Origin of the sequence: Streptomyces sp. KL109B, assembly GCF_030766935.1 — a bacterium.
Classification (GTDB): domain Bacteria; phylum Actinomycetota; class Actinomycetes; order Streptomycetales; family Streptomycetaceae; genus Streptomyces.
Map to the genome: position 1 here is coordinate 56,656 of NZ_JASERL010000006.1, position 57,671 is coordinate 114,326.

Here is a 57,671-nt window from a genome sequence, read left to right on the forward strand (position 1 = left end):
TCGACTTCGACCGGCGGGCCGTCGGCCGCCGCACCCAGGCCCGCGCCGCCTGGCGGGCCGTCCGCGCCGTCGACGAGATCGTGGCCCGCTCCGGCGGCAACGCCATGCGCATGAACAACCCCATCCAGCGCTTCTGGCGCGACGCCCACACCGGCCTCGCCCACGCCATCCATGTGACGGGCGCGGTCTTCCACGTCGCGGCGCTGACGCAGATCGGCGTGGAGCCGCCGCAGGGCCCGATGCGCTCGATGATCTGATCCCGGCCCCGGCTCCGGCTGGACCACAACAGGAATGAGTGGGAGGAGACACATGACGCACATCCGAGGACTCGGATACCTCCGGGTCCGCACCCGCGACGTCGCCCGCTGGCGCCAACTCGCCGTGGACGCGCTCGGGTTCGCCGAGGGGGCCGGGCCCGACCCGGACGGCCTCTACCTCAGGATGGACGAGCGCGAGGCCCGGCTCGTCGTCCTCCCCGGTGACACCGACCGCGCGGAGGCCGTCGGCTGGGAGGTGCGCGACCAGTTCGCGCTGGCCGAGGTCGCCCGCGCCGTCGAGGCGTCCGGCACGGCGGTCAAGGAGCTGACGTGGCAGGAGGCGGACGCCCTGCGGGTGGAGGGTGCCATCGCCTTCGAGGACCCGGCGGGCGTCCGCGTCGAGGTGTTCTTCGGGCCCGTCCTCGACCACAGCCCCGTCCTCACCGGGCTCGGCCAGCGCTTCGTCACAGGCGCCCAGGGCATGGGCCACGTCGTCCTGCCGACGACCCGCATGGACGAGACGGTCGCCTTCTACACGGAGGTCCTCGGCTTTCTGCCGCGCGGCGCCGTCAAGTTGAGCGTCCAGACGCCGGACGCCCCGCCGCGCCGCGTCCGCTTCATGGGGGTCAACCAGCGCCACCACAGCCTCGCCCTGTGCCCGGCGCCGCACGGCGAGGCCCCCGGCATGGTGCACCTCATGGTCGAGGTCGACACCCTGGACGCGGTCGGCCGCGCCCTCGACAACGTCGGCCGCCTCGGCTTCCCGCTGTCTTCCACGCTCGGCCGGCACACCAACGACAAGATGGTCTCCTTCTACGTACGGGCGCCGGGCGGTTGGGACCTGGAGTACGGCACCGACGGCATGCTCGTCGACGAGGCCCACTACACCGCCGAGGAGATCACCGCCGACAGCTACTGGGGCCACGACTGGTCGGGCTCCGAACCGCTCGCCGCGTTCGCCGCGCCGCCCGAGACATCATGACTCCGGCCACGACGCCGGTCACCGACGGAGGCGGGCCGCCGCCATGAAGGGCAGCGCATGAACCGTTTCGAAGGCACCGCCGTCCTGCTCACCGGCGCCGCCTCCGGCATCGGCCGCGCCACCGCGCTGCGGCTCGCCTCGGAGGGCGCCGCCGTGTTCGCCGTCGACCTGTCCGCGGACGGCCTGCGGGAGACCGCCGACCGCCTCCCGCCGGGCAGCGCGGGGCGGATCCGCACCCACGCCGCCGACGTGTCCGACGAGGGCGCCGTCGTGGCCGCCGTGGCGCGCGCCGCCGAGGAGTTGGGCGGCATCGACGTCCTGGTCAATGTGGCGGGCGTGCACCGCACCACACCCATCGACCGGCTCACCGTCGACGACCTGCGGTATCTGTTCTCGGTCAACGTCGTCGGCACGGCGGTGTGCTGCCGCGAGGCGCTGCGCCACCTGCCCGACGGCAGCGGCGTGATCGTCAATGTGGCCTCGTCGTCCGCGACGCACGGGAACCCGTTCATGAGCGCCTACTCGGCCACCAAGGGGGCGGTGCTGGCGTTCTCGCTGTCCCTGGCGGCCGAGGTGGCGCACCGCCGCGTCCGGGTCGTGCCGGTGTCGCCGGGCACCGTCGCCACGCCGCTGACCGCCCGGCCCGACATGCTCCCCGCGGACCTCGACACCAGCTACTACCGGCGCATCCGCGCGCCGTTCGGAGCGGGCGACCCGGAACAACTCGCGGGCGTCATCGCCTTCGCCGCGTCCCCGGACGCCGGTTACCTCACGGGCGCGGAGATCCGGGCCGACGGCGGCTCCCACATCTGACGGTCCCCCGCCGCTCTCCACTGAGTGGGACGCTCTCTTGCTTTCTTTCAGAATGAATTCTAGTTCTGTAGGTGTACGCGACCACACCCTCGCGGCCCGCCCCCACGGGCCGCCTCACACCTACGGAGAACCATGGCCGAGGCAGTCATAGTCGAAGCCGCGCGCACGCCGGTCGGCCGGCGGCGCGGAGTCCTGTCCGGTCTGCACCCGGCCGAACTCCTCGGCCAGGCGCAGCAGGGCCTGTTGGCGAAGGCGGGCCTCGCGCCCGACGTGGTCGAGCAGGTCGTCGGCGGCTGCGTCACCCAGGCCGGTGAGCAGTCCAACAACGTGACCCGCAACGCCTGGCTGCACAGCGGTCTCCCGTACTCCACCGCCTGCACCTCGATCGACTGCGCCTGCGGCTCCTCGCAGCAGGCCGTGCACCTGATCCACGGGCTGATCGCCGCGGGCACCATCGACGTCGGCATCGGCTGCGGCGTGGAGTCGATGAGCCGGGTCTTCCTCGGCCGGGCGCAGACCCCGGACACCGGAACGCCCGTGCCCGCGGACTGGTCGCTCGACATGCCGGACCAGTTCACCGCCGCCGAGCGCATCGCCCGCAAGCGCGGCATCACCCGCGCCGACGCCGACGCCCTCGGGCTCGCCTCGCAGAAGAAGGCCGCCCGCGCCTGGGCCGAAGGCCGGTTCGCGGGTCAGGTCCTCGACATCGACGCCCCGGTGATGGGGGCGGAGGGCCCGACCGGTGAACGTACCGTCGTCTCCCGGGACCAGGGACTGCGGGACACCACCGCCGAAGGGCTCGCGGGGCTCAAGCCCGTCGTCCCCGACGGCATCCACACCGCCGGCAACTCCTCCCAGATCAGCGACGGCGCCGCCGCCGTCCTGCTGATGGGCAAGGAGCGCGCCGAAAGCCTCGGACTGCGCGGCCGCGCCCGCGTCGTCGCCTCCACCATGGTCGGCTCCGACCCCTACTACCACCTCGACGGCCCCGTCGAAGCGACCCGCGAGGTCCTCGACAAGGCCGGGATGACCCTCGACGACATCGACCTCGTCGAGATCAACGAGGCCTTCGCCTCTGTGGTGTTGTCGTGGGCGCAGGTCCACAAGGCCGACATGGACAAGGTCAACGTCAACGGCGGTGCCATCGCCCTCGGCCACGCCGTCGGCTCCACCGGCGCCCGGCTGATCACCCAGGCGCTGTACGAGATGGAGCGCGCCGACAAGTCCACCGCGCTGATCACCATGTGCGCCGGAGGCGCGCACTCGACGGCGACCATCATCGAACGGATCTGAGAACACCATGACCATCGGCCTCACCGAGGAGCACCGCGATCTGCGGGACTCCGTACGCGCCTTCACCGGCCGGCACATCACAGCGGACGTCCTGCGCAAGGCGGTCGACGCCGAGGACGACACGACGCTCCCGCCGTACTGGCGGGCCCTCGCCGACCAGGGCCTGCTCGGCCTGCACCTGCCGGAGCAGGCCGGGGGAGCGGGCTACGGAATCGTGGAACTGGCCGTTGTCGTAGAGGAGTTGGGGCGGGCCGTGGCCCCCGGGCCCTTCCTGCCGACCACCCTCGCCGCGGCCGTCCTGCACCGGTCCTGCCACCACAAATACCTGCCGGGCCTCGCCGACGGCACCGTCGTCGGCGCCGTCGGACTGCGCCCCGGCACCCTCACCCTGACCCGCCGCGACGACGGCACGGCCGCGCTGTCCGGAGAGTGCGGACCGGTCATCGGCGGGCACACCGCCGACCTCTTCGTCCTGCCCGCCACGGACGCTGACACCACCACGTGGGTCGTCGTACCGCGCGCCGCCGTGGAGACGGCCCACCAGCGCAGCCACGACCTGACCCGCCGCTCGTCCACGGTATCGGCGACGGCAGTGTCGGTACCGGCCGTCGACATCCTCACCGTCGACGCGCGGCTGCCGCTCGACCTGGCCGCCACCCTGTTCGCCGCGGAGGCCTCCGGCATCGCGGACTGGGCCGTCACCACCGCCGCCGACTACGCGCGCGTACGCGAGCAGTTCGGCCGCCCCATCGGACAGTTCCAGGGCGTCAAGCACCGCTGCGCCCGGATGCTCGCGCAGGCCGAACAGGCACGCGCCTGCGCCTGGGACGCGGCCCGCGCCGCCGAGCCCGGCGCCGTCGAAGACCCCGGCGAGGCCGCGCTCGCCGCCGCCGTCGCCGCGGCCACCGGAGTCGACGCGGGCTTCGCCGCCGCCAAGGACTGCATCCAGGTACTCGGCGGCATCGGCTTCACCTGGGAGCACGACGCCCACCTCTACCTGCGCCGGGCCCAGACCCTGCGCATCGCGCTCGGCTCCGCCGCGCGGTGGCGGCGCCGCGTCGCCCGGCTCACCCTCGACGGCGCCCGCCGCCGGCTCGGCGTCGAACTGCCGCCCTCCGCCGCGTCCGTACGCGAGGAGATCCGCGCCGAACTCGCCTCGGCCACCGACCTGACCGCCGCCGAACGCCCCCGCTTCCTCGCCGACCACGGCTACACCGCCCCGCATCTGCCCGCCCCCTGGGGCAAGGGCGCCGACGCCGTCACCCAACTCGTCATCGCCGAGGAGCTGCGCGCGGCGGGCCTCAAGCCCGTCGACATGATCATCGGCGGCTGGGTGGTGCCCACCCTCGTGGCCCACGGCGACGACACGCAGCGCGAGCGGTTCCTGCGGCCCAGCCTGCGCGGCGAGATCAAGTGGTGCCAGCTGTTCAGCGAGCCCGGCGCGGGATCCGACCTGGCGGGCCTTTCCACTCGCGCGGTCCGCGCCGACGGCGGCTGGCGGATCACCGGGCAGAAGGTGTGGACCTCCGGGGCCCACGACTCCGACTGGGGCATCCTGCTCGCCCGCACCGACCCCGAGGCGCCCAAGCACAAGGGGCTCTCGTACTTCCTCCTCGACATGGACAGCCCCGGCATCGACATCCGGCCGCTGCGGCAGATCACCGGCGAGGCCGAGTTCAACGAGGTGTTCCTCGACGACGTGTTCGTCCCCGATGAGCTGCTCGTCGGCGCGCCCGGCGACGGCTGGCGGCTCAGCCGCACCACCCTCGCCAACGAACGCGTCGCCCTCTCCCACGACTCCTCGCTCGGCTCGGGCGGCGAGGCACTCCTTGAACTCGCGGCGGCGGCCCCCGACGACATGGACGACGAACGGCTCACCACCCTCGGCGCCATCCTCTGCGACGCCCAGGCGGGCGGCCTCCTCGGCCTGCGCGCCACCCTGCGCACGGTCTCCGGGCAGCAGCCCGGCGCCGAGGCCAGCATCGCCAAACTGGCAGGCGTGGAACACCTCCAAGAGGTGTGGGAGACCGCCATGGAGTGGCTCGGCGACGCCGCACTCTCCGGCGAAGGGCCCCGTCAGGACGCCACCTGGTGGTTCCTCAACTCCCGCTGCATGTCCATCGCGGGAGGCACCACCGAGGTCCAGCTGAACATCATCGGGGAACGCATCCTGGGCCTGCCGCGCGACCCCGCCCCGGTACCCGCCCCCGCATCCGCACCCGCCGCCAGGGCTTCCGAGGGGAAGGACCGCGCATGACGATCGACCGTGACAAGGCACTCGGCGCGCCGCCCACCGTCGAGGAGATCTCCTGGACGACCCGGGACGTGCTCCTCTACCACCTCAGCCTCGGAGCGGGCGCCGACGCCGCCGTGGGGCCGGAACTCGGCCTCACCTACGAGTCGTACCAGCGCGGCCTGAACGTGCTGCCCACCTTCGCGATGGTCGCGGGTACGGGCATCTCCTCGGGCCGTGACTCGGACCCGGCCTTCGAACTCCCGGGCATCGAGATCGACTTGCGCCGCATCCTGCACGCCGGGCAGGACCTGACCGTCCACCGCCCCCTTCCGGCGTCCGGCACGGCCACCCTCTCCTCCCGCGTCGTCGAACTCTGGGACAAGGGCAGGGCGGCCGTCATCGTGCGGGAGACCGCCGCCACGGGCCCGGACGGCGAGCCGCTGTGGACGAGCCGCATGCGGATCTGGGCGCACGGCGCGGGCGGCTTCGGCTCCGAGCCCGCGCCACGCACCGAGTGGCACGCGCCCGACCGCGCCCCCGACGCCGTACTCGACACCCCCACCACCCCCCAACAGGCCCTGCTCTACCGGCTCAACGGAGACCTCAACCCGCTGCACGCCGACCCCGGGTTCGCCGAGGCCGCCGGATTCGAGCGGCCCGTCCTGCACGGCCTCGCCTCCTACGGACTCGTCGCCAAGGCCCTCGTCGGCGGCCTCCTCGACGGCGCCGCGGGCCGCTTGACGGAGCTGTCCGTACGGTTCGCGGGCGTCCTCTTCCCCGGCGAGACCCTCCGCACCGCCCTCTGGCGCGAAGGGGACGACCGGCTCCTGCTGCACGCCACCTGCCCGGACCGCGACGACGCGCCCGTACTCACCCACGCCACCGCGAGGATCACCGGATGACCGCCGACTGCCACCCCGTCCCCGTACCCTCCGAGCCCGTTCCGCGACCGGACAGACTCGTCGCCGCCGCCCACGAAGAGGGTGTCGACGCGGCGACCGCCGCCGCCCGCAGGCTGATCGACGCCCTGCTCCGGGCCGGCGACGACACCGACGTCGACATGGCGGACGTGGCGAAGCAACTCGACGGCCTCGCCGACCAGTTGACCGAGCGGGCCCCCGGCCTCGACGAACGCCTCGTCACCATGTGGCAGGGCAGCGGTGTCACCCGGCACGACCCCGTCACAGGACCGGAGAACGCGATCGCGCCGCCGCTGCACCTCACCGGTCAGGACGACGGCTCCGTGCAGGGTGTCAGCACCCTCGGCCTCGCCTACCAGGGGCCGCCGCGCTGCGTGCACGGCGGCGTCTCGGCGCTGCTGCTCGACCACACCCTCGGCGTGGCCAACCACTGGGCGGGCCTGTCCGGGATGACCGCCGAACTCACCCTGCGCTACCTGCGGCCCACCCCGCTCTTCGAGCCCCTCACCGTCACCGGGCGGCAGGTGTCCGTGGACGGCAGGAAGATCCGCACCGAAGGGTCCATCGCGGCGGGTGGCCGCGCGTGCGTGACGGTGGAGGGCCTGTTCATCGCCAAAGAGGTGCCCCGCCCCGCCTGAGCCACGGAGACATCCAGCGACACCGAGCGACACCGAGCGACACCGAGCGGGCCCCGGGCCGGAGTGAACCTCCGTCCCGGGGCCCGCTGTTGGTGGGGTGCCTGCCGGTCAGACGCGTACGTCGCGGCGTACGACCTTCCCCGTCGCGTTGCGCGGCAGGTCCTGCGAGGTGATCCGCCACCGCGACGGCACCTTGTAGTACGCCAGGCGTTCGCGTACGTAGGCCGTCAGGAACCCCTCGCTGAGGGCGGCGTCCGCGTCCGTGACGACGACCGCCGCCACCTCCTGTCCCAGGTCCGGGTGGGGCACGCCGACGACCAGGCACTCGCGCACTCCCGGGCACTCGGCCAACACACCCTCGATCTCCGCCGGGTACACGTTCTCGCCGCCGCGCAGGATCAGGTCCGAGCGCCGGCTGGTGAGGCGCAGCCTGCCGTCCTCCAGCATCCCGATGTCACCGGTGTGCAGCCAGCGGTCCGCTCTGATGGCCCGGTCGGTGGCCTCCTGGTCCTCCCAGTAGCCGAGCATCACGTACGGGCTGCGCAGACAGATCTCGCCCTCCTGCCCCTCGGGCAGCGCCCGGCCCACCGGGTCGCGCACCTCCAGCTCGACCGCGACCACGGGGCGTCCCAGGCTGTCCGGCGCCACGGCGAGATCGGCCGGGGTGGCCACCGCGGCGCCGGTGCAGGACTCGGTGAGCCCGTAGCTGTTGGCCAGCGCGTCCCGCGCCACCGGCAGCACGGCGCGCAGCCGTTCGTGAAAGGCGGGCGACGACGGGGCCGAGGCCAGCGAGAAGGACGTCAGGGACGACAGGTCGTAGCCGCCGAGGCCGCCGTGCTCGACGATGCGGTGCGCCATGGTCGGCACCGCGCCCCAGTTGGTGACCCGTTCCCGTTCGATGAGCCGCAGCACCCGGTCGGCCTCGAAGCGGCCCTGGTGCATGACGACCGTGCCGCCGTCCACGAGGCGCGGCACGGCGAGGTTGTGCAGGGACGCGATGTGGAAGAGGGGCAGCGCGAGCAGGTGCCGCCGGTCCCGGGGGTCGAGGGGGTCGCCCAACTCGGCGGCCAGCGCGTGGTTGAGGCACAGGTAGTCGATGACGGCCAGCAGGTTGCGGTGGGTGTGCACCACTCCCTTGGGGCGGCCCGACGTACCGCTCGTGTACATGATGACGGCCGGGTCGTCCTCGTCGACCTCCGGCCGTGGCGGCGACGCGTCGGGGTGCCGACGCACCAGCTCGGGGACGTCCTTCTCGAACGTCAGCAGCGGCACCCGCGAGCCGTCCACCAGTGCGGCCCGCTTTGCGTCGGCGAGCACCACCTTGGGCCGGGTGTGCCCGAGGCCGTAGTCGATCTCGGACGCCGTCCACCAGGCGTTGTAGCCGACGGCGACGGCGCCGAGCGAGACCGTCGCCCAGAACGCGACGACCCAGCCGGGGCTGTTCGCCGCGAGGAGCGCCACCCGGTCGCCCTTGCCGACGCCGTAATCCTCCGCCAACACCCGTGCCAGGGAAGCCACTTGGCGTGCGTGCTCGGCGAACGAGATTCGTTCGTCCTCGGTGACGATGTAGTCGCGCTCGCCGTGCCGCACGGACTCGGCCACCACATCGGCCAGGGACTTCTTCCGGTGTGCGAAGACCTGGATCCGGGCGCCCAGCACGTCCTCCCGAACCAGTTCGAAGGCACCACCGGGGCCGGTCAGCCGCCGTAGGACCTCCGGCACCGTCTCCGGCACAGGTTTCCCGTGATCCGCCGTCGCGCTCATGCGCCTCCCTCTCGCCGGAGTGTGTGATGTGCGCGCCATCGTTCTCCGGGCGCCCGCGGCGGGCAGCGCGGTTCCCAGTCACCGGGACCGGCGCCCCGGTTGCCGCCCGTGCCCCTTGAGCATGGTCGGCCGCAGCCGACAGGAGAAGAGGCACAACGTGACACACCTCCAGGGCAAGGTCGCGATCGTCACCGGAGCCGGCCAGGGCGTGGGCCAGGGCATCGCCCTCGCCCTCGCCGACGCCGGAGCGACGCTCGCGCTCCTCGGCAGGACCCCGGCGAAACTCGACGCGACCCGCGAACTGGTGCGGGCACGCGGCGCGCGGGCCGAGGTGTTCGCCTGCGACGTGTCGGACACCGCACACATCCCGCGGCTGGTCCAGGACGTCGCGGACCGCCTCGGACGCGTCGACGTCCTCGTCAACAACGCCTACGACGGCGCGTACGGCCCGCTGCTGTCGCTCGGCGACGCCGACTTCCAACGCGGCTTCCGCAGCGGCCCGTTCGCCACCTTCGCGTTCATGAAGGCCTGCCATCCGCACCTCAAGCGCACCGGCGACGGCGTGATCATCAACCTCGTCACCTCCGCCATGGTCCGCTGGGACCTGAGCACCTACGGCGCCTACGCCGCCGCCAAGACCGCCGTACGCTCCCTGACCCGCACCGCCGCCAACGAATGGGGCCCCGACGGCATCCGCGTCAACGCGATCGCCCCGCACGCGGCGTCCCCCGGATATCTGCGCTGGGCGGAGTCCAGCCCCGAGGAGGCCGAGGCGTTCCGCGCCGCCATTCCGCTGCGCCGCGTCGGCGACTGCGAGGCGGACATCGGGCGTGCCGTGGTGATGCTGTGCGGCCCCGACGCCCGCTACCTCACCGGCGCCACCGTGCCCCTCGACGGCGGCCAGGCCAACTTCGACTGACGAACCGGCGGCTGAAAGGCCCCGGCCTCCCGGTCAGCGGGACGGCCCGCACCCACCCATCCCTCACTCAATAGCGTCACGACCGCCACCACGACGGGTGCGCGGACGGAGGTTCCCCATGACGAAGACGACATCGCACGACCACCAGCCGCCCGGACCCCCGGACGTCCTGACCCCCGCGACACTCGGCCCCACCACGCTGCGCAACCGCATCGTCAAGGCGGCCACGTACGAAGGGCTGAGCCGCGACAGCCTGGTCACCCAGGACCTGATCGACTTCCACGTCCGGTACGCGGCCGGGGGCGTGGGCATGACCACCGTCGCCTACTGCGCGGTGGCCCCCGAGGGCAGGACCGACCGGCACCAGGTCCTGTGGCGGCCCGAGGCGCTGCCCGGACTGCGCAAGCTGACCGACGCTGTGCACGCCGAAGGCGCCGCCGTCTCCGCCCAGATCGGCCACGCGGGGCCCGTGGCCAACCCGAAGTCCAACGGCCTGCCCGCGCTCTCGCCCAGCCGGCACTTCCACAAGACGACCCTCAGCTTCGCCAAGGAGGCGACCCGCGGCGACCTGGGGCGCATCGTCCGCAACCACGCCGACGCCGCCACCATGGCCGTCGAGGCGGGATTCGACTGCGTAGAGGTCCACTTGGGCCACAACTACCTCGCCAGCTCCTTCCTCAGCCCGCGCGTCAACCACCGCAAGGACGAGTACGGCGGCAGCCTGGAGAACCGGTTCCGGTTCGCGCGCGAGATCGTGCACGCCGTGCGGGCCGCGGTCGGCGACCGGATCGCCGTCATCGCCAAGCTCAACATGGACGACGGCGTCCCCGGCGGCTTCTGGCTCGACGAGGCCATCCCCGTCGCCCGCCTCCTGGAGAGCGACGGCTGCCTCGACGCCCTGGAACTCACCGTCGGCAGCTCCCTGCTCAACCCCATGTACCTGTTCCGCGGCGACGCGCCACTGCACGAGTTCGCGCAGATCATGCCCGAGCCGATGAAGACGGGCATCAAACTCGTCGGCAAGAAGGTGCTGCACAGCTACCCGTACGCCGACGCCTACCTCCTCGACCAGGCCCGCCAGATCCGCTCCGCCGTCGACATGCCGCTGATCCTCCTCGGCGGCATCACCGGGCGGCCGAGCATGGACCTCGCGATGCGCGAGGGCTTCCAGTTCGTCGCCATGGGCCGCGCCCTGCTGCGCGAACCCGACCTGATCAACCGCATCGAGGCCGACGCCGCCACCCCGTCCCTGTGCATCCACTGCAACAAGTGCTTCGTCACCATCTACGGCGGCACCCGTTGCGTACTCGTCGAGACACCCGGCGCGCGCACCGCCCCCGGTGCCTCGCCCATCACCGGTTGAGGGGGCCGACGTTGACCCCCGACACCACCCCCGACGCCACCACCATCGCCGACCTGCTGCTCGCCCGCACCGGCGACGACCGCCCCGGCCTGCTCACCCGCGAACGGAACTGGACCTGGGACCAGGCCGTGCGCGAGAGCGCGGCCCGCGCCTCCCTCGCCCGCTCGCTGCGCCGCACCGACCGGCCGTTCCACATCGGCGTACTCCTCGACAACACACCGGAGTACGTGTTCTGGCTGGGCGGCGCCGCCCTCGCGGGCGCGTCCGTCGTCGGCATCAACCCGACCAGGCGCGGCAGCTACCTGGAGCAGGAAGTACGCCACACCGACTGCCAGTTGATCGTCACCGACCGGGCGGGCCTCAAGCTCCTCGAAGGACTCGACCTCGGCGTCCCGCGCGAGCGGTACCTGATCGTGGACGAGGCGGCGTACACCGGGACACTGGCCGCGCACACCGCGGCCGAACCCGCCCGCGACCCGGCCGTCACGGCCGACACCCGCATGTTGCTGCTGTTCACCTCCGGCACCACCGGCGCCTCCAAGGCGGCCATCTGCTCGCAGGGCCGGCTCGCCGCGCTCGGCCGCGCCAACGCCGCCAAGTACGAGGTCGGCGCCGACGACGTGTGCTACTGCCCGATGCCGCTGTTCCACGGCAACGCGCTGATGGCCCTGTGGGCGCCCGCCCTCGCCGCGGGCGCCGCCGTCGCCCTCACCCCGAAGTTCTCCGCCTCCGGATTCCTGCCGGACGTACGGCACTTCGGCGCCACCTTCTTCACCTACGTCGGCAAGGCCATCGCCTACGTCCTCGCCCGCCCCGAGCGCGCCGACGACGGCGACAACCGGCTCACCCACGCCTTCGGCACGGAGGCGTCCCCCGAGGACCAGGCCGCGTTCCTGCGCCGCTTCGGCTGCCGCCTCGTCGAGGGCTACGGCTCCAGCGAGGGCGCCGGCATGCTGAGACGCGTACCCGACGGGCCGTCCACCGCGCTCGGCGTGCCCGCGCGCGACGGCGTATGGATCGTCGACGCCGACACCCGAGCCACCTGCCCGCCCGCGCTCCTCGACGCGCACGGCCGGGTCCGCAACCCCGAGGAGGCCATCGGGGAACTCGTCGACACCGAGGGCGCCGCCCGCTTCGAGGGCTACTACAAGAACGCCGCCGCCAACGCCGAACGCGTCCACCACGGCTGGTACTGGACCGGCGACCTCGGATACGTCGACGAGGCCGGCTACTTCTACTTCGCGGGCCGCGCGGGGGACTGGATCCGCGTCGACGGCGAGAACACCTCCGCGCTGCTCACCGAACGCGTGCTGCGCCGCCACCCCGACATCGTCGCCGCCGCTGTCTTCGGTGTCCCCGACCCCCGCTCCGGCGACCAGGTCATGGCCGCCGTCGAGATACCCGAGGGCAGGACCTTCGAGGGCCTGAAACTCCCCGAATTTCTCACCGGGCAGGCCGACTTGGGCACCAAGGGCACGCCACGCTACGTCCGTGTCTCGCACGCCCTGCCGACCACCGGCTCCGGCAAGCTCCGCAAGAAGGAGATGCAGGCCGATGGATGGCGCGTCGACGACCCCGTCCTCCACTGGCGAGGGCGCGGACGGCCCGAGTACGTCCCGATGACCGACGCGGACAAGGCGGCGCTGCGCGCGGAGTTCCTCGCCAGCGGGCGCGGACGCTTCCTGCCCTGAGCCACCACCGCGCCGGAGAGCACGAGAGGACTGGAGAAACCACATGCAACTGCGCGAGAGCGCCGCGCAGCACGAACTGCGCCGCGAGCTGCGGGCGTACTTCGCGGGCCTGCTGCCCGAGGACGAACGGCGCCGCGCCGGAGAGGAGGGCGTGGGCGGCTCCCGGTTCCGCGAGATCGTCGGCCGGCTCGGCGCCGACGGCTGGCTCGGCATCGGCTGGCCGAAGGAGTACGGCGGCCAGGGCCGCTCGTTCGAGGACCAGTACGTGTTCTTCGACGAGGTCCAACGCGCCGGTCTGCCCTTCCCGTTCGTCACCGTCAACACGGTCGGGCCGACCCTCATGGCGTACGGCACCGAGGAGCAGAAGAAGCGGTACCTGCCCGGCATCCTCTCCGGCGACACCGTCTTCGCGATCGGCTACACCGAGCCCGGCGCGGGCACCGACCTGGCGTCGCTGAGCACCCGCGCGGTGCGCGAAGGCGACCACTTCACCGTCGACGGCGGCAAGATCTTCACGAGCGGCGCCAATACGGCCGACCATGTGTGGCTCGCCGCGCGGACCGACCCCGGCGCGGCGAAGCACCGAGGCATCTCCATCCTGATCGTGCCCACCGACGCCGAGGGCTTCTCCTGGAGCCCCATCCGCACCGTCGGCGGCATGGTCGTCACCGCCACCTACTACGACGGCGTCCGGGTGCCCGCCACCGACGTGGTCGGCGAGGTCAACGGCGGCTGGCGCCTGATGACGGCCCAGCTCAACCACGAACGCATCGGCCTCGCCGCACTCGGCGGACGCATGATCGACCTGTGGGAGCGGGTCCTGGAGTGGGCGCGGGACAACGGAACCCTCCAACTCCCTTGGGTGCGCCGCGAGTTCGCCCGAACCCACGCCCGCCTGGAGGCGATGCGGCTGATGAACTGGAAGATGACCGACGCCGTCGCCCACGACCGGCTCACCGGCGCGGACGCGGGCGCCGCCAAGACGTACGGCACCGAGACCCACATCGACGTACAGCGCACCCTGAGCCAGATCCTCGGCGCGGCGGGCCGCATCCGGCCCGAATCGCCCGGCGCGGCCCTCGCCGGGCAGGTCGAACAGCTCTCCCGGCAGGGCATCGTCAACACCTTCGGCGGCGGCGTCAACGAAGTGCTGCGAGACATGGTCGCCGTCCAGGGGCTCGGCCTTCCCCGCAAGGGGCGTGGACAGTGAGCGAGAACAGTGACGAGGAAGGTTACGAGAGGCGGCTCCAGGGCTTCGTCGGGCGCGAGTTGAGCCCCCTCACCCCCGGCCAGGACCCGGTCAACCAGCCGATGATCCGGCACTGGGCCGAGGCCATGGGTGACACCAACCCCGTCTACACCGACGCCTCCGCGGCCCGAGCCACCGGACGCCCGGACATCGTCGCGCCCGCGTCGATGGTGCAGGCGTGGACGATGCGCGGATACGCCGCCACCGTCGCCACTGTCTCCCCGCAGCCCGGCCGCCGCGCCTTCGACGAACTCGTCGCACTCCTCGACGAAGGTGGCTACACGTCCGTGGTGGCGACCGACTCGGAGCTGGACTTCGCCCGCGAACTCGGGCCAGGCGACCACATCTCCGTACAGGAAGTCGTGGAGTCGATCTCGGCGGAGAAGCGGACAGGGCTCGGCGCCGGACGCTTCGTCACGACCCTGAAGACCTACCGCGACCAGGACGGCGGGATTGTCGCGACGCAGCGCTGGCGCACCCTGCGCTTCCGTCCGGGGACCCCAACTCCCGTACAGGAACGGCCGATTCGCCCCCGACCCGCCCTCAACCGGGACAACGCCTTCTGGTTCGAAGCGACCAAGGAACACCGGCTGCTCATCCAGCGCTGCGCCTCCTGCGAGACCCTGCGCCACCCGCCAGGACCCTGCTGCCCGCACTGCGGCTCCCTGGAGTGGGACACCGTACGGGCCTCGGGTCGCGCCCGGGTTCACACCTTCACGGTCAACCACCACCCACGGCACCCGGCGTTCGACTACCCGCTGGTCGTCGCGGTCCTCGAACTCGCCGAAGGCACCCGGCTGATCGCCAACCTCACCGGCGTCGCCCCCGAGGACGTGACCGTCGACATGCCCGTCGTCCTCGACTGGCTCGACGCCGACCCCGACCTGACCCTGCCGGTGTTCCGGCCCGAAGCCACGGAGGACCGCTGATGGACTTCACGCTGGGAGAAGACCTCGACGAGCTGCGCAAGCTGGCCCGCGAGATCTTCACGGACCACGCCACCCCCGAACGGCTGCGCGCCGCCGAGACATCCACGACCCGCGTCGACGACACCCTCTGGGCGGACCTGGGCGCGGCCGGACTGCTCGCCGCGCCGCTCCCCGAGGAGGAGGGTGGCGCGGGACTGGGCCTCGCCGGGCTCTGCGTCCTGCTGGAGGAACAGGGGCGCCGCGTGGCACCCGTGCCGCTCTGGCCGGCCGTGCTCGCCGCGCTGGCGGTGGCCGGGTTCGGCTCGGCCGGGCAGCGGGCCGCGCTGCTGCCGGGCGCCGTCGACGGTACGAGCAGAATCACGCTCGCCCTGGAGGAGTTCGCGCCCGCCGACGCTCGTACGCCGCTGACCACGGCCGCCCCGGACGGGACCGGCTGGCGGCTCACCGGAACCAAGGCGGTCGTCCCGTCGGCGGCCGGCGCAGAGCATGTGCTGGTCGCCGCCACCACGGGCTCGGGGGCCGGTCTCTTCCTCGTACGACGTGACGCGCCCGGCGCGACGTGGACACCGGCCGAGACCACCACGTACGACCTGAGCGCCCATCTCGACCTGGACGGCACCCCCGCCGAGGCGGTCGGTGCGCCCGGCGCCGGTGTGCTGGAGTGGACGGTCGGCCGGGCCCGTACGGCGCTGGCGGCCGTTCAACTGGGCGTGACACAGGGGGCGTTGGCGTACGCGGCCGAACACCTCGGGGCTCGGGAGCAGTTCGGGCGTCCGCTCGCCACCTTCCAGGCGGTGCAGCACCAACTCGCGGACTGCGTCATCGAGATCGACGCGATGCGGGTGACGCTGTGGCAGGCGGTGACCGCGCTGGAGGACGGGCAGGACACCGAGCGGGCGGTGCTGGTCGCCAAGTGGTGGGCGGGGGAAGGCGGTCTGAACGTCGTCCACCGCGTCCAGCACGTCCACGGTGGCATCGGCGTCGACACCGACTACCCCGTGCACCGGCACTTCCTGTGGGGCAAACAGATCGCGACCACGCTCGGCGGGGCCGCGGCCGACCTCTCCCGGCTCGGGGATCTCCTGGCGGAGGCCGACACGGCGGTGGCCTCGTGAGTACGACGAGTGAGCCGGGTACGCCGAGTACGTCGCGTACGCCGAGTACGCCGATGACCCGTACGTACGACGAGGTGGCGGTCGGCGAGGAGCTGCCGCCGCTGGAGATCCCGGTGACCCGGACCCTGATCGTGGCCACGGCGCTGGCGAGCCGCGACTACCAGGACGTGCACCACGATCCCGAACTGGCCCGCGCCCGCGGCTCGAAGGACGTCTTCATGAACATCCTGACCAGCAACGGCCTGGTCGACCGGTACGTCACCGGATGGGCGGGACCGGCCGCGGCCGTCCGCTCCATCCGTATCCGCCTGGGCGCCCCCAACCACCCCGGAGACACCATGGTGCTCACGGGCACGGTCACCGCCAAGAGCGAGGGGAGCGAGGTCGTGGAGATCGCCGTGCGCGGCACCAACAGCCTCGGAGCACACGTCACCGGCTCGGTCACGGTACGTCTGCCGAAGGAGGCGGGCGCGCGATGACCACGGCAACCGCGCTGACGGGCGGCGCCGCCGTCGTCGGCATCGGCGCCACCGAGTTCTCCAAGAGCTCCGGCCGCAGCGAGCTCCAACTCGCCTGCGAGGCCGTTCTCTTGGCCCTCGCCGACGCGGGCCTCACCCCCGCCGACGTGGACGGCCTCGTCAGCTTCACGGCAGACACCAGCGGCGAGATCCACGTGGCCCGCAACACGGGCATGGGCGAGCTGACCTTCTTCTCCCGCGTCGGATACGGCGGCGGGGCAGGCTGCGCGACCGTGCAGCAGGCCGCCATGGCCGTCGCCTCCGGCGCCGCCGAGGTCGTCGTCTGCTACCGCGCCTTCAACGAACGCTCCGGCGAACGCTACGGACTCGGCCAGGCCGACCGGGCCATGGACACCGGCGCGGACCGGGCCGCGTACTCGTGGATGACACCCTTCGGGCTGAACACCCCCGCCCAGTGGGTGGCCATGTTCGCGCGCCGCTATATGCACGAATACGGCGCCACCAGCGAGGACTTCGGCCGCGTCGCGGTCGTGGACCGGAGGCACGCGGCGACCAATCCGGCGGCCTGGTTCCACGGCAGGCCCATCACCCTCGCCGACCACCAGGCGTCCCGCTGGATCGCCGAACCACTGCGCCTCCTCGACTGCTGCCAGGAGACCGACGGCGGCCAGGCACTCGTGATCGTCTCCGCCGACCGCGCCCGCGACCTGCCGCACCCGCCCGCGCTCATCCTCGGCGCCGCCCAGGGCTCGGGCGCCGACCAGCACATGATGACCAGCTACTACCGCGAACACATCAGCGGCATCCCGGAGATGGGACTCGTCGGGCGGCAGCTGTACGCACAGTCCGGCCTCCGGCCCGACGACATCGACGCCGCGATCCTCTACGACCACTTCACCCCGCTGGTGCTGCCGCAACTGGAGGAGCTGGGCTTCTGCGGGGTCGGGGAGGCGAAGGACTTCATCGCCGACGGGCACCTCGAACTCGGCGGCAGGCTGCCCGCGAACACGCACGGCGGGCAGCTCGGCGAGGCCTATCTGCACGGCATGAACGGCATCGCCGAGGCCGTCCGCCTCGTCCGCGGCAGCTCCGCGAACCAGCCCGAGGACGTCGCACACGTCCTGGTCACCGCCGGAACCGGCGTCCCGACCAGCGGCCTGGTCCTGGGAGCGGCCCGATGACCGCCTCTCCGTGGCGCGGTCACGAGCTGGGTACCCGCACCGTCGCGTACACCGAGCGCGACGCGATCCTCTACGCCCTCGCCGTCGGAGCGCGCGCCGACGAACTCGACCTCGTCTTCGAGGAACGCCTCAGGGTTCTGCCGACCTTCGCCCTCACCCTGGCCCAGTGGGCCCCCGACGCCCTCGGCGTGCTCGGCGCCTTCGACACCACGACCGCCGTGCACGGCGCCCAGCGCCTCACCGTGCGCCAACCACTGCCACGGGCGGGGGAGTTGACGATGACGGCCCACGTCGCCGAGGTGTGGGACAAGGGCGGCGCCGCCGTCTTCGACGTAGAGGTGCACAGCGAACACTTCCTGGCGACGTGGTCCCTGTTCGCCCCCGGTGGTGGCGGTTTCGGCGGCGAGCGAGGACCCGGCTCCCCGCGCCGCCCCGAGGCACCGGCCGACCGCCGGCTGACCCTGGCCACGCATCGCGAACAGGCCGCCCAATACCGGCTGTTGGGCGACCGGCACCACATGCACATCGACCCGGACGCGGCCCGCGCGGCGGGCATGCCCCGGCCCTTCCTGCACGGCCTGTGCACCCTCGCCGCCCTCACCCTGCCCGCCGCCGGGACCCTGGGCGCCCACCCGGCCGACCTCACGGACCTCGAAGCACGCTTCAGCGCCCCCGTCTTCCCCGGCGACCGGCTCACCGCCGAGGCCTGGGACGACGGGCCCGGCAGGCTTCGGATCGAGGCATCGGCGCACGGGCACCCGGTCCTCACCGGCGTCCGCACCCGTTTCGCCACCGCGCCAACCACCTTTACCGCCTCCGCCACCCGACAGCAGTCACCGTACGAGGAGAGCTCCGATGCTTGACGCGCCCCAACGCACCGCCGCCGCCGACCTGTTGTGGCGGGCGGAGCGCGACCGCGCCCCCGTCGACCCGCTCACCCCGGCGTTCCCCGGCATCGACGTCGTCGACGCGTACGAGATCCAACTGAGCAACATCCGCAGGCGACTCGAAAGCCCGGGGGTGCGCGTGCGCGGCCACAAGGTCGGCCTCTCCTCCGAGGTCATGCAGCGGATGATGGGCGTCGACGAACCCGACTACGGCCACTTGCTCTCGGACATGGTGCTGCCCGAGGACACCCCGGTCGAGGCCGGCCGCTACTGCGCCCCGCGCATCGAGGTGGAGATCGGCTACGTACTCGGAGAGAGCCTGCCCGGCGAGGACTGCACCGAGAAGGACGTCCTCGCCGCGACGGAGTACGTCGTCGCCTCCCTCGAACTCATCGACAGCCGGATCGCCGACTGGCGGATCGGCCTCACCGACACCATCGCCGACAACGCCTCATCGGCCGGTGTCGTCCTGGGGGAGCGGCGGGTCGCCCCGGGCGATCTCGACCTCGCCGACATCGGCGCCGTGCTGTTCCGGGGCGGCGAGGAGATCGCGCGCGGTCGTACGAGCGCGGTCCTGGGCGATCCCACCGTGGCCGTCGCGTGGCTGGCGCGGAAGGTCGCCGCGTTCGGGGTGCGGCTCGAGGCGGGGCACGTGATCCTGCCCGGCTCGTGCACGGCCGCCGTCGACGCCCGGCCGGGGGACGAATTCCGGGCGGAGTTCGAGGGGCTGGGTGATGTGTCGGTCCGGTTCGTCTAGGCGCGCGTCGCGACCACTGAGCGGGACAGCCGCCGAGGCGGAACCAGAATTCGTACTAGTTTTCAGCGCCGTACCCGCCAAGCAGCACACGAGAACGGAAGAGGCACCATGAGCACGAGGACCAGCCTGGAAGGGCGTACCGCCGTCGTCACGGGGGCCGGGGCCGGCCTGGGGCGCGGTGAGGCGCTGGCGCTCGCGGCGCAGGGCGCCAACGTCGTCGTCAACGACATGGGTCCGGCCGCCGATGACGTCGTCGCCGAGATCAAGGCACTCGGCCGCGACGCGGTCGCCGTCACCGGCGACATCGGCGACTGGTCCATGGGTGACCGCCTGGTCCTCGCCGCCCTGGAGACCTTCGGCAGCCTGGACATCGTCGTCAACAACGCGGGCATCCTGCGCGACAAGATGGTGTTCAACCTGACCGAGTCCGACTGGGACGACGTCATCCGCACGCACCTCAAGGGCCACGCCGCCGTCATCCGTGCCGCCGCCGCGCACTGGCGGTCGGCGAGCAAGGCGGCCGGAGGGCCGGTCTACGGGCGGGTCGTCAACACCTCGTCCGAGGCCTTCCTGTTCGGCGCCCCCGGCCAGCCCAACTACTCCGCCGCCAAGGCCGGCATCACCGCACTCACCCTCGCCACCGCGCAGGGCCTCGCGCGCTACGGCGTCCGCGCCAACGCCATCTGCCCGCGCGCCCGCACCGCCATGACCGCCGACGCGTTCGGCACGGGCGCCACGCCCGAGGGCGGCCTCGACATCATGGCGCCGGAGCGGGTCGCGACGTTCGTCGGCTATCTGGGCTCCCCGGCAGCCGATGACATCAACGGACAGGTCTTCGTCGTCTACGGAGACATGGTCGCGCTGCTGGCGCCGCCCACCGTCGAGAAGAAGTTCACCGCCCCCAACGGCACCTTCACACCGGAGGAGTTGGAGGCCGGTCTGTCCCCGTACTTCTCCGGCCGCGACCCCCACCGCACCTTCGCCGCGTACAGCGTCGCCGCGCTCGACACCACCGGTACGCAGCAGGGAGCCGACCGGTGATCGACAAGGACGCGTACGGCCCGTGGGCCGTCGTCGCCGGCGGCTCCGAGGGAGTGGGCGCCTCCTTCGCCCACCAACTCGCCGACGCCGGGATCAACCTGGTGCTCATCGCCCGCAAACCAGGCCCCCTGGAGCGGACCGCCACTGAGGTCCGCGCCAAGGGAGTCGACGTACACACCCTCCCGCTGGACCTGCTCGACCCCGGGGCACCAAAGGCGATCCGCGCCGTCACCGACGGCCTCGATGTCGGCCTCCTCGTCTTCAACGCGGGGGCCAATACCTACGGCCACGAGTTCGTCGGCGGTGAACTCGACCGCGTCCAGGGCGTGATCGACCTGAACATCACCTCCCAGCTCGCCCTCACCCACCACTTCGGTGCGCGGATGAAGGAGCGTGGCCGCGGCGGCATCCTGCTCGTCGGCTCCCTCGCGGGCTACATGGGGCAGGCGCGGCTGAGCGTGTACTCCGCCGTGAAGGCGTTCAGCCGGGTCTTCGCCGAGGGCCTGTGGCTGGAGCTCGCGCCGCACGGCGTGCACGTCCTCGAACTCGTCCTCGGAGTCACCCGCACCCCCGCGATGGAACGGGCGGGCCTGCGCATGGACCTCCCGGGCCTCGACGTCGCCGACCCGGACGACGTGGCCCGCGAAGGACTGGAACACCTCGCGGACGGGCCCCTGTGGGTGGCCGGCGGAAACCTCACCACGGCCGAGCGGCGCTCCGTGGTCCGTGACCGCGCGGGACTCGTGCGCGGCGCCCACGAGGCGTCCCAGCGCCTGCTGCCGAAGGAGTGACGGGCGTGCCGCTCGACCACTCCGCCACCGTCCCCGCCGTCCTCGCTCGCGCCGCGGATGCCTTCCCGGACGCGGAGGCGCTCGTCGACGGCGACGTACGGCTGACCAACCGTCAACTGCACGCGGACGCCCTCGCGGTCACCAGATCCCTCCTCGCCCTGGGGGTCAGGCGCGGCGAACGCGTCGCGCTGTGGGCGCCCAACAGTGCCCGCTGGATCACGGCCGCGCTCGGCGTGCTGGGCGCGGGCGCCGTCCTCGTCCCGGTGAACACCCGGTACAAGGGCGACGAGGCCCGCTGGGTGCTGGAGCGGAGCCGGGCCCGGCTGCTGCTCGTCGAGAACGGGTTCCTCGGGAACGACTACGTGGGGATGCTCGATGCCGTGGTGGTGGGGGAGCGGGGGCCCGTGCCAGGGCTCCCGGAGCTGGCCCACGTGGTGGACCTGGCCGACGCGGACGGCGGGAACACCTCCTCCGCCACCCCCTGGCCGGCCTTCCTGCGCCTCGGCGCCACCGTGCCCGCCGCCGACGCCACCGCCAGAGCGGCGGGCGTACGGGAGGACGACGTGTCGGACGTGCTGTTCACCTCCGGCACCACCGGACGCCCCAAGGGCGTGATGACCACGCACCGGCAGAACGTCCGCACCTACCTGGCCTGGTCGAAGCGGACCGGACTCGCCCGCGGCGACCGGTATTTGATCATCAGCCCGATGTTCCACTGCTTCGGCTACAAGGCGGGCGTCCTGGCCTGCCTGCTGCGCGGCGCGACCATGGTGCTGCAACAGGTCTTCGACGCGGCCGAGACCCTGCGGATCGTCGAGGACGAATCGATCACCGTCCTGCCCGGCCCGCCCACCATCTTCACCACACTCCTGGACGCGCCCGGCCGCGACCGCCACGACCTGTCCTCCCTGCGCCTGGCCGTCACCGGCGCCGCCACCGTGCCGGTCGCCCTGGTCACCCGCGTACGGGCAGAACTCTTCCCGGTCGTGGTCACCGCCTACGGCCTCACCGAGTCCTGCGGCACGGTCACCGTCTGCCGCGCCGACGACAGCGACGAGACGATCGCCCGCACCTCCGGACGCCCCATCGACGGCGTGCGGGTGCGGGTGGTCGACGCCGCCCGCCGACCGCTGCCCGCAGGGCAGGACGGCGAGGTACTGGTCCGCGGCTACAACGTGATGCTCGGCTACCTCGACGACCCCGAGGCCACCGCCGAAGCCGTCGACGACGAGGGCTGGCTCGCCACCGGCGACGTAGGACACCTCGACGAGGACGGACGCCTCACCCTCACCGGACGCTCGAAGGAGATGTACGTCGTCGGCGGGTTCAACGTCTATCCGGCGGAGGTCGAGCAACTCCTCAGCCGGCACGAAGCCGTCGCCGAGGCGGCCGTCGTCGGCGTCCCCGACGAGCGGCTCGGCGAGGTGGGACGCGCGTACGTCACCCTCCGCACCGCCGCCGAGACCACCCCGGCGGAACTGGCCGGCTTCTGCCGCGCGCACCTGGCGAACTTCAAGGTGCCCCGCGAGGTCGTCGTCCTCGACACCTTCCCGCGCAACGCGGCAGGCAAGATCCGCAAGACCGACCTGACAGACCTGGACGTCCAGCAGGACACCTGAAGGGGACGAGACGACACGATGGGGAACACGGTTCTTGAGGCGGTGCGCGCGCTGCTGCCGGACATCGCCGGCCGGGCCCGGGTCACCGACGAGAAGGGGCGCGTCCCGAAGGAGACCCTGCGCGAGTTGACCGACGCGGGCGTCTTCCGGATGTTGCAGCCCCGTCCCTTCGGCGGGCAGGAGGCCGACCCGCTCGACTTCTACCAGGTGGTCCGGGCCGTCTCGGCGGCCTGCTGCTCCACCGGCTGGCTCACCTCCGTACTGGGCGTGCACCCCTGGCAGTTGGGGCTGTTCGCCGCCGAGGCGCAGGCGGAGGTGTGGGGCGAGGACCCGGACACGCTCGTCTCGTCCGCGTACGCTCCCGTGGGCCGGCTCACCCCCGTCGACGACGGCTACCTCCTCACCGGCCGGTGGAGCTTCTCCTCCGGCTGCGGTTACGCCCGCTGGGCGCTGCTCGGCGCGCTCGTCGTCGGCGACCAGGGGCGGCCCGTCGACTTCCTGACGGTGCTCGTTCCCAGGGCCGACTACCGCATCGAGGAGGCGTGGGACGTCGTGGGGCTGCGCGGCACCGCGAGCGACGACATCGTCGTCGACCGGGCCCACGTCCCTCGGCACCGGCTGATCCGCAACTACGAGCAGGCCCAGCTGAAGGGGCCCGGCCAGAAGGCCAACCCGGGCCCGCTGTACCGGCTGCCGTTCGCGGCCGTCTTCACCAGCGCCGTCACCGCGCCCATCGTCGGAGCGGTCGCGGGCGGCTATGAGGACTACGTCGGCCGCATGAAGGAACGCACCCGGCTCAGCCTGGGCGGCGGCCGGTTCGCCGAGGACCCGCACACCCAGGTGGCGATCGCGCGGGCGGCGTCCGAGATCGACGCGACCATCCTCCAAATGGACCGCAACATAGGGGAGTTGGCGGCCTGTGCGGGTGCGGGCCGGGACATCCCGACGGAACTGCGCCTGCGGACGCGCCGGGACCAGGTACGTGGCACCGAGCGCGCCGTCGCCGCGATCGACCTGCTGTTCAAGACGGCGGGCGGCCACTCGCTGCGGCGCGGCAACCCGATCGAACGTGTCTGGCGCGACGCGCACGCGGGCAGCGTGCACGTCGCCAACGACGTGGAACGGACCCTGGCCATGTACGGCCGCGACGCGCTGGGCCTGACGGTCGAGGACAACCTGGTCTGAGCCGTGAGCCGTGAGCCGTGAGCCGTGAGCCGTGAGCCGTGCGCCGTGAGCCGTGAGCCGGCCGCCCGGGGCGCCTCGCCCCCCCCCGGACGGCCGGTCACGTGGTCACCCCGCGCCGGAGGCCTTCGCCGCGAAGTAGCGTGCGGGCAGCTCGCCGCCGCCGTGCACCGCGACATCGGCCCCGTTGACGTAGCGGGCCAGGCCCCCGGCCAAGTACAGACAGGTCCGGGCGACGTCCCCGGGGACGGCCATCCGCCCCATCGGGATCACGCCCGCGACCGCGGCGCCGCCGTCCTCCCCGTACACGGAGGCGGCGCTCTCGGTGCGGATCAGGCCGGTGGTGATGTGGTTGACGCGCACCTTCGGCGCCCACTCCAGGGCCAGGGCGCGGGTGAGGCCGAGCAGTCCGGCCTTCGCCGCCGAGTAGGCGGCGGTGCCCGGCTGGGGGTCGTGGCCGGAGACGCTCCCGATGTTGATGATCGAGCCGCCGTCGTCCTGGGCCCGCATCACCCGGTGCGCCGCCTGCGCGGTGTAGAACGGCGCGAGCAGGTTCAACGCGACGATCTTCTCGACGAAACGCGGCGAGACGGTCGCCGCGTCGGCGTCGGGGGACCCGCCCGCGTTGTTGACCAGGACGTCGAGGCGCCCGAACCGGTCGACCGCCGCGTCCACGAGACGGCCCGCGGCCTCCGGGTCACGGACGTCGGCCGCCTCGAACACGGCTCGCCGGCCGTGCGCCGACGGCGGGGCGTCCGGCTCGCTCCGCCCGCACACCACGACGTGTGCCCCGGCCGCGAGGAACGTCTCGGCGGTGACGTGGCCGATGCCCTTCGTCCCGCCCGTCACGACCACGACCCGCCCCGTGAAATCCAGTGGGTTGCCGATGTCCATGAGTGCTCCCGTCCGTTGTCGTCCCGGCCGATGCAATCAGCCGGGCCGAGGGCGGGCGGGGGCCGTCCCGTTGACCGGGAAGCGGGAGGCGCCCCGGGGCTCAGTGCCCGGGGGCGTTCGAACGGGCGGCGAGCAGCACCTCGCACGCGAGCCGGATCTCGACCTCGGCGTCGGCCTGGGGTGTGTGGCCGTGGATCGCGGCGACGAGCACGCCGTGCCAGCTCTTCATCAGCAGCCGGATCAGCCGGTTGTCGCGGTCCGTGGGGTCCGTGAGGCCGAGCAGCCGCAGCACCGTGCGGTGCACCTTGGCCTCGATCCCGGCGGCCTCGCTGATCGTGGCGGTGTGCGCGGCGTAGTTGCTCTGCATCATCGCGCTCGCCAGCAGGGGAGTGCGCAGCATGTGCCGCGTCGACCGCAGCAGGGTCTCCGCGACGGCGTCCACGGGGTCCGAGCAGGCGCTGATCTCCGGCGACTCGTCGTCCATGTGGTCGACCTGGTCGGCCATGATCGCGGTGAACAGGTGCGTCTTGGAGGGGAAGTACCGGTACAGCGTGGCGATGGCGACACCGGCCTCCTTGGCCACGTCGTGCATCTGCACATGGTCGAGGCCCCGTTCGGCCCCCAGGCGGGACGCGACCTCCAGGATGCGCGCGTACCGCGCCTTCTGCCCGGCGGACTGCGGCTCCGCCGCGGGGCGGTGCTCGGCGACTCTGGGCACTGGCGTCCCTCCTCCCGGTTCGTGGGCGCGTTCTACGGCCGCACCATGCTATCCGTGGGGCCCTGCCGCCCCCTTCCCATGGCCTCATCCCACTGCCTCGGCCGCCGCCGCGCACCCTCGCGTACCGCTCAGTGAGACCGGCCGGCCGCCCGCGCCGCCGCCCGCCGTACGTTCCCCGGGACGTCACAGGAGCCGTCGAAGGGAAGGCCACAGATGACCATGTCACCCGAAGTCCCCGAGGTCCGCGCGATCGAGGCGGACGTGCTTCCGGCCCGGTTCGCCCGCGGCTGGCACTGCCTGGGGCTCGCCGACGGCTTCCGCGACGGCGCCCCGCACACCGTGCGCGCCTTCGGGCGGAAACTGGTCGTGTGGGCCTCGGCGGACGGCCGGCTCAACGTCCTCGACGCGTACTGCCGCCACATGGGCGGCGACCTCTCCCGGGGAACGGTGGAGGGCGACGACGTCGCGTGCCCGTTCCACGCCTGGCGCTGGGGCGGCGACGGGCGCTGCACCCGGATCCCGTACGCCCGTCGCGTCCCGATGCGGGCGCGGACCGCCGCCTACCCCACCCTCCAACAGGACGGCCTGCTGTTCGTCTGGAACGACCCGGAGGGCAAGCCGCCCCCCGAGGACGTGACGATCCCCCGCATCGAGGGCGCCACCAGCGACGAGTGGACGGACTGGTCCTGGTACTCCATCACGATCGACGGCTCCAACTGCCGGGAGATCGTGGACAACGTGGTGGACATGGCGCACTTCTTCTACGTGCACTACTCGTTCCCCACCCGCTTCAAGAACATCTTCGAGGCACACACCGCCACCCAGTACATGGAAGGTGTCGGCCGCGAGGACGTCCGCCGCCCGCAGGCGGAGGGCAGCGGCGCGCCGCAGATGCTGGGCCAGACCTCCCTGGCGACCTACCACGGCCCCTCGTTCATGATCGACGAGCTGACGTACCACTACGCCGACGGCGATGTGAACTCGGTGCTGATCAACTGTCACTACCCGGTCGACGAGAACTCGTTCGTGCTCCAGTACGGCATCATCGTGCGCAAGGCCGAGCACATGGCCGAGCACATGGCCGAGCACATGGCCGAGCACATGGGCGAAGGCGCGGACGAAGTGGCCCGGAAACTCGGCGAGTTCATCAAAATCGGCTTCGAGCAGGACGTCGAGATCTGGAAGAACAAGGCGCGCGTCGACAACCCGCTGCTGTGCGAGGAGGACGGCCCCGTCTACCAACTGCGGCGCTGGTACGAGCAGTTCTACGTCGACGCCGCCGACGTCGGCGCCGAGATGACGGACCGCTTCGAGTTCGAGATCGACACCACCCGGCCCAACGAGGCATGGCGGGCCGAGATCGCCGAGAACCTCGCGAAGCGGGACGCCGCGGAGGCGGCCGAGAGCCGTCCGGTCTGATGGCGGCGCGGACCGACAACCGGCTCCACGACGCCCCGATGGTCGCCGTCTCCTGCGGGGCCTGCGGCGCGCGAGTGGAGGCACGTAAGAGCAGCTGGGAGCAGACCAGCATCCAGTGGGACGCCGAATCCCTCCGCACCTGCGCCGAACGCCGCGCCGCGCTCGGCGGGCCCGGACCTTCGTCCTTCACGGGGTGCCGGGCCCTCGGGACGGCGATCGGCGAGGCGGCGGTCAGCGGCCGGATCCGGGTCAGAAGCGACGAGCCCGAGCCCCCTGACCTGCCGTGAGCGCCCCGCCGAAGTACTGTCGGCGCCATGACTGACAACGCGCTGCGCTCCGTGTCCATCGAACGTGCCGGCCAGGGCCGGTTCACCGCGACCAACGCCCGTGGGGGCACCCTCACCTTCGGCACCGGCTCGGACACGGACTTCACCCCGGTCGAGCTCCTCCTCGCCGCGCTCGGCGGCTGCTCCGCCGTCGACGTGGAGGTCGCGACGACCCGGCACGCCGAGCCGACCGCGTTCACCGTCACGGCCTCCGGCGACAAGGTCGAGGACGAGAGCGGCAACCGGATGACGGACCTCGCGGTCACCTTCCATGTCACGTTCCCCGAAGGCCCGGAGGGCGACCGGTCCCGCGCGATCCTGCCGCGCGCCATGAAGAGCTCGCACGACCGGCTGTGCACGGTGAGCCGCACCGTGGAGGCGGGCACACCGGTCACCACGAAGGTGTCACCGGACGCCTGACACCGGCTCAGGCCGTGCGGACGACGTTCCAGGAGACCGGCGGCAGCTCCACGTACAGCTTTCCGTTCTCCACCGAGGCGCGGGGGTTGGGCCGGGGCAGCACGGCCTCCGGGTCCTGCTCGGTGTTCTGGGTCCTGGGGTCGTCGCTGGTCAGCGTCTGGGCGTCGAGGAGCCGCGGCTCCTCGGCGCCGCCGCGCAGGTCCAGCTCCACCCGTACCGTCTCCGTGGTCGACCGGTTCACGGCGAAGACCGCGATCTCCCCGGACTCCTCGTCGTGGGTCGCCACCGCGTCCACGACGGGTACGTCGCCGAACCGCTCCGTCGTGTGCGTCGGTGCGTCGATCTCGGTGCGCAGCACCTGGCCGCGGGCGTGCCGTGAGGCCTGGGCGAAGGGGTAGAAGGTGGTCTGCCGCCAGGCCTTGCCGCCCGGCGCGGTCATGATCGGGGCGATCACGTTGACGAGCTGGGCCTGGCTGGCGGCGTGCACCCGGTCGCTGTGCCGCAGCAGCGAGATGAGCAGGCCGCCGACCACGACGGCGTCGGTGAGGGTGTAGACGTCCTCCAGGAGCCGGGGCGCCACCGGCCAACTGTCGCGCGGCGGACGGGAGGCGGGGCCGCGCTGGTACCAGACGTTCCACTCGTCGAAGGAGATGTTGACCCGCTTGGTCATCTTCTTCGAGGCCCGTACGTAGTCGGCCGCGGCGGTCACCGACTCGATGAAGTGGTCCATGTCCACGGCGGAGGCCAGGAAGCTGGCGGTGTCACCGTCCCGCTCCCAGTAATAGGCGTGCGCGGAGATGTAGTCGACGTGTTCGTACGCCGCGTCCAGGACGGTGGCCTCCCAGGCGCCGAACGCCGGCATCGAGGAGTTGGAGCTGCCGCAGGCGACCAGCTCCAGATCGGGGTCGACCATCCGCATGGCGCGGGCGGTCTCGGTGGCCAACCGCCCGTACTCCTCAGGCGTCTTGTGCCCGACCTGCCAGGGGCCGTCGAGCTCGTTGCCGAGACACCACATGCGTACGTCGTGGGGCTTGTCGACACCGTGCGCGCGGCGCAGATCGGCGTACTCGGTGCCCTCGGGCAGGTTGCAGTACTCCAGGAGGTCGACGGCCTCCTGGATGCCGCGGGTGCCGAGGTTGACCGCCATCATCGGCTCCACACCGGCCTTGCCCGCCCAGCGCATGAACTCGTTGAGGCCGACGGTGTTCGGTTCGGTGGTGTGCCAGGCCAGGTCGAGCCGGGACGGCCGCTCCTCGACCGGGCCGACACCGTCCTCCCAGCGGTAGCCGGAGACGAAGTTGCCGCCGGGGTAGCGCACGGTGCTCACGCCGAGCTCCCGGACCAGGTCCAACACGTCGGTACGGAAGCCGTCCTCGTCGGCGGACGGATGCTCGGGCTCGAAGATCCCGGTGTAGACGGAGCGCCCCATGTGCTCGACGAACGAGCCGAACGTCCTGCGCCGCACCGGGGCTATGCGGAAGACGGGATCCAATGACACCTTCGCACTGAGCACTGCGCAGTCTCCTGACCGTGACGGGGTGTTGGGGTAGGGGTGTGGCGGGGGCCGGACGGCAGTCATTGTTAGCGCTCACAAAGATCACCGTCAAGGGTTCTCCAGGGGCCCCGGCCAGCCCGAACAGCCGCCCACAGCAAGATCATTGACAACCTCGCGGCACGGCCATAGTGTCCCGCTCGCCAGCTTCTCGAACGGCGTTCGAGATATCGAATGCAGTCGCATCGGAGGGCAACGTGGCCCCACAGACCCTGACCGCGCCCACCCCCACGGACACGATCGCCCAGCGCAGCCTGCGCAAGATCTCCTGGCGGCTGCTGCCGCTGCTGTGCGGGCTGTACGTCATCGCGTTCCTCGACCGGCAGAACATCAGCTTCGCGACGCTGTCCATGCAGGCCGAGTTCGGGATGTCGGCGACGGCGTTCACCCTCGGCCAGGTCGTCTTCTTCGTCGCCTACGCGCTGCTCGAAGTGCCCAGCAACCTCGCCCTGCACCGGTTCGGCGCGCGCCGCTGGATCGCCCGGATCATGTTCACCTGGGGCGCCATCACGATCCTCACCGCACTCGTCTCGAACAGCTGGCAGTTCTACCTGGCCCGATTCCTGCTCGGCGCCGCCGAGGCCGGCTTCTACCCGGGTGTCCTCTACTACCTGTCCAAGTGGTTCCCGTCCTCCCGGCGCACCGCGGCGATCGGCGTGTTCATGCTGGCCGGGCCGCTGGCGACGATCCTCGGCAACCCCGTGCTCGGCATGCTCGACGAACTCGGCGGCACCGGCGGACTCCAGGGCTGGCAGTGGATCTTCGTGGTCACCGGGATCCCGGCCCTCCTCGCGGTGCCCCTGGTGCTGCGCCGGCTTCCCGACTCGCCGGAGCGGGTGTCCTGGCTCCAGGACGACGAAAAGGCGTGGCTGACCGGGCAGTTGGCGCTTGAGGCCGAGGCCGCGGGACCCCAGTCAGGGAGGCCGCTGGCCGCCCTGCGGGACCGCCGGGTGCTCGCGCTGGCCGGCTTCTACCTCTGCTTCACCCTGGCCACGTACGGGCTCGGCTTCTGGCTGCCGACGATCGTCAGCGGGTTCGGGCACCTGTCCTCAGGCGCCGTCGGGGTGATCTCCGCGGCCCCGTTCGTCTGCGTCGCCGCCAGCCTGGTCGTGGTCCCGATGCTGGCCCGCCGCCGCGGCACCCCGCTCGGCTGGATCGCCGCCCTGCTCTGCCTCGCCATCGCCGGTTTCACCCTCACCGCGAGCGTCGACTCGCCCCTGCTCCAGATGGTCGGCGTCACGGCCGGAGCGGTGGGCAGCACCGCGTCGCAGCCGCTGGTGTGGACGACGATCCCGCGCTTCCTCGCCGGAGCCGCGGCCGCAGCGGGCATCGCCACCGTCAACGCCGTGGGCAACCTCGGCGGCGGCTTCGGCCCCATGGGCATCGGCGTCATCGTGGACCGCACCGGCTCCGCGGTGACCGGCCTCGTCCTGCTGATCGGCGTCTGCTTCGTGGCCCTGTTGGCGACGATGGGCCTGCGCCGCATGCTGCCCTGAGGCCCCCCGCGTCTCGGCGCCATACGCCCAAGACCGCGCAGGAACTCGAACCAACCGCCCCACAAGAGGAGTTGACCCGCGATGAGCGCACCGTCCCCGACCACTCCACTGACCGGTGTGGTCCCCGTCGTCCCCACCGTCTTCCACGCCGACGAAACCCTCGACCTCGACGGCACCGCCCGGGTGGCCGACTACCTCGTGGACAGCGGCGTCGACGGGATGTGCCTGCTGGCGAACTACTCCGAGCAGTTCTCCCTCACCGACGAGGAACGCGACCTCGTCGCCCGCACGGTCCTGGAGCGCGTCGCCGGACGGGTCCCGGTCATCGTGACGACCAGTCACTACAGCGCCCGCGTCACGGCCGAGCGCAGCCGCCGCGCACAGCGGATGGGCGCGGCGATGGTGATGGTGATGCCACCGTTCTTCGGAGCCACCATGGCGGTGCCGGGCCCCGCGGTGATCGACTTCTTCGCCGAGGTGGCCGCCGCCGTCGACGTCCCGATCATGGTGCAGGACGCGCCACTGTCCACCACCCCGCTGCCGGTGGAACTCTTCTACGATCTGGTGGCCAGGGTCCCGCAGGTGACCCACGCCAAGATCGAGGTGCCGGGCGCGGCGGACAAACTGCGGGCGCTGACGGCCAAACTGGGCGACACCCTCCCCGGCCCCTTCGACGGGGAGGAGTCCATCACGCTCGTCCCGGACCTGGACGCCGGTGCGGTCGGCACCATGTGCAGCGCGACGGTCCCGGGTGAACTCGGCGGGATCGTACGGCGGTTCCGGGCGGGGGACCGGGCCGGAGCCAACGCCGCCTGGGAGGCACTGCTGCCCCTGATCCACTTCGAGAACCGGCAGTGCGGGCTGCGCGCGCAGAAGATCCTGCTGGCCGAGGGCGGCATCATCGGCTCCGACCGCACGCGCGCCCCCTTCGCCCCCGTCGCCCCGCAGACCCGCGCGGGCCTCATCGAACTGGCCCGCGCCCGCGACCCGTTGATTCTGCGGTGGGCGAGCTGAGCAGTGGCAGGGCCTCTCACCGACGACCAGGGCCGGCCCAAGGAGCAACTCCGCGAAGTCCGCGCCTTCACCGACATCCTGGAACGCACCGACTTCCCGCGCCTCTCCCGCCCCGACACCGACATCACCCTGATCGTCGCCTCCTACCTGGAGAAGCAGTACCCCTTCACCCAGCGCGAGGACGCCGCCGACGTCCTGACCGCCACCCGGCAGGCCTACGTCGCCGCCCGCGAGGCCGACCTCCCCGTAGGCGTCTCCCGCGAGGCCGACGGACTCCCGGCCGACAGCGCCCTGTACCTCCTGCCCAGCGCCAAACAGCTCACCGCGCCGACCTGGCGGGCGCTGCGCGAGCACGCCGAACGCGGCGCCACCGTCTACGCCTCCTACTACGCCGGCTCCCACCTCACCCAGCGCGGCTCGTGGTGGCCGAAGCTGGACGAGACCTTCGGCGTGACCAAGCAACTCCGCTACGGCCTGGTCGAATCGATCGAGGACGACGAACTGCGCATGGTCTTCCAGCGCGACTTCGGGACCATCGACGCCGGTACGGAGCTGGTGTTCGCCGTCGCGGGCAACGAGCACGCCCGCAGTTACCTGCCCGTCGTCCCGGACGACGCGGAGGTGGTGGCCACCGACGGCCGCGGCCGCCCCGCGCTCGCACGCCGCCGTACCGGATCCGGCCAACTGGTCCTGTCCGCCTACCCGTTGGAGCAGATGGCCGCCCGGGCACCGGCCGTCAACCCCGAACCCACCTGGCGGCTCTACGCGGCCCTCGCCGCCGAGGCCGGTGCCACGCCGCCGGTCACCGTCGACGACGGCCGGGTCGTCGTCGACGAGATGGCGCACGAGGACGGCCGCCGCTTCGTGTGGTTCATCAGCGAGCACCCGGAACCGCTGAGCGTCGCGCCGCGGGTACGGAAGGGGGCGCTGGTCGGGTTGGACGACGGTGAGCCGCTGACGGAGATCGCGTTGGGTGCGTACGGGGTGGTGGTGGCGCGGCGCGAGTCCTGACCGGATCCGCTGATTCGCCGATCCGAACCGGTTCACGCCGCCTGACACCGACCCACCCCGACTGACTGCGAAACACCCCGACGTGAGCCGCGCCGGGACCGGCCCCGGTGCGGCTCACGTCGGAGTGTCCAGCCGTCCGCCCGTTCCGCGAGGAGCACAGCGTGCAGATCACCGCCGCCGACACCCTCGTCACCAGCCCCGGCCGCAACTTCGTCACGCTCCGCATCACCACCGACGACGGGCTCACCGGCCTCGGGGTCGCCACCCTCAACGGCCGCGAACTGGCCGTCGCCGCCTACCTGCGCGACCACATCGCCCCGTTGCTCATCGGCCGCGACGCCGGCGCCGTCGAGGACACCTGGCAGTACCTCTACCGGGGTGCCTACTGGCGGCGCGGCCCGGTCACCATGGCTGCCGTCGCCGCCGTGGACACCGCCCTGTGGGACATCAAGGCCAAGGCCGCGGACATGCCGCTGTACCAACTGCTCGGCGGCGCCTCCCGCACCGGCGCCCTCGCCTACGGTCACGCCTCCGGCCGCGACATCCCCGAGCTCATCGACTCCGTCCACGCCCACCTGGAGGCGGGCTACCGCGCCATCCGCGTCCAGAGCGGCATCCCCGGCCTCGACTCCGTGTACGGCGTCGCGGCCTCCGCCGCAGGACAGGGCGAACGCTACGACTACGAACCGGCCCGCCGCACCGAGGAGAAGGGCCCCGCCCGCCCCGCCGAGGAGATCTGGGACACCCGCGCCTACCTGCGCCACATGCCGCGCGTCTTCGAAGCCGTACGCCACGAGTTCGGGCCCGAACTGCCGCTGCTGCACGACGGCCACCACCGCATGACACCCATTCAGGCGGCGCGCCTGGGCAAGTACTTGGAGCCCTACGACCTGTTCTGGCTGGAGGACGCGACGCCGGGGGAGGACCAGGCGGCGCTGCGCCGCATCCGCGAGCACACCACCACGCCGCTCGCCATCGGCGAGGGCGAACCACAACTTCGGCATCCAGGAGTACATGCGCCACTCGACCGAGACCCTGGACGTCTTCCACACCTCGTACCGCTTCACGAACGGCCTCCTGCACCCGGGGGAGGATCCGGGTCTGGGTGTGGAGTACGACGACGGAGCCGCGGCCCACTTCGCGTACCGCCCCGCGTACCTGCCGGTGAACAGGCCGCGGGACGGCACGGTGCACGACTGGTAGCGGCCCCTCGCCGGGGCACCACCCTGACTCCGGTGTCCCGCGCCCAACTCCACGGGTGCCGGGGTTCACATACGGGGCGGTGGCGGTGCCTCGCCGCGGATGCGCCACGTGCCGCTCGCCGCGTGCCAGACCAGGCGGATGCGGCCTTCGTCCGGGCGGCGGGACGTCAGGTCGTCGAGGTCGAGGGCGGCGAGGGCGCGCAGGGCCTCGTCGGAGGCCTCGGACGACAGGTACAGGGTGATGTCGGCCTCCGGGTCGTCGATGACGACGAACTCCGCCGGCTTCGGGCGGGGTTGGTAGTAGTGGGCGTCGTCCGTCGCATCCGGGGATGCGGAGCGCCGCAGGGGCAGTCGGCGGATCAGCTCGCGGGCCTGTGCGTACGCGTCCTCGGCGGCCTTGGTCACCAGTGTCTGGACGAAGGGCAGCACGGCGGTGCTGACCAGGGCCGTGAGCGCGACCTCGGCCATGGCCATGCTGGGCATGGACAACGAGGGACGGGGGCGGGGCGGCAGGCTCCTGATTTCGTGTGCCCGACGGCGCCAACGTGCGGCCTCGGCCTCGCGTCCCTGCGTGGTGCGACGACGCGCCAACTCCTCCGCGGCCTCGCTGGTCTGCAGGCGGTCGTCGTCGCTGTTCGCCAGCTGTGCGAGCCAGTGTTCGGCCTCGGCGTCGCGTCCTTGGTCGGTGAGGAGGCGTACGAGTTTGCGCGCGGCGTCGTAGGGGCCGCCCAGGCGGCCGCTGTCCGCGATCCTGCGCAGCCAGTACTCGGCCTCGCCGAGATGCCCCTGGGCGGTGAAGTGGTCGGCGAGCCGCTGCGCGGCGGATCGCGACGTCCACTCCGACGCGCTGTCGGCGGCCGTGCGGAACCAGGGCAACGCCTCGTCGGTGCGGCCCTGTTCGAGGAGGTACTCGGCGAGCAGAAGCTGTTCGTGGTCGTCTCCGGCCTCGGCGGCGGCCCGCTGCCAGGGTTCGGCTTCCTCGAAGCGTCCGTCCCGGCGCAGGATCCGGAGCAGCTCGGCTCTGAACCCGGAGTGGCCCGCGGCGGCGGCGTGCCGGATCCAGCGTTCGCGTTCGTCGGCGCTCGACGCCGTGCTGGACAGGATGGAAATCGCGTCCGTGTTGCCGGCCTCGGCGGCCTTCAGCCGCCAGCGACGTCCTTCCTCGGACCACCGCGCGAACTCCCTTTCGCGGTCCGGATCCCCGCGGTGGTCCTTCAGCCGCGCGCTCGTCGTCGGGAACCTGCCGCCCAGCGCCATCGTGGTGCAGACACCGGCCAGTGCATGCATGGCGGCGGGGTCGCCCGTCTCCGCTGCAGCGCGTGCCCACGGCTCGGCCTGGGCGGTGCGGTCGCTCCGGTGGAGGTGATCGGCGAGGAGCACCATCGCGCGCACATCACCCCCTTCGGCGGCGACCAGCAGGTGTCGCTGGTGGGGGTCGTCCCGACCTTCCGGAGGCCGCATCATGCGCCGCTCTCCTCTCCCTTCTCCCCATGCCCGTCCCGATGCATCGTCGCATGCCTCTCGCTCCGGGGCGGCTCAGGTCAAATACGGGAGAACGGTGCCCAGTTGGCGAGCCGGAACCCCGCACCCTCGCGGCGCACCTCGAAGGCGCCGTGGCCGGGGAGGTGGGCCGGGAGGACGAGGGCGTTGGTGTCGGCGGCGTGCGCGAACATGCGGGCGCGGCTGGCGCGGGCGCCGTCCTCGTCCTCCTCGAAGCAGCTGTTGATGTGCGGCTCGTGCACCTGGATCGCGCCGTGCAGCAGGTCACCCGCGAAGATCGCGCGATCGCCCGCGGACTCCAGGTGGATGATCGAGGAGCCCGGTGTGTGGCCGGGCGCCGACTCCAGGCGGAGGTGGGAGTCGATGGTGTACGACTCGTCCCAGGTCTCCACCAGGCCGGCCTCGACGACCGGGTCGACGCTGTCCTCGTAGACGTTCTGATTGCCCCGGCCGAACACCGTGCTGGACGCGCTGTCCTTCGTAGCCCGGAGGCTGACCGCCGACGAACCGGTGACACTTCTCGTTGTTACGCGGGACAGTGCGCTACGAGGCGTCGAGGCGCGGGAGACGACCACCCTCACCCTGGAGCCGCTCGACCGGAGCGCGGCGGAGCGGATGCTGGACCTGCAGCCGACGGCGCCGACCGGACCCGTCCGGGAGCGCGTCCTCCAGCAGGCCGAGGGCAACCCCCTCGCCCTGGTGGAGCTGGCGCGCGCCGTCAGCGCGAGCGCATCGTACGGACCCCTGCCGGTCACCGAACGACTGGAACGGCGATACGCCGACCGGCTCGCGGCCCTGCCCGACCCCAGGCCCAGGGGCCGCTGCCGGACGGCCTCGGCGGGGTCGCCGCGCTCGCCTACCTGGAACAGGGGCGGTGGGCCAGTGCCCAGAGTGCCTGCGCCGAACTCGCGGGCGTCGCCTCCCAGGCCGGGCTCGACCACGCCGCGGCCTGCGCCGCCGCCACCGAAGCGCTGCTGCGCGCCCTGCGCGGCGACGTGGCCGGGGCCCGCGACCGGGCCCGGCACGCCCTGTCGCTCGTCGACCCGGGGGAGAGCCGCTCCGTGTTCGTCCTCGCCCATCGCGCGCTGGGCACCGCCGCCACCGCGGAAGGCGACCACGAGAGCGCGTACCGGCACTACCGGGCGCTCTTCGACGACCGGGGCAACCCGGCCCACTACCACCTCTCCCACCCGGCACTGCCCGAACTGGCGACCGCCGCCTCCCGTGCGGGCCGCCGGGCGGAGGCCACCCGGATCGTCGACGGTGTCGAGGCAACGCTGCCCGGCGCGGGCGCCCTCGCGGCACGCAGGTCCGCGCTGGTCCGGCTGAGCCGCGCGGTGCTCGCCCCCGTCGAAGACGCCGAGGCGGACTTCGGCGCCGCCCTGGAGAATCCGGTGCTCGGGTGGCGGCCCTTCGAGCTGGCCCAGGCGCAGTTGGCGTACGGGGAGTGGTTGCGCCGCCGCCGACGGATCGCCGAGGCGCGGCAGCCGCTCGTCGAGGCCGAGGCCGTCTTCCTCCGCCTGGTGGCGCGGCCCTGGACGGCGCGCGCCCAGGCCGAACTCCGTGCCGCCGGGGACCGGAACGGCACGGCGCGCCCCGACGCCTTCGCCGCGCTCACCCCGCAGCAACAGGAGATCGCGCGGCTCGCGGCACGCGGCCTGACCAACCGGGAGGTCGCCGAGAAGCTGTACCTGTCGCCGCGCACGGTCGGCTCGCACCTGTACCGGGCGTTCCCCAAGCTGGGCATCACCGCGCGTTCCCAGCTCAGGGACGTGGTCGACGGCGTAAGCGCCGATACGGCGGGGTCGTAGAGGGAACTGTTACTGGTCCGACACTCAACGGTGCTCGTGGTGTGGGCCCGAGATGATCGACTGGCCCGATGTCCGCCGCGCAACCAGTAGAACCACGCACTCGTTCCCTTCCGGCCCGCCGAAGGACCTCCTCCCTCGTCCTACGCGCCCTGCTCACCGGCCTCGCCGCGCTCCTCGGCGCGGCCGTCCTCCCGCCGGGTGCCGCCCTCGCCGACGAGGGATCCGAGGCGCGCGGACTCACGGCGACCGAGACGTTCCGCGTCGCCCCCTACGGCGGAAAGCCCCGCCCCGACCGCGAGAAGCGCATCCTCGTCAACTACGACCGGGGCACGACGAGCGGCGGCGCGCACAACTCGACCCTGACCATGGACGTCACGGACTCCTCCGACGTACTGCGGCTCAAGAAGTACGGCAATGGGTGCTCGGGGACGGACTGGAAGATCGTGTGCCGGGTCGGTGAGCCGTACGACAGCTGGACCGACTGGGCCGGCGCCCTGCCGCGCGCGGCCCCCACGAGCAAGCCCGGCGACAAGGGCGAACTGCACATCGCCTTCCGCGACGGAAAAGGGCGGGTGAGCCGGGCGACCACCCATATCGAGGTCGGCGGCCCCGTGCTGGCCCTGCGGAAGCTGGAGCCCTTCCGTATGAAGCCGGGCAGCGAGCGGGCCGCCGCACTGGACGTCCGCAACACCGGCGAGCTGCCCGCGGACGGCTTCACCGTCACCGCCACCGTCGACAAGCAACTCGGTCCGGTCCGCCGCTCCCGCTCGTGCGACTACCGGTCCCACGGCGACACGACGACCGTGACCTGCGGCTTCCCCCACACACGCCTCGAACCCGGCGAAGCGGCACACGTCCCGAACTGGCTCGACCTGCGCTCCTCCCACGGCCTGATGTACGCCACCTTCAGGGCCACCGCCCAACTCGTGGGCACCGGCGCCGACAACGGCGGCCTGGACGGCTCCTCCCGCTCGACGTCCAGCCCCGCCCCGTCCGGCACCCCGCACAAGGGCACAGGCCCCGCCCTCGCCCCGCAGGTGCGGGAGGCGACCGGCGACAGCGACGAGTACAGCGAGGACACGGACGTCTGGACGAAGGTACGCGTCGCCAACCACCCGGACTACGCCCTCGTGTCGAAGCTCTCCGCCGGGGACGGCGACGGACGACGCCTTCAGGTCGGGATGCGCAACAACGGCCCGGGCGACCCGCAGGCGGCGAGCGGCGGCGGTGGCGGCTCCTCCCTCGTCCTGACGTTCCCGGAGGGCACCGACGTACGCAAGGAGCCGATGGAGGAGATCGACGACGACGTCTTCGACCCGGTCTGCCGACACCGCGGGCTCACGTACACCTGCCCGCTGGACCCGGTCGGACTCGACAAGTCGGCCTACCTCGACTTCGAGGTACGCAAGGACGAGGGCAAGGGCAAGGGGGCGGACGACGGCACCGTGGCGAAGGCGGCACTCAAGCCCGGTGACACCGGCGCCGACCACGCCGACCACGACCCCTCCAACAACACCCGCGCCATCGACCTGTTCGGGCCGGTGGCCGACAAGACGGTGTCCTCCGACTCCAAGACATCCGCCGGCGTCGTGGCCGGCGGCGTCATCGGTGGCTGCGTGGCCCTCGGGGGAGCGGCCCTACTGGTACGCCGCAAGCTGCGCGGCCGCTGACGCCCCCGGCTCGTCACGGCTCCTGGTCGAAGCCGGGGGCCTCCGCGGCGATGGTGGTGCTCGGCCCGTGGCCGGTGTGCACGACCGTGTCGAGCGGAAGGGTGAGCAGCCGGCGCCGGATCGAGTCCACGATCGTCGGGTGGTCGGAGAACGACCGGCCGGTGGCGCCGGGGCCGCCCGAGAAGAGGGTGTCACCGGTGAACACCACCCCGAGGGCGGGCGCGTACAGACACACCGCGCCGGGTGCGTGGCCCGGGGTGTGCAGCACCTGAAGCTCGACGCCCGCCACCTCGACGGCCTGCCCGTCGGCGAGTTCCCCGTCCGGCTTGCGCCCGGGGTGGGTCAGCTGCCACACGGGCAGGTCGTCGGGGTGGAGGAGAACCGGGGCGCCGGTCCGCGCGGACAGCTTCGGGGCCTCGCGCACATGGTCGTCGTGCGCGTGCGTGCACACGATGGCCTTCAGCGTGCGCTCGCCGACGGCCTCGGCGATCGCGTCCGCGTCGTGCGGGGCGTCGATGACGACGACCTCGGAGCCGTCGCCGACGATCCAGACGTTGTTGTCGACCTCCCAGGTCCCGCCGTCCAGGCTGAACGTGCCGGAGGTGGTGAGGTGTTCCACGCGCGCGGTCGTCGGAGCCATCAGAGGACCACCACCGAGCGCAGCACGTCACCGTCGTGCATCCGCGCGAACGCCTTCTCCACGTCGGCCAGGCCGACCGTCTCGGTGACGAAGGCGCCCAGGTCCAGACGCCCCTGCTGATGCAGGTCGACCAGCATCGGGAAGTCGCGCGAGGGCAGGCAGTCGCCGTACCAGCTGGACTTCAGCGCGCCGCCGCGGCCGAACACGTCGAGCAGCGGCAGCTCGATACGCATGTCGGGCGTCGGTACCCCGACGAGGACCACGGTCCCCGCCAAGTCGCGGGCGTAGAAGGCCTGTTCATACGTTTCCGGGCGGCCGACCGCCTCGACGACGACATCGGCGCCGTTGCCGCCGGTCAGTTCGCGGATCGCCTCGACCGGGTCCTGCGTGCGGGAGTTGACGGTGTGCGTGGCACCCAGCGAGCGGGCCGTCTCCAGCTTGTCGTCGTCGATGTCCACGGCGATGATCCGCGCGGCGCCCGCGAGCCGGGAGCCGGTGATCGCCGCGCCGCCGACACCACCGCAGCCGATCACGGCGACGCTGTCACCGCGACCCACCCCGCCGGTGTTGATCGCGGCGCCGATGCCCGCCATCACACCGCAGCCGAGCAGCCCGGCGACGGCGGGGGACACCGAGGGGTCGACCTTGGTGCACTGGCCTGCGGCGACGAGCGTCTTCTCGGCGAAGGCGCCGATGCCCAGGGCGGGGGAGAGCTCGGTGCCGTCCTCCAGGGTCATCTTCTGCCGCGCGTTGTGGGTGTCGAAGCAGTACTGCGGGCGCCCGCGGCGACATGCACGGCACTGCCCGCACACGGCGCGCCAGTTCAGTACGACGAAGTCACCGACGGCGACCTCGTCCACCCCCGCGCCGACGCTCTCCACGACACCCGCCGCCTCGTGCCCGAGGAGGTAGGGGAACTCGTCGCCGATGCCGCCCTGCTTGTAGTGCAGATCGGTGTGGCACACGCCGCACGCCTCGATCCTCACCACGGCCTCGCCCGGACCCGGGTCCGGGACCACGATGGTGGTGACTTCCGCCGGGGCGTCCTTGGCGGTGACCACGACTCCGCGAACCTGCTGTGACATGTGACGTCCTCAAAGTACGAGATACGGATATGGATACGGATACGGATACGGATACGGGATTGGGGTTACGAGGTGTGGGACACGGGGCGGTGTGACGATCCGCGTCCGTGGGACTTACGATCACGCGGCAGGCCCACCGCTCCCAGCCAGCGCGGGAAAAGCGGCACACACCGGCAACAGGACAGGGCGACGTGACCGATACCAGCACCCCGGACCGGCTCGACCGACAGCTGCTGCACGCGTTGCAGCTCGACGGCCGGGCCCAGTTCCGCCGTATCGCCCCCGTCCTCGACGTCTCCGAGCACACGGTGGCCCGCCGCTACCGGCGGCTGCGCGGCGCGGGTCTGCACATCGTCGGCGAACCCGACGCCGAGCGCCTCGGCCGCACCCGCTGGCTGCTCCGCCTGCGCTGCGCCCCGGACGCCGCCCTGTCCATCGCCGATGCGCTCGCCCGCCGCCCCGACACCGGCTACATCAGCCTCGCCTCCGGTGGCACCGAACTGCACTGCACCATCCACACGGGCGGCGCCGAGGAGGACGAGGAGGTCCTGCTGCGGGCCCTGCCCCGCACCCCGCGCATCATCTCCTTCGACGCCCACTGCTTCCTGCGCACCTTCTGCGGCAACCCGCCCCGCTGGTACACCAAGCTCGGCGCCCTGTCCGCGCAGCAGCACACGGCACTCCTCCCGGAGCAGACCCCACCGCCGGCCCCGCCCGTCCCGCCGCTCGCCGCCCTCGGCAGCGCCCAGCAGACCGTGGAACTCGACGCGGCCGACCGCGCGTTGGTCGACGCGCTCGCGAAGGACGGCCGCGCCGGTCTTCCCGAACTCGGCACCGAGACCGGCCTCTCCCCGTCCAGCGTCCGCCGCCGACTCGAACGCCTCCGGGAGACCGGCGCGATCCGCGTCAACGTCGACTTCCCGCCGGCCCGCCTCGGCTACCGCAAGCGCGCCATGCTGTGGCTGCGGGTGGCGCCGGGCGCCCTGCAACGGGTCGGCGAAACCCTCAGCGCCCACCCGCAGACGGACCTGGTGGCCGCCACCACAGGACCCTCGAACCTGATCGCCACGGTCATCTGCCGCAACGCCACCGAGCTGTACCTCTATCTGAACCACCACATCGGCGCCCTCCCGGACATCCAGTCGGTGGAGACCGCCCCGGTCATCCGCGAGGTCAAACGCCTGACGGCGCGCGGTCCCGCCTGAGGCCGCCTGAGGGTTCCGAAGAATTCCCGGAACCTTGATGTCGCGAGGAAGGGCGGCAGGGGCCTGGGGGTAAGGGCTGTTGCCGACCCTTCCACTAGCCGACCTCGATCAATCTCGATCATCGGGTCTCCGAAAGTTTCGGTTGGTGAACGGAAGTTTCTGCTGCGGGTGTATTGACGGTGCACGGCCAACACCTCAATTATCCCTGTCTGGGACCACGGCCGCGGTTCGAGAACTTCCGTCATCCCCACCTTGGAGGCACCGTCATGGGCCTGTCCGCCTTATCCAGACCCGCCGTCCGCCGGAAGACCCGCGGGTTGCTGCCCGCGCTGGTCGTCTGCGTACTCGGCGTGGTGCCCGCGCTGGTCGCGACGCCGGCCGCGCACGCCGCCGAGAGCACGCTCGGCGCCGCCGCCGCGCAGAGCGGCCGCTACTTCGGCACCGCCATCGCCTCGGGCAAGCTGGGCGACTCGGCGTACACCACCATCGCGAACCGTGAGTTCAACATGGTGACGGCCGAGAACGAGATGAAGATCGACGCCACCGAGCCGCAGCGCGGCCAGTTCAACTTCACCGCCGCCGACCGCGTCTACAACTGGGCGGCGCAGAACGGGAAGAAGGTGCGCGGGCACACCCTGGCCTGGCACTCCCAGCAGCCGAGCTGGATGCAGAACCTCAGCGGCAGCACCCTGCGCCAGGCGATGATCGACCACATCAACGGCGTGATGGGCCACTACAAGGGCAAGATCGCCCAGTGGGACGTCGTCAACGAGGCCTTCGCCGACGGCAGTTCGGGCGCCCGCCGCGACTCCAACCTCCAGCGCACCGGCAACGACTGGATCGAGGTCGCCTTCCGCACCGCGCGCGCCGCCGACCCGGCCGCCAAGCTCTGCTACAACGACTACAACGTCGAGAACTGGACCTGGGCCAAGACGCAGGCCATGTACAACATGGTCAAGGACTTCAAGCAGCGCGGCGTGCCCATCGACTGCGTCGGCTTCCAGTCGCACTTCAACAGCGGCAGCCCCTACAACAGCAACTTCCGCACCACGCTGCAGAACTTCGCCGCCCTCGGCGTCGACGTGGCCATCACCGAACTCGACATCCAGGGCGCCTCGTCCACGACCTACGCCAACGTGACCAACGACTGCCTGGCCGTCCCGCGCTGCCTCGGCATCACCGTGTGGGGCGTGCGCGACACCGACTCCTGGCGCTCGGGCGACACCCCGCTCCTCTTCAACGGCGACGGCAGCAAGAAGCCCGCGTACACGGCCGTACTGAACGCCCTCAACGGTGGTGGCTCCACCACGCCCCCGCCTTCGGGCTCCGGCCAGCAGATCAAGGGTGTCGCCTCGGGCCGCTGCGTGGACGTGCCCAACTCCAGTACCACCGACGGCACCCAGGTCCAGCTGTGGGACTGCGGCAGCGGCAGCAACCAGCAGTGGGAGCTCACCTCCGCCGGTGAGCTCAAGGTCTACGGCAACAAGTGCCTGGACGCGGGTGGCACCGGCAACGGCACCAAGGTCCAGATCTACGGCTGTTGGGGTGGCGACAACCAGAAGTGGCGCCTGAACTCCGACGGTTCCATCGTCGGCGTGCAGTCCGGCCGCTGCCTCGACGCCGTCGGCGCCGGCACCGGCAACGGCACCCAGATCCAGCTCTACGACTGCTCGGGCGGCAGCAACCAACGGTGGACCCGTACCTGATACCTGATACCGGATACCGGATACCTGGTTTCCGGTACGAGGGTTCCCTGGGCGTCGCCGTGCCGGCGGCGCCCTTCTGCCGCTGCATCCTCCCTGGTCTCAAGCTGTTCCACTTTGGAGCCGGTTCATTGGGTTTCCAGGGAGGCCTCGATACCATCGACCCGATTGGTGTGGATTCACTGGCTTCCCTGATCGACCTTCGGGGCGCGGGTGTCGGCACACACGGGGGTTTTGGTGTCTGACTCGAAGCTCAGTCTCAAATTGCTCGGCGTTCCGGTGCTCGTTTCGGAAGACGACCCGGTGACGCTGTCCCCGGGTGCCACCATGCTGTGCGCGTATCTCGCCCTCGCGCCGAAGGGCGGCCGCCTCCGATCGGTCGCGGCCGCTCAACTCTTCGCCGACTGCTCCGAGTCCGCCGCGCGCCACCGTCTCAACACCGCCCTGTGGCGCCTCAGGTCGGAGGCCCGGTCGACCATCGGGGTGGATCTCGTCGCCAGCAACGGGGACCGGCACGTCGGCCTGAGTTCGGCGGTGGAGATCGCGGTCGACGCCACGGACTTCGAGGATCTCGTCTCGTTGGTCCTCGAAGTCAGCGCGGCCGACATGACGGAGGCCGACGCCTCGCGGTTGCGGCGGGCGATCTCCCTGTACCGCGGCAAGTTGCTCGAACCGTGCGACGACGCATGGGTGCTGTCCACCCGGAACCGCCTTGAGAACCTCTACCTCACCGCGCTCGACTACCTTCTCCAGTACAGCGGTTCACGCGGCGAGGTCGAGGCCGTCGCCAAGTACGGCGAACTCGCCCTCTGCATGGAGCCGTTGCGCGAGGACGTGCACCGCCATCTAATGAGCGCCTACGGGGCCGCGGGGCGCGACGACCTCGTGGAGCGGCAGTTCGAGCGGTGCCGCATGGTGCTGCTCTCGGAGCTCGGCGCCGACCCCATGCCGGAGACGATCGCCCTGTACGCGCGTCTCACCCGCAATGAGCACGGCCGGTCCACGAACGTGGCGGCCCTCGTCGCCGAGTTGGAGCGGGCGCGCCGCGAGGTTCGGCGCCTCGCGGACATCGTCGACCGCGCGCTCGACCGGCTCCGCTACATGACCTGACGGCCCGAACTCGACCCGGCGGCCCGACACGATCCGACCGCCCGACCGTGTGGTCCGGACGTGAGCGCTCCACGGCCCGCCCGTGACCGCCCCGTGAGTCCACCGCGCCAGTCTGTCCTCGAAAGGAGGGTGACGGGCCTGGTGGTGACTGCATGGAGGCACCGATTTCTCCTCGACGTGTGGGCGGAGCCGCGCGAGGTGGACACGCTGCCCGCCGTGATTCGCGCGAGGGTGCACGACATGGCCACCGACGAGGAGTACTACGTGGGCTCGTTCGCCGAGCTGGAGCGGATCGTCGAGGCGCGCCTCGAAGCCGACGGCATCACCCACCGACGGTGGGAGCGGCCGTGATCCGCGAGGGGAACAGGGCGTAGGACCGGCGGAGTCGACGGGGTTGAGGAGGGTGTCTGTGCCAAGTGCGGTGGTGCATGCCTTCGACCAGGCATGGCCGTCCTCGAATCCGGGGCTGCTCGAGCCCTCCGTATCCGACCTCAGGAAACAGGGCACGGGAAGCCTGCTGCTCGTGGCCCGCCCCGGAGCCGCCGGAGCGTCCGTGAGCTACGCCCCGAGCACCCCGCTCGACCTGAGCGCGTTCGACGAGCTGCGGCTGTGGACGTACGCGTCCCGCACCGCCGACGGCACGTCGCGCGCGCCGTTCCTGCTGGAACTGTCCTATCTGGACGCCGCCGACACCCCCGGCGAAGAACACCGGTGGCTGGTTCCGGTGAACCGCCGCGACACGTGGGAACAGCACCGCTTCGGCATCGGCGGCGACCGGCGCGCCCGGATCACCGACCTCTCGCTGCGGTGCCTGACGGACGAACCGTTCCGGATGAACCTCGACGAACTCCTGGCCGTCGACGACGCGCCCCTGTCCGACGTCGAGTCGGCGCTGACCGGACTCCTCGACCGGCTGCCGCTCCCCGGCGTCGTCGCACTGCCCGTACCGGCCACCCCCGCCGGATCCGACACCCTCGTCGTCGGCCTCAACCGCCGGCTGTACGTCGGAAACCGGATCACCGTCGACGGCACGGACACCCACTACGCGGTGACCGCAGCCGTGCACGACGCGGCCGCCGCGACCACCACCCTCACCATCCGGCCGCCCCTGCTCGCGGCCATCGGCCCGGGCGCGAGCATCTCCGTCACCGCCCCCGTCGTCGTCGACGAGGACCGGATCCACGGCGCCGCGGAGGCCGGTGACCTGCCCGACCCGGCGCTGCTGATCTCGCTGACGGACCAGCGCGAGGAACTGGAGCGGGCATGGACCGTCCCGCAGCGCGACTCCTTCCGCGTACGGGACGAGTTGACCGTGTGCAGCCTGCGCCCGGCGCCGCGCCCCGTCCTCGTGGAGTACCGGATACAGCCCGCGGCGAGCGATCGCGGCCATGCGCTCGCGCTGCGTACGGAGGTCGTCGACCGCATCGGGACCGGCACCGGACTGCGCGTCAACGGCGCCGTCCTGCCGGTGCGGACGGTTCCGCCACCGGCGCTGCTCTTCAGGTCCCGCCCCGTACCCGCCCCCGTCTGCCTGTGCGTCGGTACGCGCATCGAGCAGGGGCGGCGCACCGAAGTGCCGTGGGTGCGCCAGGGGACGGTGATCTCCGGCCCGCTGACCGCGCCCTGGGACCCCGCGGGAGCCGAGCCGCCGCCCGTGCCGGGACCCGACGACCAGGAAGGGATCGTGCTGCGGACATGACCGTCATCGCGTACACAGCCGAAGAAGGGAACACGTAGCGATGCCGCTCCAGGTAGGCGTCAACGTCACCGAGGTCGACGGTCGGGCCAGCCCCGTCCTGCAGGCCGCGCCGACATCGGTAGCGGCATTCGTCGGACGCACCAAAAGGGGCGTGCCGAACCAGGCCGTACGCGTGACGAACCTCGATCAGTTCGCCGCGCGGTTCGGCGGCCACCATCCCGACGGCTATGTGCCGCACGCGGTCACCGGGTTCTTCCTGAACGGTGGCCGCGAGGCGCACGTCGTCCGCGTCACCGGCGCCGGCAGCGCCGCGGCCGGTGTCGTCCTCAGGGACCGCGCGGGCACCCCCGCCAACACCCTCCGCGTCACCGCCGGATACCGGGGCGCCGCCGATCCGGGCGGATGGGCGCACGCGCTGCGCCTCGACGTCCGTGACGACCCGAGGGCCAGTACGAGCGTGAGCGCGGCGGCCACCGCCACGGCGACGGCGCTGCAACTCGCCTCCACCTCCGGCATCGGCGTCGGCAGCGTCCTGCGCATCGCCTCCACGACCACGCTGCTGCGCCTCGTCACCGCCGTCGACCGGGCGAACCGCATGGTCACCATCGGCACGGCGACCGGTGAGGCGGTCGCCTCCGGTGCCGCCGTCACCAGCGCCGAGTTCCGTCTGATCATCCGTCAACAGGACGCTGTCACGGGCGCGTTCGACGTCGTCGAGACCTGGCCGAACCTGTCGATGCAGCCCGGCACCCCCGACTACGCCCCCGACCGCCTCAACCACCCGGTCACCGGCTCCGGTTACGTCACGGTCGCCGACGTGTCGACCGCCGCGCCCGGAGTGGAGGTGCCCGCCGTCGTCAGCGGCGTCGCGCTCAGCGGTGGCGCCGAGAACGCGGCGGCGGCCGGTGACCTCGTCGGCGACACCGCGGCCCGCACCGGGCTGCACGCCCTCGACACCGCCGCCGTGCAACTCCTCGCCGTACCCGACGCGCACCTCCTCGCCCCGACGGGACGGGCCCTGGTGACACGGGGCGCGCTCGACTACGCGGCCGCCCGCGGCGACTGCGTGTACGTCGGCTCGCCGCCCGACCGCGGCGCGCCCGCGAACGCCGTCCCGAAGACGCCCTCCGACTACAACGAGACCGTCGCCCACTACACCGAGACCATCAAGACGTACGCGGCCCAGTTCCAGGGCGCGAAGGTCTACGGCGCCCTCTACGCGCCGTGGATCCTGGTCGCCGACCCGGCAGGAGTGGGCCCGGCGCCGGTGCGGTTCGTGCCGCCGGACGGCCACGTCATGGGCGTGTACGCGCGCACCGAGCAGGAACGCGGAATCCACAAGGCCCCGGCCGGGGACGCCGCAGCGCTGCGCGGCGCGCTGGCGCTGGCCGCCGGGTTCAGCGGAGGCGAACACGACGATCTCGTACGCAACGGCAGGACGAACGGCATCCTGTCGCCCGGCGGACGCACCCCCGTGGTGGCTGCCAGCCGGACCCTGTCGACCGACACGCGCTGGCAGTTCGTGAACGTCCGGCTGCTGTTCAACTTCGTCAAGTCGACCCTGCGGGACGGCCTTCGCTTCGTACGGCAGGAGCCGCACACCGAGGCGCTGCGCAAGACGGTGCGCTTCAACGTGATCACGCCGTTCCTGCTGGGCCTGTGGCGGCAGGGCGCGTTCGGCTCGGACCCCGCCGAGCAGGTCTTCACCGTGAAGTGCGACGCGGAGAACAACCCGCCCGCCGATGTGGACCTGGGCCTGTTCAAGGTGGAGGTCTACTTCTTCCCGGTCCGCCCGGCCGAGACCGTCCACATCATCGTCGGCCAGCAGCCCGGCGGTGGCTCCGCAGCGGAAGGCTAGGAGCACACAGATGACCATCAACCTCGGTGTCACCGTCGTGGAGGTGGACGGCAGGTCCGCGCCGACGATCACCGCCGTACCCACGTCCATCGCGGGGCTCCTCGTCCGCAGCAGGCGCGGCGCGCCGGACCGGGCCGTCCGCGTCCGCGGCTTCGCCGACTTCGTGTCCGTCTTCGGTACCTACCTGCCGGGGGCGTACGGGGCGCACGCCGTCCGGGGCTTCTTCGACAACGGTGGCTCGGACGCGTTCGTCGTCCGCGTCGTCGGCGCCGGAGCGGCGCCCGCCGCCGTCACCGTCAACGACCAAGCGGCCACCCCCGTGGCCACGCTGCGCCTGTCGGCCGGGGCCAGGGGCACGCCCGACCCCGGCGCGTGGGGCAACGACCTCGCCGTCGCCGTCGAACCGCACCCGCTGGGCCGGGCCACCGTCCCCGCGCAGGCCGTCGGCGCGACCGCCGAACCGTTCGCGCTCACCGACGGCGCCACCACGACGTTCACCGTCACCACACGCGGCGCCGACCAGTCCGCGACGGTCACGTTCCGCGCCGCGGACTTCGCCACCATCGGCGCGGCCTCCGCGCAGGAAGTGGCCGCGGCCGTCAACCGGCAGACCACCGCCGTGCGCGCCGCCGTCACCCCGGCAGGGAACCTCGCCGTCGCGGCCGTCTCCACCGACCCACGCGTGTGGTCGCGGCTGGCCGTCACCGCCCCTGCGAGCCTCGGCTTCACCGGCGCGAACGCCAACAGTGACGCGGCGCTCGCGGCGGGCGGCACCGTCGCCGCGCTCTCCTCCGCCAGCGGCTTCCGGATCGGCTCGGCCGTGCGCTTCGCCGTACGCGGCCATGTCATCGGCACCGCCGCGGTCGCCGCCACCGTCGCCGACGGCTCCGGGATCCTGGTGACACCGGGCGGCGCCGGCGGCGAGACGATCGTCTTCCACGACACGGACTTCGCGAACCCGGCGGCCGTCACCGTCGCCGAGGTCGCGGCCGTCGTGAACCGGCGGTCGGTCAACTTCAGCGCCGAGATCACCCACAACAACAGGCTCGCGCTGCTGTCGAACACCGACGGCGCCGGCTCCTCGATCACCGTCGCCGCACCGGCCGTCGGCGGCGACGCCCGCGCCGCCCTCGGCCTGACCGGCGCCACACCCGTCGCCGGGTCCCAGACCTTCCGGGCCCTGACCGCCGCGTCGGAGACCTTCCGGCTCATCGCCTGGGGACCTGCGCCCGCGTTCCCGGCGATGCCCGCCGCCGCGACCCGGATCTCCACCGTCGAGTTCGACCTCGTCGTCCGCAGCGGCGGCGCCGAAGTGGAGCGCTTCGGCCCGGTCAGCATGGTCGACAGCCACGACTCCTTCGTGGAAGCCGTGGTCAACGACCCGCAGCGCGGCTCCGCGTTCCTCGTCGTCACCGACCTCGACAGCGCGTCCGGCGTCGGCGTCGACGCACCCGCGCCCGGCACCTACGCCCTGACCGGAGGCGCCGACGGCGCCGACCCCGCCGACACCGCCTACCTCGGCGACCCCGCCCTGCGCACCGGCCTCGAAGCGCTCAACGACGCCCCGATCAGCCTCCTTTCCGTCCCCGAGTCCACCTCGGTGGGAGTGGCCGCCGGAGCCGTCGCGTACTGCGAACGCCGCGGCGACGCGATGTTCGTCGGGACCGTCCCGTACGGCTTCGACCGCGAGGCGGCCAAGACGTACGCGGCGGCGCTGCGCGGGCGGAAGGTCTTCGGCGCGCTGTACGCGCCGTGGATCCAGGTCGTCAACCCGGACCCGGTCGCGGCCGCCGCCCAGCCCCTGGTGTGGGTCCCGCCGGTCGGGCAGGTGCTCGGCGTGTACGCGCGGATCGCCGACGCGCGCGGCGTGTGGAAGGCACCGGCGGGCGACGAGGCCCGGATCAACGACGCGCTCGGCGTCGAGTACGACATGACCGACGCCGACCACACCGACCTGGTACGGGTCGGCGGCGTCAACGGCATCCGCGCCCTGCCGGGCGCCGGGATCGTCGTCGACGCGTCCAGGACCCTGTCCACCGACACCCGTTGGCTCTTCGTCAACGTGCGCAGGCTCTTCAATTTCGTCAAGGCGAGCCTGCGGGACGGGCTGACGTTCGTGGTCCAGGAACCCCACGACGAGACGCTCCGCAAAATGGTGCGCTTCAACGTCGTCACACCGTTCCTGCTGGGCCTGTGGCGGCAGGGCGCCTTCGGCTCGGACCCGGCCGAACAGGTCTTCACCGTGAAGTGCGACGCCGAGAACAACCCACCACAGGACGTCGCGAACGGCCTCTTCACGCTCGAGGTGTTCTTCTTCCCGACCAAACCGGCGGAGGCGATTCTCGTCGTCGTCGGCCAGCAGGACAGCGGTGCCTCTGCCGCCGAGGCATAGACAGGAAAGGCAGGAGCGACATGGCAGAGCTGACCTTCCAGGAGTCGTACCGCACACACGGCTTTCTCGTGGAGATCGAAGGAACGCAGTGCCCCGTCACCAAGGTGACAGGACTCAACGAAGGCATGACCGACACGATCGAGCAGCCCGACGGCGGCTCACCGACGGTGCACAAGATCTCCAGCGGGATCATCAAGTTCGACACCCTGGTCATCGAGCGCAACATGGACGGCAGCCGCTTCGACGGCTTCTTCAAGGACTGGTTCGCCGAGATGTTCCAGCTCAACGGCGCCACGGGGAACTCGTCGGTGCGCCGCAACGGCGCCGTCATCAAGCTGGAGAACGACGAGGAGGTGCTGCGCTTCGCGTTCTACGGCGCCTGGATCAAGTCGTCCAAGCTGGCCGACCTGGAGGCCGCCTCGACGAACCTGTTCAAGCAGACCATCGAGCTGGAGCACGAGGGCCTGGAGCGGGTGGCGTGATGACGACCGAGCCACGCCGCCGCGAGTTCGAGTTCGAACTGCCGATGGGGTACGAGGACCAGGACGGCCGCGTGCACAGGACCGCCGTCCTGCGCAAGATGACCGGCCGCGACGAGGCCGTCATGGCCGACAAGCGCTACCGCAACAACGGCGCCAAGATGATCACCGAGCTGCTCGCCAACTGCCTCGTACGCCTGGGGGAGTTGAACGCTCCCGGGCCACCCGTCGTGCAGCGCCTGTTCTCCGCCGACCGGCACTACCTCCTCGTACGCCTTCGGGAGATCACGTTCGGCCCGCGGATGCGGGCGACGTACTCCTGCTCCGTCTGCCACGAGGCGACCGAACGCACCGAGGATCTCGCCGAGTTGGAGGTGGTCAGCCTGGAGGACGGCGAACCGCCGCAGGACATGGTCGTACGCCTTGAGGACGGGTACGTCGACCGGGCAGGGAACGTCTACGACAGCATGGTGTTCCGCTATCCCGTCGGCACGGACGAGGAGCGGATCGCCTCCCAGGCGCGGGAGAACGTCTCACGCGGGAAGAACGCGCTGCTCGCCCGCTGCCTGCGGGAGCTGGGCGACATGCCGAAACCGAAGGTCGAGGCGCTCGGTTCGGCGGTCTTCGCCGACCTCACCCTCGCCGACCGGGCCCTCATCGACCACGCCATGAACAACGGCGGCCCGGGAATCAAGCTGCGCCGCACCATCACCTGCGACGGCTGCGGCCGCGACTACTCGGCCTCCTTGGACATGTCGAATTTCTTGGCGGCTTCGTAGGAGAGGAGGAACGCCTGCGCGGCGAGGTCTTCTTCCTCGCCTACCACCTGCACTGGTCCCACGACGACATCCTCGCCCTGCCGACCGAGGACCGGTGGTACTACGCGCGGCGGCTGTCCGAGCAGCTGCAGGAGGAACGCGCCGCGATCGAGAAGGCCGCCCGCTGAACGGCGGCACCGCACACGACCGGCTCCGGACGTACGGGAAAGCGACCGCATGGAACTCGAAGGCCTGCTGGCCGCGATCGGCCAACTGCAGGAGCTGGTGCGCGGACAGGGCATCGTCTCCGGCGAGATCCCGCATGTCCTCGCCCAGCTCCAGCAGTTCGTGCAGGCCAGGATCGACGGCCAGGAGGCGCGCCTGGAGGAGCGGATCCGCATCACGATCACCGAGAACCGGGGCCTGATCATCGGTCACATCACCGAAACCACCCGGGAGTTGCAACGCGTCGTCGACAACGCGAACCTCACGCTGGCCGCGAACGCGGAGACCAAGACCACCCAGTTCGCGAACCGCCTGTTCGACCAGCAGCAGGTCATGCGCGATGTGATCGTCAACGCGGTCGGCGGCCGGACCAGCACCGTGCAGGCCGAGACCGTGCAGCTCACCCCCGACGTCGTCACCCGGATCGAGGGCCAGCTGACCGCGCTGTACCGGCGCATGATCGACGAGCGGTTCTCGCCGATGCTGCTGAAGGAGGGCTTCGAGCGGCTGCGCTTCCAGGACACCATGGGCCAGATCTTCGAGCCGGCGATCCGCTGGCTGTTCACCCCGGACGGCCCGATCGCGATGGTGGCGCTCCAAGCGGCGTCGCACAGCCCCGACTTCCACCCCGCCATGGAGGCCCTCTTCGGCCCGACAGGAAAGGTCGCCGACGCCGCCACCCAGGCCGCCGGAGGCGTGAACCTCGCGCCCGCCGTGGAGAGCCTCGAAGAGAAGGTCGAGAAGGGTGTCACCGGCGCCCTCGACAAGGCCGGCACGGCAGCCGCCGAGCACGGCGCGAAGGCGCTCGGCGAGAAGGTCTCGGCCGGTGCGAACGCGCTCGGCACCGCGCTGACCGCGATCCCGCAGCTCTACGGCTCCGTCACCGCGCTCGGCGAGGCGTGGAACAAGCCGCTCAAGTCCACCAAGGACTACATGGATCTGCTCGCGGCGGCCGGAGGCGTGGTCAGCCAGGCGGGACAGGTCCTCCAGGCGTTCTCCGGGATCACCCAGATCGCGGCCGCGGCGCAGGCGGTGTTCAACGCGGTGATGGCGATGAACCCGGTCGTCCTCGTGGTGATCGCGGTCGTCGCGCTGATCGCGGCAATCACGCTCCTCATCGTCTACTGGGACCAGGTCAAGGCGGCGCTGCGGGACAACCCGTGGCTCGCCGTCGCCGCGTCCCTGCTGGGCATCATCGGCATCATCGTCGTGATCATCGCGTACTGGGACGAGATCAAGCTCGCCGTGCTGCGGGCGGCCAATTTCATCAGCGTCCAGGCCCAGCGGATCGGCCTGTTCTTCGTCGGCGTCGGCACGGTCATCGGGCAGGTGTGGGACGTCATCACGGCATCGGTCGCCAACGTCGGCATCTCCATCCTGAACGCGTTCATCAGCGCGGGCGTGGCCATCCAGAACTTCTTCATCGGGGTCATCAACTGGGTCCTGGAGCAGTACAACAAGCTGGCGGACAGCGTGATCGGCGACCTCGTCGGCCTGGACCGCGCCGAACTCGTCCCCGAGGTCCCCGTCGAGACGAAGCTGATCCCGCCGCGCGAGGTCCCGACGATCGACGTCAACGCCGCCTTCGCGAGCGGCCAGGTCACCGGCGGCCTGGAGACGCAGATCGCCGCGCAGGAGAAGGTCGTGGCGCAGGCGCAGCAGGAGGACGAGAAGCGCAGGGCGGGGGCCGCCGCCCCGCCGCCCGCCGCGGCACCCGCCGCACCCGCGGTGTCCGCCGCGCCCGCCGGACTCCCGGCCCTGCCCGCCGCCGGCGCCCGCCCCGAACTGCCGACCGGAGCCGCTGCCGCCGCCCCCGCAGGCTCCGTCGACCAGTCCGTGCACGTCGAGGGCGGCATCACGGTCAACGTCAACGCGGAGCGCCTGGAAGCGGATTCGGCGGCGCTGCTCAGCGACGACATCATCGCCCAGCTCCAGCAACGACTCGGCGCCCTGCGGTCCGAACAGGACTTCCGCACCGGCGCCCGGCCAACGGCGTAGGGGAGGTGAGGACATGACGGCGCTGCGCAACCCGGTCCGCGGCTTCCTCGTGAGCGTGGGCCTCGACCCGGAGATCCTGGTGCAGTTCCAGTACAACCCGGCGCAGGTCACGGACAAGCGGACGGTCTCGTACGCGACGCTCGGCGCGCCCGGAATGCTCATGCCGGTCAAGCAGTACAGCGCGGGCGGGGAGCGCACCCTGTCGTTCACCGTCACGATCGACGGGCTGTTCAAGGGGCCCGCCGACGACGACATCGACATCGCCCGCGACGAACGCGGCGGCATCGCGCCCGAACTGAACAAGTACCGCGCCTTCACCTACCCGCAGACCGAGAACTGGCAGGACGCGAACGGCAAACCGGACGGCTTCACCGGCCTGTTCGCCGCCGCCGAGCCGGTGTTCACTGCGCCGCCGACCTGCCGGTTCGGCTTCGGGGAGCGCGTCGTCGACTGCGTGGTCACCGACCTCCAGATCACCGAGAAGCTCTACGGCCCCGAACTCGACCCGGTCCGCGCCGAGGTCCAGGTGACCTGTGTGGAGCTCACCCCGTACAACCCCGACGCCGCGAGCGGAGGTCTGTTCTGATGGCAGCGCCAGTGCCACGAGGATCCCGGTTCACCGGGCTTCCCGTCTTCGAGGTCACCGCCCCGGACGGCAGCCGCCGCCACGTCGTCGGCCTGCGCCTGACCGCCACGGGAGCCGCAGGGGAGCGGACCCACCAGGTGCGCCAGGGCGAGGCGGTGGACCTGATCGCCCGCCGCAGGCTCGGCGACGAGCAGCTGTGGTGGCGACTGCTGGACGTCAACCCGCTGCGGTACCCGCTCGACCTGACACCCGGCGAGCAGCTGCGGCTGCCCGCGCCGGGACAGGTGACCCGCGCCAACCGGGCGAGGAGCTTCTAGATGGCCACACCGGGACTGCCCGCGAGGATGCCGTACTTCTCCGTGGTCATCAAGGACCGGTCCGATAACGACCAGGCCGGCGGGGGCGGCGCGGGGCAGGCGGTCACGGGCCAGGACATCACGCCGTGGGTGTCCTCGGTGCAGGTCGTCGAGGACGACCGGCTGGCGGACAGCGTGACCGTGACGGTCAACGACCCGCGGATGATCTACGCGGACGCGCTCATGGAGGGCTGCGTAGCCGAGATCGACCTCGGCTACGCGGAACCCGACCAACACGCCCTCGTACTACGGGCGTTGATCACCAAGGTCGAGCTGTCCTACCCCGAGAACGGCGTGCCGCAGCTCAAGATCAAGGGCGAGGACAAGTCCATCGAGATGGGCCTCGTCGAGAAGAAGAAGAACTGGACGAAGACGACCGTCAACGCCCTCGTCAAGAAGATCGGCCAGCCGTACCGCTTCGCCGACGTGGTCGCCAACCTGAGCCCCGACCCCAAGGTGACAGGGGAGAACCAGGACGCGAAGACGGACCTCGCCTTCCTCCAGGACCTCGCGAAGAAGTACCAGGCCAAGTGCTTCGTGGAACTCGACGAGAAGGGCCGCGAGGTCCTGTACTTCATCCCCGACCGGCGCATCCTGCACATCAACCGGGCCGACAAGCTCGTCCTGCGCTACCGGCAGGGCGTCGGCAGCAACCTGCTGTCCTTCACCCCGAGCTTCGACGCGAGCTACATCGACCGGGTCAAGGAGGTCCACGACATCGACGACGGCGGAAAGCAGGTGAACACGCCGCAGCCCCCGCCCGTGGACGTCTTCATCTGGGAACTCGCCCCGGACGTGTCGACCCGCGCCAACCGCGCCGACCTCGACCGCATCGACGCGCTTTACCAAGTGGGCGTACGGGCCAGGGAGAAGCTGCAGAAGGAGCTCGCCAAGCCCAAGCCGAGGACCGGCGCCGTCGCGGGCACCCAGCAGCAACTGGACGACAAGGCAGGCGCGTTGGAGTCACGCCGCCTCGGAATGTCGGCGACCGGCACGACCGTCGGCTCGATCTGGATGCGCGCCAAGTGCAACGTCACCATCGCCGGGGTGCACGAGCGGTTCGCGGGCGACTGGTACCTCACCAGCGTCACGCACACCCTCGACACCTCCGGCTACAAGACCGACTTCAAGGCCGTGCGGTGAGAAAGGCCGCGCGGTGAGAGTGGGGGAACCGTGGCTGATCAGTACTTCGGCAAGTACAGCGGCACCGTCGAGGACAACAGGGACGCCGACAAGCTGGGCGTCCTCCAGGTGTCCGTGCCGACGATCTTCCCGCCGGACGAACCGGTGCCCGCCCGCGCGGCGCTGCCGTACGGCATGTTCTTCGTCCCGGAGAACGGCACGCACATCTGGGTGGAGTTCGAGGGCGGCGACCCCGCGTTCCCGCTGTGGACCGGCGTACAGCACATCCCGGGCACCTTCGCGCCGGAGGCCGCCAAGAACCCGCCCACCGTACGGGCGTTCAGGACGCCGAGCGGGCATCTGCTGATCTTCGACGACACCTCAGGCAGCGAATCGGTCGTCCTCACCGACGGCGAACACGCGCACAAGCTGACCTTCGACAAGAACGGCGTCACCCTCACCGACGGCGCCAACAAACACGTCGTCGAGCTGACCGCCGACGCCGTGCACATCAAGCACGGCAAGGGAGTCGCCAAGGTGACGCTGGAAGCGGCGGCGGTCAAGGCGGAGGCGGGCCCCTCCACCCTGGAACTCAGCGCCTCGGCGGTGAAGGTCGACGGCCCGACGGTGCTCCTCGGCGCGGGCAAGCAGCCCGTGCTGCACCTGACCGACCAGGGCGTCGGCAACCTCGGCGCCCCCGTGCCGATCACCCTCAGCACCCAAGTCAAGGTCATGGCGTGAGAGGGCGGTCATGAGCCTGGGACCGGACGAGACGATCTGCGCCGGCGAACTGCGCGAGGCGATGCGCGCACGCCTCGACGCGCTCACCCCGCCCGCCGGGAAGAACGTCGACAGCGACGACGTACGACCGAACTTCGACGCGCTCGGCCGGGCCGTCCACCGCATCCTCACCGTCGACGCCGAGACCGTCAGCGCCGCGGACCAGGACGCCACGTTCTGGCGCTTTTTGACCGAACTCCGCGACGAGGTCGAGCAGTTGCGGACCTTCGACGCCGGACTCAAGACCGCCTTCGCCGCCTGGGACCCGGCCCTGCCCGCCAGCGGCGCCACCCTGAAGGCCGCGATCGCGGGCCTCGCCGTCCCCACCACCACTCCGGCCGCCCCGGCCAGCCTGAAAGGCGAGCTGCGATGACCACGCTCCGGGGAATGTCCATGCCGTTCCGCATCGAGAACGGCCGCGTACGGCAGAGCACCGGAGCCGACAAGGTCGCCGACGACCTGCGCCACCTGCTCTCCACCCGCCTCGGCGAACGGCTGCTGCGCCGCACCTACGGCGGCGGCGTCCACAACCGGCT

The 57,671-nt window shown here is 71.8% G+C and carries 53 protein-coding genes and 2 pseudogenes (2 of these 55 only partly in view); 47 read left to right on the plus strand and 8 right to left on the minus strand.

Features of this window, described 5'->3' with window-relative positions:
* From RBJ65_RS21180 to RBJ65_RS21210, 7 genes are all read left to right on the plus strand, one after another.
* Window positions 1-257, plus strand: the final stretch of a protein-coding gene (locus tag RBJ65_RS21180; protein WP_306316925.1) for an acyl-CoA dehydrogenase family protein. The gene continues 928 nt to the left of window position 1, outside the view; 257 of the gene's 1,185 nt are visible here — the last part of the coding sequence; the start codon falls outside the window, past its left edge; its stop codon occupies window positions 255-257.
* Between the two features lie 52 nt (window positions 258-309).
* Window positions 310-1,239, plus strand: coding sequence for a VOC family protein (locus tag RBJ65_RS21185; protein WP_306316924.1), 930 nt, complete (start codon window positions 310-312; stop codon window positions 1,237-1,239).
* 57 nt (window positions 1,240-1,296) lie between these two features.
* Window positions 1,297-2,052: an SDR family NAD(P)-dependent oxidoreductase gene (locus tag RBJ65_RS21190; RefSeq protein WP_306316923.1), complete on the plus strand. Its 756-nt coding sequence runs from the start codon at window positions 1,297-1,299 to the stop codon at window positions 2,050-2,052.
* Between the two features lie 132 nt (window positions 2,053-2,184).
* A complete protein-coding gene (locus RBJ65_RS21195; protein WP_306316922.1) occupies window positions 2,185-3,345 on the plus strand; it encodes a steroid 3-ketoacyl-CoA thiolase in 1,161 nt (386 codons plus the stop codon).
* A gap of 7 nt (window positions 3,346-3,352) precedes the next feature.
* The gene (locus tag RBJ65_RS21200) at window positions 3,353-5,602 is read left to right on the plus strand and encodes an acyl-CoA dehydrogenase (RefSeq protein WP_306316921.1); all 2,250 of its coding nucleotides are present in this window, start codon (window positions 3,353-3,355) and stop codon (window positions 5,600-5,602) included.
* Window positions 5,599-6,483, plus strand: a complete 885-nt coding sequence (locus tag RBJ65_RS21205) for a MaoC/PaaZ C-terminal domain-containing protein (RefSeq protein ID WP_306316920.1) — start codon at window positions 5,599-5,601, stop codon at window positions 6,481-6,483. Before RBJ65_RS21200 ends, RBJ65_RS21205 begins: the two co-directional genes overlap by 4 nt.
* A complete protein-coding gene (locus tag RBJ65_RS21210) occupies window positions 6,480-7,139 on the plus strand; it encodes a PaaI family thioesterase (RefSeq protein ID WP_306316919.1) in 660 nt (219 codons plus the stop codon). The genes RBJ65_RS21205 and RBJ65_RS21210 overlap by 4 nt, the downstream gene beginning before the upstream one ends.
* A 108-nt stretch (window positions 7,140-7,247) precedes the next feature.
* Here the strand turns inward: RBJ65_RS21210 and RBJ65_RS21215 are convergent, their stop codons facing one another.
* Window positions 7,248-8,903 (minus strand): class I adenylate-forming enzyme family protein, encoded by a 1,656-nt coding sequence (locus RBJ65_RS21215; RefSeq protein ID WP_306316918.1) that lies wholly within the window; start codon window positions 8,901-8,903, stop codon window positions 7,248-7,250.
* Between the two features lie 157 nt (window positions 8,904-9,060).
* Between RBJ65_RS21215 and RBJ65_RS21220 the strand changes: the two genes are divergently transcribed.
* From RBJ65_RS21220 to hsaA, 14 genes are all read left to right on the plus strand, one after another.
* A complete protein-coding gene (locus tag RBJ65_RS21220; RefSeq protein WP_306316917.1) occupies window positions 9,061-9,822 on the plus strand; it encodes an SDR family NAD(P)-dependent oxidoreductase in 762 nt (253 codons plus the stop codon).
* Between the two features lie 118 nt (window positions 9,823-9,940).
* Window positions 9,941-11,185, plus strand: a complete 1,245-nt coding sequence (locus tag RBJ65_RS21225; RefSeq protein WP_306316916.1) for an NADH:flavin oxidoreductase — start codon at window positions 9,941-9,943, stop codon at window positions 11,183-11,185.
* A gap of 11 nt (window positions 11,186-11,196) precedes the next feature.
* Window positions 11,197-12,876 carry an AMP-binding protein gene (locus tag RBJ65_RS21230; RefSeq protein WP_306316915.1) on the plus strand — a complete coding sequence of 560 codons (1,680 nt, stop codon included), beginning with the start codon at window positions 11,197-11,199 and terminating at the stop codon, window positions 12,874-12,876.
* A gap of 43 nt (window positions 12,877-12,919) precedes the next feature.
* A complete protein-coding gene (locus tag RBJ65_RS21235; protein ID WP_306316914.1) occupies window positions 12,920-14,086 on the plus strand; it encodes an acyl-CoA dehydrogenase family protein in 1,167 nt (388 codons plus the stop codon).
* Window positions 14,083-15,054, plus strand: coding sequence for a bifunctional MaoC family dehydratase N-terminal/OB-fold nucleic acid binding domain-containing protein (locus RBJ65_RS21240; protein ID WP_306316913.1), 972 nt, complete (start codon window positions 14,083-14,085; stop codon window positions 15,052-15,054). The genes RBJ65_RS21235 and RBJ65_RS21240 overlap by 4 nt, the downstream gene beginning before the upstream one ends.
* The gene (locus RBJ65_RS21245; protein ID WP_306316912.1) at window positions 15,054-16,169 is read left to right on the plus strand and encodes an acyl-CoA dehydrogenase family protein; all 1,116 of its coding nucleotides are present in this window, start codon (window positions 15,054-15,056) and stop codon (window positions 16,167-16,169) included. The genes RBJ65_RS21240 and RBJ65_RS21245 overlap by 1 nt, the downstream gene beginning before the upstream one ends.
* A gap of 53 nt (window positions 16,170-16,222) precedes the next feature.
* Entirely contained in the window at window positions 16,223-16,648 is a 426-nt protein-coding gene (locus RBJ65_RS21250; RefSeq protein ID WP_306317154.1) for a MaoC family dehydratase, read from the plus strand.
* Window positions 16,645-17,829 carry a lipid-transfer protein gene (locus RBJ65_RS21255; RefSeq protein ID WP_306316911.1) on the plus strand — a complete coding sequence of 395 codons (1,185 nt, stop codon included), beginning with the start codon at window positions 16,645-16,647 and terminating at the stop codon, window positions 17,827-17,829. The genes RBJ65_RS21250 and RBJ65_RS21255 overlap by 4 nt, the downstream gene beginning before the upstream one ends.
* Window positions 17,826-18,692: a MaoC/PaaZ C-terminal domain-containing protein gene (locus RBJ65_RS21260; protein ID WP_306316910.1), complete on the plus strand. Its 867-nt coding sequence runs from the start codon at window positions 17,826-17,828 to the stop codon at window positions 18,690-18,692. Before RBJ65_RS21255 ends, RBJ65_RS21260 begins: the two co-directional genes overlap by 4 nt.
* Entirely contained in the window at window positions 18,685-19,473 is a 789-nt protein-coding gene (locus tag RBJ65_RS21265; protein WP_306316909.1) for a 2-keto-4-pentenoate hydratase, read from the plus strand. Before RBJ65_RS21260 ends, RBJ65_RS21265 begins: the two co-directional genes overlap by 8 nt.
* A 108-nt stretch (window positions 19,474-19,581) precedes the next feature.
* Window positions 19,582-20,514 carry a 3-oxoacyl-ACP reductase gene (locus RBJ65_RS21270; RefSeq protein ID WP_306316908.1) on the plus strand — a complete coding sequence of 311 codons (933 nt, stop codon included), beginning with the start codon at window positions 19,582-19,584 and terminating at the stop codon, window positions 20,512-20,514.
* The gene (locus RBJ65_RS21275; RefSeq protein WP_306316907.1) at window positions 20,511-21,305 is read left to right on the plus strand and encodes an SDR family oxidoreductase; all 795 of its coding nucleotides are present in this window, start codon (window positions 20,511-20,513) and stop codon (window positions 21,303-21,305) included. Before RBJ65_RS21270 ends, RBJ65_RS21275 begins: the two co-directional genes overlap by 4 nt.
* A gap of 5 nt (window positions 21,306-21,310) precedes the next feature.
* Complete coding sequence (locus RBJ65_RS21280; RefSeq protein WP_306316906.1) at window positions 21,311-22,924, plus strand: FadD3 family acyl-CoA ligase; 1,614 nt, start codon at window positions 21,311-21,313, stop codon at window positions 22,922-22,924.
* Between the two features lie 18 nt (window positions 22,925-22,942).
* Window positions 22,943-24,109 (plus strand): 3-hydroxy-9,10-secoandrosta-1,3,5(10)-triene-9,17-dione monooxygenase oxygenase subunit, encoded by a 1,167-nt coding sequence (gene hsaA, locus RBJ65_RS21285; RefSeq protein ID WP_306316905.1) that lies wholly within the window; start codon window positions 22,943-22,945, stop codon window positions 24,107-24,109.
* A gap of 105 nt (window positions 24,110-24,214) precedes the next feature.
* On the opposite strand, the gene RBJ65_RS21290 is transcribed toward hsaA, so the two are convergent.
* Together RBJ65_RS21290 and RBJ65_RS21295 are read right to left on the minus strand one after the other, a co-directional pair.
* Window positions 24,215-25,000 (minus strand): SDR family oxidoreductase, encoded by a 786-nt coding sequence (locus RBJ65_RS21290; RefSeq protein ID WP_306316904.1) that lies wholly within the window; start codon window positions 24,998-25,000, stop codon window positions 24,215-24,217.
* 100 nt (window positions 25,001-25,100) lie between these two features.
* The gene (locus RBJ65_RS21295) at window positions 25,101-25,718 is read right to left on the minus strand and encodes a TetR family transcriptional regulator (RefSeq protein WP_306316903.1); all 618 of its coding nucleotides are present in this window, start codon (window positions 25,716-25,718) and stop codon (window positions 25,101-25,103) included.
* 213 nt (window positions 25,719-25,931) lie between these two features.
* Between RBJ65_RS21295 and RBJ65_RS21300 the strand changes: the two genes are divergently transcribed.
* From RBJ65_RS21300 to RBJ65_RS21310, 3 genes are read left to right on the plus strand one after another with little or no spacing between them, the layout of a single operon-like run.
* Window positions 25,932-27,137 (plus strand): Rieske 2Fe-2S domain-containing protein, encoded by a 1,206-nt coding sequence (locus RBJ65_RS21300; protein WP_372341186.1) that lies wholly within the window; start codon window positions 25,932-25,934, stop codon window positions 27,135-27,137.
* Entirely contained in the window at window positions 27,137-27,424 is a 288-nt protein-coding gene (locus RBJ65_RS21305; RefSeq protein WP_306316902.1) for a ferredoxin, read from the plus strand. The genes RBJ65_RS21300 and RBJ65_RS21305 overlap by 1 nt, the downstream gene beginning before the upstream one ends.
* 27 nt (window positions 27,425-27,451) lie before the next feature.
* Entirely contained in the window at window positions 27,452-27,883 is a 432-nt protein-coding gene (locus RBJ65_RS21310; RefSeq protein ID WP_306316901.1) for an OsmC family protein, read from the plus strand.
* A gap of 7 nt (window positions 27,884-27,890) precedes the next feature.
* On the opposite strand, the gene RBJ65_RS21315 is transcribed toward RBJ65_RS21310, so the two are convergent.
* The gene (locus tag RBJ65_RS21315) at window positions 27,891-29,396 is read right to left on the minus strand and encodes an alpha-N-arabinofuranosidase (protein ID WP_306316900.1); all 1,506 of its coding nucleotides are present in this window, start codon (window positions 29,394-29,396) and stop codon (window positions 27,891-27,893) included.
* A 236-nt stretch (window positions 29,397-29,632) separates the two neighbouring features.
* Between RBJ65_RS21315 and RBJ65_RS21320 the strand changes: the two genes are divergently transcribed.
* From RBJ65_RS21320 to RBJ65_RS21335, 4 genes and pseudogenes are all read left to right on the plus strand, one after another.
* Window positions 29,633-30,931 carry an MFS transporter gene (locus RBJ65_RS21320; RefSeq protein ID WP_306316899.1) on the plus strand — a complete coding sequence of 433 codons (1,299 nt, stop codon included), beginning with the start codon at window positions 29,633-29,635 and terminating at the stop codon, window positions 30,929-30,931.
* Between the two features lie 81 nt (window positions 30,932-31,012).
* Window positions 31,013-31,945, plus strand: a complete 933-nt coding sequence (locus RBJ65_RS21325; RefSeq protein ID WP_306316898.1) for a dihydrodipicolinate synthase family protein — start codon at window positions 31,013-31,015, stop codon at window positions 31,943-31,945.
* Between the two features lie 3 nt (window positions 31,946-31,948).
* Window positions 31,949-32,956, plus strand: coding sequence for a hypothetical protein (locus tag RBJ65_RS21330; protein WP_306316897.1), 1,008 nt, complete (start codon window positions 31,949-31,951; stop codon window positions 32,954-32,956).
* A 161-nt stretch (window positions 32,957-33,117) separates the two neighbouring features.
* Window positions 33,118-34,159, plus strand: a pseudogene (locus RBJ65_RS21335) (D-galactonate dehydratase family protein).
* 65 nt (window positions 34,160-34,224) lie between these two features.
* On the opposite strand, the gene RBJ65_RS21340 reads toward RBJ65_RS21335, so the two are convergent.
* On the minus strand, window positions 34,225-35,622 hold the full coding sequence (locus tag RBJ65_RS21340) for a hypothetical protein (protein WP_306316896.1): 1,398 nt from the start codon (window positions 35,620-35,622) through the stop codon (window positions 34,225-34,227).
* A 77-nt stretch (window positions 35,623-35,699) separates the two neighbouring features.
* Window positions 35,700-36,119 (minus strand): annotated as a pseudogene (locus tag RBJ65_RS21345) (MBL fold metallo-hydrolase); the annotation flags it as partial.
* Window positions 36,120-36,653: 534 nt separating this feature from the next.
* On the opposite strand from RBJ65_RS21345, the gene RBJ65_RS21350 reads away from it, so the two are divergent.
* Together RBJ65_RS21350 and RBJ65_RS21355 are read left to right on the plus strand one after the other, a co-directional pair.
* Window positions 36,654-37,469 carry a LuxR family transcriptional regulator gene (locus RBJ65_RS21350; RefSeq protein ID WP_306316895.1) on the plus strand — a complete coding sequence of 272 codons (816 nt, stop codon included), beginning with the start codon at window positions 36,654-36,656 and terminating at the stop codon, window positions 37,467-37,469.
* Window positions 37,470-37,537: 68 nt separating this feature from the next.
* Window positions 37,538-39,139: a hypothetical protein gene (locus RBJ65_RS21355; protein WP_306316894.1), complete on the plus strand. Its 1,602-nt coding sequence runs from the start codon at window positions 37,538-37,540 to the stop codon at window positions 39,137-39,139.
* A gap of 13 nt (window positions 39,140-39,152) precedes the next feature.
* Here the strand turns inward: RBJ65_RS21355 and RBJ65_RS21360 are convergent, their stop codons facing one another.
* Window positions 39,153-39,779 (minus strand): MBL fold metallo-hydrolase, encoded by a 627-nt coding sequence (locus RBJ65_RS21360; protein ID WP_306316893.1) that lies wholly within the window; start codon window positions 39,777-39,779, stop codon window positions 39,153-39,155.
* Entirely contained in the window at window positions 39,779-40,864 is a 1,086-nt protein-coding gene (locus RBJ65_RS21365; RefSeq protein ID WP_306316892.1) for an S-(hydroxymethyl)mycothiol dehydrogenase, read from the minus strand. The genes RBJ65_RS21360 and RBJ65_RS21365 overlap by 1 nt, the downstream gene beginning before the upstream one ends.
* Window positions 40,865-41,055: 191 nt before the next feature.
* Here RBJ65_RS21365 and RBJ65_RS21370 point away from each other — a divergent pair, with 191 nt between their 5' ends.
* The 17 genes from RBJ65_RS21370 to RBJ65_RS21445 form a co-directional block, all read left to right on the plus strand.
* Window positions 41,056-42,069 (plus strand): Lrp/AsnC family transcriptional regulator, encoded by a 1,014-nt coding sequence (locus tag RBJ65_RS21370; RefSeq protein ID WP_306316891.1) that lies wholly within the window; start codon window positions 41,056-41,058, stop codon window positions 42,067-42,069.
* A gap of 266 nt (window positions 42,070-42,335) precedes the next feature.
* Window positions 42,336-43,775: an endo-1,4-beta-xylanase gene (locus tag RBJ65_RS21375; RefSeq protein WP_306316890.1), complete on the plus strand. Its 1,440-nt coding sequence runs from the start codon at window positions 42,336-42,338 to the stop codon at window positions 43,773-43,775.
* A 276-nt stretch (window positions 43,776-44,051) separates the two neighbouring features.
* Complete coding sequence (locus RBJ65_RS21380; protein WP_306316889.1) at window positions 44,052-44,882, plus strand: bacterial transcriptional activator domain-containing protein; 831 nt, start codon at window positions 44,052-44,054, stop codon at window positions 44,880-44,882.
* Window positions 44,883-45,023: 141 nt separating this feature from the next.
* Window positions 45,024-45,233 (plus strand): hypothetical protein, encoded by a 210-nt coding sequence (locus tag RBJ65_RS21385; protein WP_306316888.1) that lies wholly within the window; start codon window positions 45,024-45,026, stop codon window positions 45,231-45,233.
* A 58-nt stretch (window positions 45,234-45,291) separates the two neighbouring features.
* On the plus strand, window positions 45,292-46,581 hold the full coding sequence (locus tag RBJ65_RS21390; protein ID WP_306316887.1) for a hypothetical protein: 1,290 nt from the start codon (window positions 45,292-45,294) through the stop codon (window positions 46,579-46,581).
* A gap of 40 nt (window positions 46,582-46,621) precedes the next feature.
* Entirely contained in the window at window positions 46,622-48,439 is a 1,818-nt protein-coding gene (locus RBJ65_RS21395) for a hypothetical protein (protein ID WP_306316886.1), read from the plus strand.
* A 10-nt stretch (window positions 48,440-48,449) separates the two neighbouring features.
* Entirely contained in the window at window positions 48,450-50,831 is a 2,382-nt protein-coding gene (locus RBJ65_RS21400) for a hypothetical protein (protein WP_306316885.1), read from the plus strand.
* 20 nt (window positions 50,832-50,851) lie between these two features.
* Window positions 50,852-51,313: a phage tail protein gene (locus RBJ65_RS21405; RefSeq protein ID WP_306316884.1), complete on the plus strand. Its 462-nt coding sequence runs from the start codon at window positions 50,852-50,854 to the stop codon at window positions 51,311-51,313.
* On the plus strand, window positions 51,313-52,089 hold the full coding sequence (locus RBJ65_RS21410; protein ID WP_306316883.1) for a hypothetical protein: 777 nt from the start codon (window positions 51,313-51,315) through the stop codon (window positions 52,087-52,089). The genes RBJ65_RS21405 and RBJ65_RS21410 overlap by 1 nt, the downstream gene beginning before the upstream one ends.
* Window positions 52,090-52,103: 14 nt before the next feature.
* Window positions 52,104-52,256, plus strand: coding sequence for a DUF6760 family protein (locus RBJ65_RS42140; RefSeq protein WP_372341197.1), 153 nt, complete (start codon window positions 52,104-52,106; stop codon window positions 52,254-52,256).
* A gap of 49 nt (window positions 52,257-52,305) precedes the next feature.
* Window positions 52,306-54,291 (plus strand): hypothetical protein, encoded by a 1,986-nt coding sequence (locus RBJ65_RS21415; RefSeq protein WP_306316882.1) that lies wholly within the window; start codon window positions 52,306-52,308, stop codon window positions 54,289-54,291.
* Window positions 54,292-54,304: 13 nt separating this feature from the next.
* Complete coding sequence (locus tag RBJ65_RS21420) at window positions 54,305-54,877, plus strand: hypothetical protein (RefSeq protein ID WP_306316881.1); 573 nt, start codon at window positions 54,305-54,307, stop codon at window positions 54,875-54,877.
* Window positions 54,877-55,194: a LysM domain-containing protein gene (locus tag RBJ65_RS21425; protein WP_306316880.1), complete on the plus strand. Its 318-nt coding sequence runs from the start codon at window positions 54,877-54,879 to the stop codon at window positions 55,192-55,194. The genes RBJ65_RS21420 and RBJ65_RS21425 overlap by 1 nt, the downstream gene beginning before the upstream one ends.
* Window positions 55,195-56,376, plus strand: coding sequence for a phage late control D family protein (locus tag RBJ65_RS21430; RefSeq protein ID WP_306316879.1), 1,182 nt, complete (start codon window positions 55,195-55,197; stop codon window positions 56,374-56,376).
* 30 nt (window positions 56,377-56,406) lie between these two features.
* Entirely contained in the window at window positions 56,407-57,096 is a 690-nt protein-coding gene (locus RBJ65_RS21435) for a phage baseplate assembly protein V (protein ID WP_306316878.1), read from the plus strand.
* Between the two features lie 10 nt (window positions 57,097-57,106).
* Entirely contained in the window at window positions 57,107-57,508 is a 402-nt protein-coding gene (locus RBJ65_RS21440) for a hypothetical protein (protein ID WP_306316877.1), read from the plus strand.
* Window positions 57,505-57,671, plus strand: partial view of a GPW/gp25 family protein gene (locus RBJ65_RS21445; protein WP_306316875.1) — the 5' end (the start) only. It continues 205 nt past the right edge of the window; the window shows 167 of its 372 coding nt (coding positions 1-167); it begins with the start codon at window positions 57,505-57,507; its stop codon lies off the right edge, out of view. The genes RBJ65_RS21440 and RBJ65_RS21445 overlap by 4 nt, the downstream gene beginning before the upstream one ends.

Coding starts and splice junctions, on each gene's coding strand:
- RBJ65_RS21395 (WP_306316886.1), top strand. CDS start 46,622: ATGCCGCTCCAGGTAGGCGTCAACGTCACCGAGGTCGACGGTCGGGCC.
- RBJ65_RS21440 (WP_306316877.1), top strand. CDS start 57,107: ATGAGCCTGGGACCGGACGAGACGATCTGCGCCGGCGAACTGCGCGAG.
- RBJ65_RS21245 (WP_306316912.1), top strand. CDS start 15,054: ATGGACTTCACGCTGGGAGAAGACCTCGACGAGCTGCGCAAGCTGGCC.
- RBJ65_RS21215 (WP_306316918.1), bottom strand. CDS start 8,903: ATGAGCGCGACGGCGGATCACGGGAAACCTGTGCCGGAGACGGTGCCG.
- RBJ65_RS21305 (WP_306316902.1), top strand. CDS start 27,137: ATGGCGGCGCGGACCGACAACCGGCTCCACGACGCCCCGATGGTCGCC.
- RBJ65_RS21195 (WP_306316922.1), top strand. CDS start 2,185: ATGGCCGAGGCAGTCATAGTCGAAGCCGCGCGCACGCCGGTCGGCCGG.
- RBJ65_RS21270 (WP_306316908.1), top strand. CDS start 19,582: ATGAGCACGAGGACCAGCCTGGAAGGGCGTACCGCCGTCGTCACGGGG.
- RBJ65_RS21225 (WP_306316916.1), top strand. CDS start 9,941: ATGACGAAGACGACATCGCACGACCACCAGCCGCCCGGACCCCCGGAC.
- RBJ65_RS21325 (WP_306316898.1), top strand. CDS start 31,013: ATGAGCGCACCGTCCCCGACCACTCCACTGACCGGTGTGGTCCCCGTC.
- RBJ65_RS21250 (WP_306317154.1), top strand. CDS start 16,223: ATGACCCGTACGTACGACGAGGTGGCGGTCGGCGAGGAGCTGCCGCCG.
- RBJ65_RS21200 (WP_306316921.1), top strand. CDS start 3,353: ATGACCATCGGCCTCACCGAGGAGCACCGCGATCTGCGGGACTCCGTA.
- RBJ65_RS21375 (WP_306316890.1), top strand. CDS start 42,336: ATGGGCCTGTCCGCCTTATCCAGACCCGCCGTCCGCCGGAAGACCCGC.
- RBJ65_RS21425 (WP_306316880.1), top strand. CDS start 54,877: ATGGCAGCGCCAGTGCCACGAGGATCCCGGTTCACCGGGCTTCCCGTC.
- RBJ65_RS21205 (WP_306316920.1), top strand. CDS start 5,599: ATGACGATCGACCGTGACAAGGCACTCGGCGCGCCGCCCACCGTCGAG.
- RBJ65_RS21255 (WP_306316911.1), top strand. CDS start 16,645: ATGACCACGGCAACCGCGCTGACGGGCGGCGCCGCCGTCGTCGGCATC.
- RBJ65_RS21405 (WP_306316884.1), top strand. CDS start 50,852: ATGGCAGAGCTGACCTTCCAGGAGTCGTACCGCACACACGGCTTTCTC.
- RBJ65_RS21415 (WP_306316882.1), top strand. CDS start 52,306: ATGGAACTCGAAGGCCTGCTGGCCGCGATCGGCCAACTGCAGGAGCTG.
- RBJ65_RS21310 (WP_306316901.1), top strand. CDS start 27,452: ATGACTGACAACGCGCTGCGCTCCGTGTCCATCGAACGTGCCGGCCAG.
- RBJ65_RS21260 (WP_306316910.1), top strand. CDS start 17,826: ATGACCGCCTCTCCGTGGCGCGGTCACGAGCTGGGTACCCGCACCGTC.
- RBJ65_RS21290 (WP_306316904.1), bottom strand. CDS start 25,000: ATGGACATCGGCAACCCACTGGATTTCACGGGGCGGGTCGTGGTCGTG.
- RBJ65_RS21360 (WP_306316893.1), bottom strand. CDS start 39,779: ATGGCTCCGACGACCGCGCGCGTGGAACACCTCACCACCTCCGGCACG.
- RBJ65_RS21430 (WP_306316879.1), top strand. CDS start 55,195: ATGGCCACACCGGGACTGCCCGCGAGGATGCCGTACTTCTCCGTGGTC.
- hsaA (WP_306316905.1), top strand. CDS start 22,943: ATGGGGAACACGGTTCTTGAGGCGGTGCGCGCGCTGCTGCCGGACATC.
- RBJ65_RS21410 (WP_306316883.1), top strand. CDS start 51,313: ATGACGACCGAGCCACGCCGCCGCGAGTTCGAGTTCGAACTGCCGATG.
- RBJ65_RS21190 (WP_306316923.1), top strand. CDS start 1,297: ATGAACCGTTTCGAAGGCACCGCCGTCCTGCTCACCGGCGCCGCCTCC.
- RBJ65_RS21300 (WP_372341186.1), top strand. CDS start 25,932: ATGACCATGTCACCCGAAGTCCCCGAGGTCCGCGCGATCGAGGCGGAC.
- RBJ65_RS21420 (WP_306316881.1), top strand. CDS start 54,305: ATGACGGCGCTGCGCAACCCGGTCCGCGGCTTCCTCGTGAGCGTGGGC.
- RBJ65_RS21400 (WP_306316885.1), top strand. CDS start 48,450: ATGACCATCAACCTCGGTGTCACCGTCGTGGAGGTGGACGGCAGGTCC.
- RBJ65_RS21235 (WP_306316914.1), top strand. CDS start 12,920: ATGCAACTGCGCGAGAGCGCCGCGCAGCACGAACTGCGCCGCGAGCTG.
- RBJ65_RS21210 (WP_306316919.1), top strand. CDS start 6,480: ATGACCGCCGACTGCCACCCCGTCCCCGTACCCTCCGAGCCCGTTCCG.
- RBJ65_RS21355 (WP_306316894.1), top strand. CDS start 37,538: ATGTCCGCCGCGCAACCAGTAGAACCACGCACTCGTTCCCTTCCGGCC.
- RBJ65_RS21340 (WP_306316896.1), bottom strand. CDS start 35,622: ATGATGCGGCCTCCGGAAGGTCGGGACGACCCCCACCAGCGACACCTG.
- RBJ65_RS21265 (WP_306316909.1), top strand. CDS start 18,685: ATGCTTGACGCGCCCCAACGCACCGCCGCCGCCGACCTGTTGTGGCGG.
- RBJ65_RS21365 (WP_306316892.1), bottom strand. CDS start 40,864: ATGTCACAGCAGGTTCGCGGAGTCGTGGTCACCGCCAAGGACGCCCCG.
- RBJ65_RS21185 (WP_306316924.1), top strand. CDS start 310: ATGACGCACATCCGAGGACTCGGATACCTCCGGGTCCGCACCCGCGAC.